44 protein-coding genes (2 of these 44 cut by a window edge) are annotated in these 57,671 nt (G+C 33.1%); 33 read left to right on the top strand and 11 right to left on the bottom strand.

The features are described 5' to 3' along the window. A protein-coding gene (locus CN692_RS11820; protein ID WP_098119365.1) for a GNAT family acetyltransferase crosses the window boundary here: on the top strand, window positions 1-135 show its final stretch. It extends 537 nt beyond the left edge of the window; the window shows 135 of its 672 coding nt (coding positions 538-672); its start codon lies off the left edge, out of view; the stop codon is at window positions 133-135. A gap of 121 nt (window positions 136-256) precedes the next feature. Here the strand turns inward: CN692_RS11820 and CN692_RS11815 are convergent, their stop codons facing one another. Further along, window positions 257-994 carry a hypothetical protein gene (locus tag CN692_RS11815; protein ID WP_098119364.1) on the bottom strand — a complete coding sequence of 246 codons (738 nt, stop codon included), beginning with the start codon at window positions 992-994 and terminating at the stop codon, window positions 257-259. Between the two features lie 365 nt (window positions 995-1,359). On the opposite strand from CN692_RS11815, the gene CN692_RS11810 reads away from it, so the two are divergent. The 5 genes from CN692_RS11810 (at window position 1,360) to CN692_RS11790 (ending at window position 7,271) form a co-directional block, all read left to right on the top strand. Next, on the top strand, window positions 1,360-1,656 hold the full coding sequence (locus CN692_RS11810; RefSeq protein ID WP_098119363.1) for a hypothetical protein: 297 nt from the start codon (window positions 1,360-1,362) through the stop codon (window positions 1,654-1,656). A 133-nt stretch (window positions 1,657-1,789) separates the two neighbouring features. Further along, the gene (locus tag CN692_RS11805) at window positions 1,790-3,514 is read left to right on the top strand and encodes an AAA family ATPase (protein ID WP_098119362.1); all 1,725 of its coding nucleotides are present in this window, start codon (window positions 1,790-1,792) and stop codon (window positions 3,512-3,514) included. Between the two features lie 822 nt (window positions 3,515-4,336). Further along, window positions 4,337-5,152 (top strand): DUF5995 family protein, encoded by an 816-nt coding sequence (locus CN692_RS11800; protein ID WP_098119361.1) that lies wholly within the window; start codon window positions 4,337-4,339, stop codon window positions 5,150-5,152. 109 nt (window positions 5,153-5,261) lie between these two features. After that, the gene (locus tag CN692_RS11795; RefSeq protein WP_098119360.1) at window positions 5,262-6,443 is read left to right on the top strand and encodes a cytochrome P450; all 1,182 of its coding nucleotides are present in this window, start codon (window positions 5,262-5,264) and stop codon (window positions 6,441-6,443) included. Between the two features lie 120 nt (window positions 6,444-6,563). Beyond that, complete coding sequence (locus CN692_RS11790) at window positions 6,564-7,271, top strand: M48 family metallopeptidase (RefSeq protein ID WP_098119359.1); 708 nt, start codon at window positions 6,564-6,566, stop codon at window positions 7,269-7,271. 219 nt (window positions 7,272-7,490) lie between these two features. Here the strand turns inward: CN692_RS11790 and CN692_RS11785 are convergent, their stop codons facing one another. Further along, window positions 7,491-7,985, bottom strand: coding sequence for an acyl-CoA thioesterase (locus CN692_RS11785; RefSeq protein ID WP_098119358.1), 495 nt, complete (start codon window positions 7,983-7,985; stop codon window positions 7,491-7,493). A 366-nt stretch (window positions 7,986-8,351) separates the two neighbouring features. On the opposite strand from CN692_RS11785, the gene CN692_RS11780 reads away from it, so the two are divergent. The 17 genes from CN692_RS11780 (at window position 8,352) to CN692_RS26145 (ending at window position 30,885) form a co-directional block, all read left to right on the top strand. Next, the gene (locus CN692_RS11780) at window positions 8,352-10,877 is read left to right on the top strand and encodes a vitamin B12-dependent ribonucleotide reductase (RefSeq protein WP_098119357.1); all 2,526 of its coding nucleotides are present in this window, start codon (window positions 8,352-8,354) and stop codon (window positions 10,875-10,877) included. Window positions 10,878-11,062: 185 nt separating this feature from the next. Then, window positions 11,063-12,529: a protein adenylyltransferase SelO gene (locus CN692_RS11775; RefSeq protein ID WP_098119356.1), complete on the top strand. Its 1,467-nt coding sequence runs from the start codon at window positions 11,063-11,065 to the stop codon at window positions 12,527-12,529. Window positions 12,530-12,733: 204 nt separating this feature from the next. Continuing rightward, a complete protein-coding gene (locus CN692_RS11770) occupies window positions 12,734-13,663 on the top strand; it encodes a DMT family transporter (protein ID WP_306659818.1) in 930 nt (309 codons plus the stop codon). A gap of 155 nt (window positions 13,664-13,818) precedes the next feature. Next, window positions 13,819-14,154 carry a hypothetical protein gene (locus CN692_RS11765; RefSeq protein WP_098170855.1) on the top strand — a complete coding sequence of 112 codons (336 nt, stop codon included), beginning with the start codon at window positions 13,819-13,821 and terminating at the stop codon, window positions 14,152-14,154. Window positions 14,155-14,161: 7 nt separating this feature from the next. Next, window positions 14,162-16,414, top strand: coding sequence for a glycosyltransferase (locus tag CN692_RS11760; RefSeq protein WP_098119353.1), 2,253 nt, complete (start codon window positions 14,162-14,164; stop codon window positions 16,412-16,414). Window positions 16,415-16,485: 71 nt separating this feature from the next. Continuing rightward, a complete protein-coding gene (locus CN692_RS11755) occupies window positions 16,486-18,261 on the top strand; it encodes an LTA synthase family protein (RefSeq protein WP_098119352.1) in 1,776 nt (591 codons plus the stop codon). 281 nt (window positions 18,262-18,542) lie between these two features. Continuing rightward, window positions 18,543-20,765, top strand: coding sequence for a heparinase II/III family protein (locus CN692_RS11750; RefSeq protein ID WP_098119351.1), 2,223 nt, complete (start codon window positions 18,543-18,545; stop codon window positions 20,763-20,765). Between the two features lie 196 nt (window positions 20,766-20,961). Further along, entirely contained in the window at window positions 20,962-21,678 is a 717-nt protein-coding gene (sleB, locus tag CN692_RS11745) for a spore cortex-lytic enzyme (RefSeq protein ID WP_098119350.1), read from the top strand. Window positions 21,679-21,693: 15 nt separating this feature from the next. Further along, window positions 21,694-23,034, top strand: a complete 1,341-nt coding sequence (gene ypeB, locus CN692_RS11740) for a germination protein YpeB (protein ID WP_098119349.1) — start codon at window positions 21,694-21,696, stop codon at window positions 23,032-23,034. 176 nt (window positions 23,035-23,210) lie between these two features. Then, on the top strand, window positions 23,211-24,107 hold the full coding sequence (locus CN692_RS11735) for a MarR family winged helix-turn-helix transcriptional regulator (RefSeq protein ID WP_098119348.1): 897 nt from the start codon (window positions 23,211-23,213) through the stop codon (window positions 24,105-24,107). Between the two features lie 1,022 nt (window positions 24,108-25,129). After that, window positions 25,130-25,435, top strand: coding sequence for a PTS sugar transporter subunit IIB (locus CN692_RS11730; protein WP_098119347.1), 306 nt, complete (start codon window positions 25,130-25,132; stop codon window positions 25,433-25,435). A gap of 22 nt (window positions 25,436-25,457) precedes the next feature. Then, window positions 25,458-26,774, top strand: a complete 1,317-nt coding sequence (gene celB / locus CN692_RS11725; protein WP_098119346.1) for a PTS cellobiose transporter subunit IIC — start codon at window positions 25,458-25,460, stop codon at window positions 26,772-26,774. 135 nt (window positions 26,775-26,909) lie between these two features. Continuing rightward, window positions 26,910-27,230 carry a PTS lactose/cellobiose transporter subunit IIA gene (locus CN692_RS11720; protein WP_098119345.1) on the top strand — a complete coding sequence of 107 codons (321 nt, stop codon included), beginning with the start codon at window positions 26,910-26,912 and terminating at the stop codon, window positions 27,228-27,230. 18 nt (window positions 27,231-27,248) lie between these two features. Continuing rightward, the gene (locus CN692_RS11715; protein WP_098119344.1) at window positions 27,249-28,580 is read left to right on the top strand and encodes a 6-phospho-beta-glucosidase; all 1,332 of its coding nucleotides are present in this window, start codon (window positions 27,249-27,251) and stop codon (window positions 28,578-28,580) included. Continuing rightward, the gene (gene chbG / locus CN692_RS11710) at window positions 28,577-29,284 is read left to right on the top strand and encodes a chitin disaccharide deacetylase (RefSeq protein WP_098119343.1); all 708 of its coding nucleotides are present in this window, start codon (window positions 28,577-28,579) and stop codon (window positions 29,282-29,284) included. The genes CN692_RS11715 and chbG overlap by 4 nt, the downstream gene beginning before the upstream one ends. A 189-nt stretch (window positions 29,285-29,473) precedes the next feature. Then, the gene (locus CN692_RS11705; RefSeq protein WP_098119342.1) at window positions 29,474-30,733 is read left to right on the top strand and encodes a helix-turn-helix domain-containing protein; all 1,260 of its coding nucleotides are present in this window, start codon (window positions 29,474-29,476) and stop codon (window positions 30,731-30,733) included. Then, a complete protein-coding gene (locus CN692_RS26145) occupies window positions 30,730-30,885 on the top strand; it encodes a hypothetical protein (RefSeq protein ID WP_179874424.1) in 156 nt (51 codons plus the stop codon). The genes CN692_RS11705 and CN692_RS26145 overlap by 4 nt, the downstream gene beginning before the upstream one ends. A gap of 284 nt (window positions 30,886-31,169) precedes the next feature. Here the strand turns inward: CN692_RS26145 and CN692_RS11695 are convergent, their stop codons facing one another. Further along, window positions 31,170-34,196: an efflux RND transporter permease subunit gene (locus CN692_RS11695; protein WP_098119340.1), complete on the bottom strand. Its 3,027-nt coding sequence runs from the start codon at window positions 34,194-34,196 to the stop codon at window positions 31,170-31,172. Between the two features lie 587 nt (window positions 34,197-34,783). Then, window positions 34,784-35,335, bottom strand: a complete 552-nt coding sequence (locus CN692_RS11690) for a signal peptidase I (protein ID WP_179874423.1) — start codon at window positions 35,333-35,335, stop codon at window positions 34,784-34,786. Window positions 35,336-35,809: 474 nt separating this feature from the next. Here CN692_RS11690 and CN692_RS11685 point away from each other — a divergent pair, with 474 nt between their 5' ends. From CN692_RS11685 to CN692_RS11675, 3 genes are all read left to right on the top strand, one after another. Further along, window positions 35,810-39,952 carry a S8 family serine peptidase gene (locus tag CN692_RS11685; RefSeq protein WP_098119338.1) on the top strand — a complete coding sequence of 1,381 codons (4,143 nt, stop codon included), beginning with the start codon at window positions 35,810-35,812 and terminating at the stop codon, window positions 39,950-39,952. Window positions 39,953-40,100: 148 nt separating this feature from the next. Then, complete coding sequence (locus CN692_RS11680; RefSeq protein WP_098119337.1) at window positions 40,101-40,811, top strand: hypothetical protein; 711 nt, start codon at window positions 40,101-40,103, stop codon at window positions 40,809-40,811. Between the two features lie 51 nt (window positions 40,812-40,862). Beyond that, window positions 40,863-41,399: a hypothetical protein gene (locus CN692_RS11675; RefSeq protein WP_098119336.1), complete on the top strand. Its 537-nt coding sequence runs from the start codon at window positions 40,863-40,865 to the stop codon at window positions 41,397-41,399. 111 nt (window positions 41,400-41,510) lie between these two features. Here the strand turns inward: CN692_RS11675 and CN692_RS11670 are convergent, their stop codons facing one another. After that, window positions 41,511-42,755, bottom strand: coding sequence for a helix-turn-helix domain-containing protein (locus tag CN692_RS11670; RefSeq protein ID WP_098119335.1), 1,245 nt, complete (start codon window positions 42,753-42,755; stop codon window positions 41,511-41,513). Between the two features lie 615 nt (window positions 42,756-43,370). Between CN692_RS11670 and CN692_RS11665 the strand changes: the two genes are divergently transcribed. The 4 genes from CN692_RS11665 to CN692_RS11650 all read left to right on the top strand — a co-directional run bounded on the left by CN692_RS11665 (window position 43,371) and on the right by CN692_RS11650 (window position 49,258). Beyond that, window positions 43,371-44,681, top strand: coding sequence for a helix-turn-helix transcriptional regulator (locus tag CN692_RS11665; RefSeq protein ID WP_098119334.1), 1,311 nt, complete (start codon window positions 43,371-43,373; stop codon window positions 44,679-44,681). A 589-nt stretch (window positions 44,682-45,270) separates the two neighbouring features. Then, complete coding sequence (locus tag CN692_RS11660; RefSeq protein ID WP_098119333.1) at window positions 45,271-46,983, top strand: ABC transporter ATP-binding protein; 1,713 nt, start codon at window positions 45,271-45,273, stop codon at window positions 46,981-46,983. 25 nt (window positions 46,984-47,008) lie between these two features. Next, window positions 47,009-47,758: a class I SAM-dependent methyltransferase gene (locus tag CN692_RS11655; RefSeq protein ID WP_098119332.1), complete on the top strand. Its 750-nt coding sequence runs from the start codon at window positions 47,009-47,011 to the stop codon at window positions 47,756-47,758. A gap of 111 nt (window positions 47,759-47,869) precedes the next feature. After that, entirely contained in the window at window positions 47,870-49,258 is a 1,389-nt protein-coding gene (locus CN692_RS11650) for a hypothetical protein (RefSeq protein ID WP_098119331.1), read from the top strand. Window positions 49,259-49,449: 191 nt separating this feature from the next. Here CN692_RS11650 and CN692_RS11645 read toward each other — a convergent pair whose 3' ends face one another. Beyond that, window positions 49,450-50,361 carry a bifunctional helix-turn-helix transcriptional regulator/GNAT family N-acetyltransferase gene (locus CN692_RS11645; RefSeq protein WP_098119330.1) on the bottom strand — a complete coding sequence of 304 codons (912 nt, stop codon included), beginning with the start codon at window positions 50,359-50,361 and terminating at the stop codon, window positions 49,450-49,452. Between the two features lie 185 nt (window positions 50,362-50,546). Here CN692_RS11645 and CN692_RS11640 point away from each other — a divergent pair, with 185 nt between their 5' ends. Both CN692_RS11640 and CN692_RS11635 read left to right on the top strand, forming a co-directional pair. Then, window positions 50,547-51,293: a TerC family protein gene (locus CN692_RS11640; protein ID WP_098119329.1), complete on the top strand. Its 747-nt coding sequence runs from the start codon at window positions 50,547-50,549 to the stop codon at window positions 51,291-51,293. Between the two features lie 316 nt (window positions 51,294-51,609). Beyond that, window positions 51,610-52,185 (top strand): Uma2 family endonuclease, encoded by a 576-nt coding sequence (locus CN692_RS11635; protein WP_179865491.1) that lies wholly within the window; start codon window positions 51,610-51,612, stop codon window positions 52,183-52,185. Window positions 52,186-52,827: 642 nt separating this feature from the next. Here CN692_RS11635 and CN692_RS11625 read toward each other — a convergent pair. From CN692_RS11625 to CN692_RS11610, 4 genes are all read right to left on the bottom strand, one after another. After that, entirely contained in the window at window positions 52,828-53,085 is a 258-nt protein-coding gene (locus tag CN692_RS11625; RefSeq protein ID WP_098119326.1) for a hypothetical protein, read from the bottom strand. A 188-nt stretch (window positions 53,086-53,273) separates the two neighbouring features. After that, the gene (locus CN692_RS11620; protein WP_098119325.1) at window positions 53,274-53,909 is read right to left on the bottom strand and encodes a FusB/FusC family EF-G-binding protein; all 636 of its coding nucleotides are present in this window, start codon (window positions 53,907-53,909) and stop codon (window positions 53,274-53,276) included. A gap of 148 nt (window positions 53,910-54,057) precedes the next feature. Beyond that, window positions 54,058-54,321 carry a CD3324 family protein gene (locus tag CN692_RS11615; RefSeq protein ID WP_098119324.1) on the bottom strand — a complete coding sequence of 88 codons (264 nt, stop codon included), beginning with the start codon at window positions 54,319-54,321 and terminating at the stop codon, window positions 54,058-54,060. A 287-nt stretch (window positions 54,322-54,608) separates the two neighbouring features. Further along, complete coding sequence (locus tag CN692_RS11610) at window positions 54,609-55,511, bottom strand: LysR family transcriptional regulator (protein WP_098119323.1); 903 nt, start codon at window positions 55,509-55,511, stop codon at window positions 54,609-54,611. Between the two features lie 565 nt (window positions 55,512-56,076). On the opposite strand from CN692_RS11610, the gene CN692_RS11605 reads away from it, so the two are divergent. Next, a complete protein-coding gene (locus CN692_RS11605; RefSeq protein ID WP_098119322.1) occupies window positions 56,077-56,772 on the top strand; it encodes a helix-turn-helix transcriptional regulator in 696 nt (231 codons plus the stop codon). A gap of 170 nt (window positions 56,773-56,942) precedes the next feature. On the opposite strand, the gene CN692_RS11600 is transcribed toward CN692_RS11605, so the two are convergent. Further along, window positions 56,943-57,671, bottom strand: the 3' portion of a protein-coding gene (locus tag CN692_RS11600; RefSeq protein WP_098119321.1) for a DUF2935 domain-containing protein. The gene runs 36 nt beyond the window's last position; 729 of the gene's 765 nt are visible here — the last part of the coding sequence; its start codon lies beyond the right edge, outside the window; its stop codon occupies window positions 56,943-56,945.

Here is a 57,671-nt window from a genome sequence, read left to right as displayed (position 1 = left end):
AATGAACTGCCATCAAGCTTAATCGTAAAATTTCTGAAGCGTTATTACACAGTATTATCAAATAGACCAGATTCATGGTATTCAATGATTGAAAACTTAGAAAAAAAAGAAAAAACTGCATTAGTGTATTTCTAATAACATTTAGCCACCAAAAAAAGCTTGTCGATCAAGTCTATACATAGACATGTCGAGAAGCTTTTTTAATGTTCTATTTAGTAGACTTAATAAATGTCGAACAATGCTTTTATCGTAATCTTTAATCTGACTGTTTTTGTTTTTCTTTTTCCTCTTTTTTATTATTCACTGAAGTAGTATAGGTTTTGTTTTTTTCGGAACCTTTTATTAGCTTGTAAATATAATCAGAAGTGAGTTTATAGCTATCTTCAATCTTTGTCGTTAAATAACTTGCTCGTTCAAATATAATAGAACGGATATTGTTGAGTTGGTGAGAGACTCTTTCCAGTAACGCCTCTTGTGTATCAAGTCGATCTAAAACCCCATGTTGAAATTCTTCTTGCTGAAGTAAACTATGAGCCACTTCATTCTGTTTTTCGATTAACTGATTTAATTGTAAGGAAAGAGTTTGGTTATCAGATTCACTTTTTTCTAAACGTTTTGTTAAATCTGTATACGCTTTATTTAAACTAATCATTTGATCAATAAGCGTTTGTTTCTCTAGACTTTCATTTGCGTCTAATATTTGTAACCGTTGAATCATTGCGCTATCGAATTTTTCGCGCTCATGGTTACTAACTATGAGACTATTTATTTGATTTATAACATGATTCCATTGGTTTGTTTGCAATTCTTCTAATTGTTCATAATGGGGCTTCAAATCAGAAATTGATTTTTCTAAGTTCATGTTATTCTTTTGTTGCTCTTCCATTAGTTCAGCTAAATAATTATGCCGAACAAGCCCTTGATTTGCTATTTGAATTTTTTCATTGTTTTTAAAAACATCAGGGTGTTCATTCTTATTAATAAATAATCCCACTACTATTTCTCCCTTTCTTTATTTTTTTCTAATATTTTATGTTCAGGAATAGATGGGGGAACTTGGGTTTATTTAGTTGGGCTAACGTGTAGTTAGAAAAATGCTCTTCTAGGAAGTATGGATTAAATAGTGGTCTGGCTATTTTTAAATATAAATTTTAGTAAAAGAGTAACTGCCGATCAATATAAAGTGGGAATTTAACTTACTTTCATCTGAATCTCTTATTAAATTAATATGTTAAATACAAGGATAAAGACCTATCCAAATGACTTTATAACGATTTAAAAATGTTATCTGAAAATTAAGTTAATTTGTATCACCAGCCTATTATCTTTGAATAGTATGATGTAAGGTGGTGATAATTTATGGATTTAGGTTTCGGACTTGCGGATTGGATGCTATATACTTTATGGGCGGTTATGGGATTATTAATTCTTGATTTTTTAGTAGCATTTATTCGTTCTTTCTGGAAAGGTTCATTCGATACTTCTTTTATACTAGGATATTTAAAAGATATTCTTTACTTTGTATTCCCATTGCAGTTTTTAATATCGATGTATTCACTTGATCCTTCTGGTTGGATTCTAATTACATTTTATTTTATCTGTGGAATCGCAGTTGTTATTAAGTATTTGAAAGACATTTTTAGTAAATTTCAATAAGTATTGAAAGCCCTCTCAATAGAGGGCTTTCTTATTTTCAAAATATAGTTTTTTTATACATAAATTTATAGGCACCAATGGGCTGATAACTTCATAGGATATTCAAAAAATTCCCTAAAAGGAAGTCATGTTTATGAAGAAATATCAATGGATAAAATGGCGAAGATTTATTATTTGGTTAGCAGTTATTGTAATTATTGGTACTGTGCTTACAGAAGGGGGACCAACTTATTGGCGTGTAGCAATATCAATCGCAAGTTTATTATTCCAGTTGCTCTTTGGGATACTGTTTGTGATTATACAGTTTGTAGCAATTTTCTGGTTTTTAGCTAGGGGACGTACTTATTGGATATTACCTGGTGAAACTGGTGCGACGTGGGATGATTATCGTGGAAACCCTGAGATTGTTGAAAATGCAAAACGAATCGTGACGCTATTGAAAGGTGTTAAAACATTTAAGGAGATGGGTGGAGAGGTAATACGTGGATTGCTGCTTTGTGGTCCTCCTGGTACAGGGAAGTCCTATCTTGCTCAAGTAATTGCCAATGAAGCTCAAGTACCTTTTGTTTATGCTTCGGCACCAAGTTTTCAAAACATGTTCTTTGGCGTAGGGAATTTAAAGGTAATGAGAATATACCAAAAGGCTAGAAAGTTAGCTAAAATTTACGGGTCGTGTATTATTTTTATAGATGAGGTCGATGCAATCGGAATGTCTCGCCAAGGCGGAGGTGCAGCTGGTGGCGGGGGAATGTTCGGTATGGGAATGGGCACTGGTTTATTAAATGAGTTGTTATTACAATTGGATCCTCCAAATATTGATAATTCTAAAATTGCTAAATTGCTTCGCTCACTTGGGTTGCGGAAAAAGAAAGCAGATCGTCCAGCGGTTCTGACGATTGCAGCTACAAATTTACCTGATGTACTTGATCAAGCGTTACTTCGACCAGGTCGATTTGACCGAAAGCTCTGGGTAGATGCTCCAGATTATGACGGAAGAATCGACGTTTTCCAATATTATCTTAAAAAAGTGAAAAGTGACGATACTCTAACACCAGAGCGGGCTGCACTTGATACAATTGGCTACAGCCCAGCACAGATTAAACATATTGTGAATGAGTCTGTCGTAATCGCTCATCAGCGAGGCGCAGTGCTTACAAATTATACTGACTTTAGGGATGCAATGGAGACTTATGAGTGGGGACTTAAACAGCCACTTAGATCCATGAGTGAAGACGAAAAGACGAATGTAGCTTACCACGAAGCAGGTCACGCGGTTGCTCAATATTTACTAAAACCACATGATCGAGTATGGAAAGTCACAATTATTCGTAGAGGTGACGCTCTAGGTCTAGCAGCAACTAAGCCAACAAAAGAAAGATACAACCGAAGCGATAGTGAGATTCTCGCAGCGATCCAAGTTTGTTTAGCGGCTAGAGCAGTAGAAGAAGAATTTCTACACAAAAAATTAAACGGCGTTACTTCTGACCTACAACAAGCTACACTTCTTGGTGGTGCATATCTAGGCCTAGTCGGTATGGGAGATGAACTTTTCAGCTGGAATGCATTAGGCTCACAAGCAGAAGGTCTAAGAGCTCTTCGACCTAAAATCAATCTTCTTCTAATGGATCAAATGAACCAAGTCAAAAAACTTGTAAAAGACCACGCTGAATTCGTACATTCAATTGCACAAGAGCTTCTAAAAAGAGGAGACTTAACAGGTGAAGAAATTGAAGATATATACGAAAGCATATATGACCGCACTCGTCCTGAGCCTCCTATTGTAACGGTGGGAAGTTATTACGAGAAGAATATTCAAAGATTGTTAAAGGACTTTGATCAGTTACCTGAAAGCGAGTAAATTTGCGATTGAGGTCAGAGTGACTATATAAATAAGTGAACCCACAAGGTAATTAATTTCCTTGTGGATTTTTTACGTTATTTCTTGGATTGTGGAAAAGTGCTACTGACCTAAGTACGATATCGACGAATTTTAGCGAACGATTAATAGTGAGTGGTGAGATTTAAATGAGTTCTGGCTATATATTACAGGAGATGGTGATTATTAAGGAGTTTTAGTCAGATATCAACAGGGGAAGGTGATTATTAAGGAATTTTAGTCAGATATCAGCAGGGGAAGGTGATTATTAAGGAGTTTTAGTCAGATATCAACAGAGGATGGTGATTATTAAGGAGTTTTAGTCAGATATCAACAGAGGATAGTGAGATATCAACGAGTATTAGCAATATATCAACGGATAATAGCAATATATCAACGAGTACTAGCAATATATCAACGAAGTTCACAACTTTATCAACAATGTTCACAGAGCGTTCGGATTTTGAAGCACTAATTTGGCTTTAATTTAACAAGCAAAATGAGTTCTAGCGTTTTACGCACAAAACTCACTGCGTTATGCACAAAAACCATTGCTTTACGCACAAAAACAGTTACTTATGAACAAAACTCTGCACTTTATGCACAAAACGATTTATGAACGAACTTCTGCACTTTAAGCACGAACCTCCACAAAGTGTCACCACCCAAAATAAAGGAATTCTCAATAGATAAACTGAATCAAAATAAAGTCCTCACAATTAAAAGTATCTTTTCAATCCCATAAGCATATTGATTAACAAATCTTAAATAGCATACTTGTCACAATAGATAGGAGAGTGAGTAATGGACAGTCTTTCAAACAAGCTAGGAAACGCAAATACAATCGACGAAGTAATTAATCAATTAGATGAGATTATTTCTATGAGTAATCAAACAAAAAGTAAACTAGGATATTTTGCTTCTTTATATCGGATGGTTACTATTAAAGTAAAAGAAGGGATTTTAGCAGATCAATTTGAAGATGGTGCAAGAATGGAAAGTCTGGATGTAAATTTTGCAAATTTCTATTTAAAAGCACTCAAAAATTATTTAAATGGTGACGCTTGTAGCCTTAGCTGGCAGTTAGCGTTTCGACAAGCGGAGGGCCGTAAATCTATTTTGCTACAGAATTTATTACTCGGTATTAACGCACATATTAATTTGGATTTAGGGGTAGCAGCTGCAATGGTATGCCGAAATACTGATATTTCATCTCTCTACAATGACTTTATGAATATAAATCGTATATTGGCATCTTTAGTGGACGAGGTAAGGGATGACATGGATCGAATATCGCCATGGATTGGTTTTTTAGACCGTATTGATCCAAAGGCTTCTAAGGCGATTATAAATTTCAGCTTAGAGAAATCACGGAATTATGCTTGGGATTTTGCAAAAAAGCTTGCAGGAGCCAAAGAGGCAGAGTGGGAGGGGCTAATTAAATTACATGATAATGAAGTTTCATCGATTGGCAACATGGTAGCAAAGCCAAGTGGTTGGATGCTAAAGACTGGCTTGTGGGCAATTCGTTTACGTGAATCTAAAAATATTGAAAGAAATTTAGATCTTTTAAATCATAATCGATTTGAAACTGCAACAACAGATGCTATTCAATTGTAAGATAAGGATTGTCATTTTTAGACCTTCATAGAAGAAATTTCGATTGCATAAATTGTATCGTTATTTGAAGCAATTGTGTAATCAGTACATATTAAAGGAGTGAATAAATTTGGAGGAACGTCAAAAAAGCTATGGACTTCTAGTTCGCCCAAGAGGATTAGTTGAAACAGATTTACCTCACAATTGGTTTAAAAGGATGCGAGAAAACTCTCCTATTTCTTTTGATCCGGATCGAAATTGTTGGGACGTATTTTGCTATAAGGATGTCCAAAAGGTCTTACAAAACTATAAGCAATTCAGCTCAAATAGAAATGGATCATTTCCAACATTACTAAGCTTGGATCCTCCAACCCACCGAAGATATCGTAATATTGTAAGCCAAGCATTTACTCCTAAAGCAATTCAAGCACTCTCTCCAAGAATTAAAGCTCTTACAAATGAATTATTAGCATCACTAAAGGGAAAATGTGAGATTGATATTGTTGCGGATATTGCTTTTCCACTCCCTGTTATTGTCATTTCTGAAATGCTCGGAGTACCAAGTGAAGATCGTGAAAAATTTAAGGAATGGTCTAATATTGTAGTATCGGGTACTCAAACTCTCTCTCCTGATGAAATGAATGAGTTGAAGGCAAAACAAGGTAAAGCGATACAAGACTTACGAAACTATTTTTATCAAATAGTTGAAAAAAGGCGTGATGATCCTAAAAATGATTTAGTGTCTACTTTAATTGCTGCAGAAGTAGATGGTGAGAAATTATCAGTTGAAGAACTATTAAGCTTTTGCTTCCTTCTACTCGTTGCAGGTAATGAAACCACTACTAATCTAATTGGTAATACAATGCTTACGTTGTTTGAGCATCCAAATGTACTGGATCAAGTATACAAAGATCATTCATTGGTTTCTGCTGTTATTGAAGAATCACTCCGTTACCGTTCTCCTGTACATAGCATGAATCGCTTTGTCACCGAAGATATGAATTTTAATGGAATAAATCTTAAAAAAGGGCAAGAAGTTTTGGCATGGATCGGTTCAGCAAATAGAGACGAAACTGTATTTACCAGACCTGAGAACTTTGATGTTAATCGCTCTCCAAATAATTATCTATCATTTGGTTCGGGCGTGCACTTTTGTTTAGGATCGCAGCTTGCAAAACTAGAGGCGAATATTTGTATTACAGAAATGCTAAAAACTTTACCAAATATGAAATTGGATAAAACGAGAGAGCTTACTATCATTTCAAGTACATTTGTATATGGGTATAAAGAGCTACCAGTTACTATAGGCTAAAAATTTAAGACAATACTCGTTAACAAGAGTGTTGTATTTACTATTTAAAAAATTAAACTTCTTCTGTTATATTATATAATTAGATAGATTTAGGATGAAAAGTAAACGATAGGTGATCAAATGATACATACATACTTAGGAGAGACAATTAGTTTTAATGTGCTTTATAAAAAGAGGAAATCAATTGGTATTTATATAGACTCTTATGGGAATGTTGAGGTTCAAGCTCCTAAAGATACTCCAGACAAAAAGGTCATTGAAGTATTAGAAATTAATTGGGAGTTGATTCTTCAGAAAGCAAATGAAATGAAGGAGCGACTTCGAGGTCCAAAGGAAAGGGCATATGAATTCGGCGAGACATTTCTTTATTTAGGAAGCTCATATCCTATTCAAATTTCGCACGATGAAAGTATTCAGCAAGATCAAGTGGTTTTAAAAAAAGATTGTCTAAATATTATTGTAAAACAGCTAGATGATGAACGAATACAACAGGCACTTAAACGGTTTTATTATCAGCAATGTAAAGCAATCGTTGAAAAGAGTATCAAAAAGTATCAAAGTAATTTTAAAGTGAAACCTTCTTCCATTCGTATTACTGATAGTAAAACGAACTGGGGGACTTGTGATTCAAAAAGGCAATTAACGTTTAATTGGAAGCTAGCTATGGCTCCACAACAAGTAATTGACTACGTAGTCGTTCATGAAATGTGTCATCTCATTCATATGAATCATGATCGTTCGTTTTGGAGACTAGTAGGTAAAATAATTCCTGATTATAAAGAAAGAGAAAATTGGTTAGCGTTATCTAGTTGGAAAATGACTGTATAGTAGTAGTCTAAATTTCTTATTTAAAATGGGACGACTTTTGTCGTCCCATTTTTTTAAAAGTTTGCCAACCATCTTATCAACAAAAAATCCGATATATCAACAAAAATCAGTACTATATCAAAAAAAACCAATGCTTTATCAACAAAGTTCACAGCTTTATCAATAAAGTACACAAAGTGTTCGCCATTTCCAAATAACAACTAGATCCAACCGTTTTCTTTATTTCTTATATAAAAAGTCAGCTAATTCCTTACTTTTTAGTCTTCTATTTTTACGGATTTTAGCGCGATCTTCTCCGCCTTCGTATAAGAATTTTTCTTCTTCAGTTTCCGGAATAATTTGTGGAACTTTAATTAAACTTCCGTCTTGATCCAAGGCAACAAAAGTTAAAAAGGCAGTTGCTGCGATTTTTTCTTCACCTGTTTTTAAGTTTTCTGCAGTTACTTTAACGAAAACTTCGAATGATGAGGTACCAGTCCAAGTTACATAACTTTCGAATGCTACAGAATCTTTCATCGTGATCGGGTGAAGAAAATCTACTGAATCTGTAGAAGCAGTTACAATTGATGATCTACAGAATTTCATTGCGGAAATACTTCCGATTATATCTAAGTCATTCATCAGTTTTCCACCGAACAAAGTATTGTGACTATTTACATCATTTGGTAAAACCAAATTTGTTCTAATGACTCTTGTTTCTTTACAAGTTACCATATGTTTTTCCCCATTCTTTAATTTTCTATAAATTGTACACTATTTATTGGAGAAATTATCAAACTTTATTTAAAAAAATACAATTATGGTCTTCCAACTGCAGAATGCTTATTAATCCTCAATTCTTAAAGATGCTATTTAACATCGCTTAGTTAAAAGTAAATTTGTCAATGAAATTTGTGGGGAAATGTGCAAATTTAAATAAGTTTATTTGGGTCGTTTACATTGACTTTTACTTCTTAAGTCGGTATATTTATATCTTGTTGAGACGGGATAAATACTACATATGGGTGTTATGATGAAAGTGAACACCTATATATCGATATATGGTAAAATCGATATAATCTATACGAGGAGGAACAGGTGATGATAAATACAATAATTGATGCTGAATTACCTGCGAATATACAGAAATTAAACAAAGACATAATGCATTTTCCAATGATTACACCTATTAATCCTGAAATGCATAAAACGACATTTAAAGGTGTATCTAGAACGGTTATGTTAGATCGATATGCATTTAAAGATATTAAGCTTAAAACTTTAGGAACAGGTGACTTAGTTGTTTTAACATATAAGGATGATCCAAAGTTTCCTCGTCGTGGATATGGTGAAGTAATTGCAATTGACTATAATAATGAAGAAGTAACTGTTCAATTAGATTCTCAATTTGAGGATGGGGCAATGATTACAGTTGCATTTAATAAAGTCGACAAGCCACTTGAAATCTTCTATGAACAAATTGCAGACCGTGTAGCACGTGGACTTGCATCTGCAGAAACTCCAGAAAAATTCTCCGATGTAAAAGATATGTTTTATGAAATTTTAGCGAACAAAACATTTGTACCAGCGGGACGTGTGTTGGCTGGTGCGGGCACAGGGGCTTCGACTACATTTTTTAACTGTTATGTTATGCCTCATATTCACGATTCTCGCGATGGGATTGGTGAACACCGTAAGAAGGTAATGGAAATTATGTCACGTGGTGGTGGCGTAGGGACGAACGGATCAACTTTACGTCCAAGAGATACAATTGTATATAGTGTGAACGGACGATCAAGTGGATCAGTTTCTTGGTTACACGATTTATCTGAACTAACAAACTTAGTTATTCAAGGTGGTTCAAGACGTGGGGCACAAATGATTATGATGAATGTAAATCATCCTGATATCGTAGAATTCATCGTATCGAAGAACCAGAATCCAAAGGTTTTACGTTATATAGCGCAAACAACAAAATCGAAATTAATTCGTGAAGAAGTAGAGCGTAAATTAAAGTTTGAGCAAATTAGTACAACTGAAAAGGCTGCTTTTGAAGCTTTAATTCAACTTGCAACAAATGACGGAAAGTTGGATACACCTGAAGTAGAGCAAGCAAAAGAACTTCTTAAAGATGGCGGTAAATATTCAGTTCATAACCCTGAGTTTTTAACAGGTGCAAATATATCTGTTTGTTTAACTGATGACTTTATGGAAGCTGTTGAAAATGACGGAGAATACAAGCTTCAATTCCCAGATTTAGAAAATTATGATGATGAAATGCGATTAATTTATGATCAAGAATGGCAGGAATGTGGAGATGTACGTGAATGGGCAGCGCGTGGATACGGTGTAAAAACATACAACACAATAAAAGCAAAAGAGCTTTGGGATTTAATTAATGTGTGTGCTACTTATTCTGCGGAGCCTGGTATCTTCTTCTTAGATAATGCAAACAAAATGACAAATGCTGTATCGTATGGTCAAAAAGTAGTTGCAACAAACCCTTGTGGAGAGCAACCACTAGCTCCATTCTCGGTTTGTAATTTAGCAGCAGTTAACTTAGCGGAAATGACTGAAAATGGTAAAGTTAACTGGGAAAAGTTAAAACGAACTGTTCAAATCGGGACGAGAATGCAAGATAACGTAATTGATGCAACTCCGTATTTCTTAGAAGAGAACACGAAGCAAGCACAAGGAGAACGACGTATCGGTTTAGGGGTAATGGGATTACACGATTTATTAATTCGTTGTGGTTTAGTATATGGCTCTGAAGCTGGAAACAAGCTTGTCGATCAACTTTTTGAAGCAATTGCTACTGCTGCTTATGAAACTTCAATTGAGTTAGCGAAAGAAAAAGGTGAATTTCCTTTCTTATCAACATTTGAAGATGGAAGAGAACGTTTTATTAACTCAGGATATATGAAAAAAATGCCTGAAGAAATTCGTGAAGCTGTATTAGAAAATGGTATTCGTAACTCCCACTTATTAACAATCGCTCCTACTGGAAGCACTGGAACGATGATGAATGTTAGTACAGGGCTTGAACCTTATTTCAATTTCGTATACTTCCGTTCAGGACGTCTAGGTAAATTCATACCAGTCGTAGCAGATATCGCGTTAGAGTGGTTAGAAGCTAATGGTTATGAAGTAACGGAAGAAAATGTTTATGAGATGATTGAACATTTACCAGAACAATTTGTTGGAACGATGGACCTTTCTCCAGAAGCTCATGCGGATGTTCAATGTATTATCCAAAGATGGATTGATTCTTCAATCAGTAAAACGGTTAATGCTCCTAAAGGTTACACTGTTGAACAAGTAGCGAAAGTATATGAAAGATTGCATAAAGGTGGCGCGAAAGGCGGAACGGTTTATGTAGATGGATCTCGTGACGCTCAAGTGCTTTCACTAACAAACGAAGAAAATGATTTTACAACTGTAGAACTAGAAGCGGTTGAAAATGTTGATACGCAAAATCATCAAGATCAAATATCTCCAACGAAAACAGGTAATGTAGGTGTAGAAAACGGAGATACTTGTCCAATCTGCTTGGTTGGTACTGTAGTTGAGCATGGTGGTTGCAATACATGTGATAACTGTCAAGTACAGCTAAAGTGTGGAATATAGGTATGGAAAAAGAAGCCAATTGAGGCTTCTTTTTTTCATACTTTTTTACTCAGTGAATAGATTGAATTGTATGGTAGACACTAAATCGAGATATGGATTGTGAAGCAAAATCATAGTCAATCTATGGTTTTTTTGATATATGTAGAGAGAATATAATGAAGAAAAATATGGAAAAGGGGGATTAGATGACACAGGGAAATGGAGCAGGATGGAATTTTGACAATAGTTATTCAAAGCTACCAGAATTCTTTTTTGCTATTCAAGACTTAAATCCAGTCAGTTCACCAGAATTAGTTGTTTTAAATAAGCCGTTAGCAGAATCTCTTGGTTTAGATGTTCAAGCTCTTCAAAACGAAGAAAGTGTAAATGTTTTTGCTGGGAATCAAATTCCAGAAGGTGGATTACCGCTTGCTCAAGCGTACGCAGGTCATCAGTTTGCTCATTTTAATATGCTTGGGGACGGAAGAGCATTATTGTTAGGCGAACAGATTACTCCGAACAATGAGCGATATGATGTACAACTTAAAGGGTCAGGTAGAACGCCTTATTCAAGAGGTGGAGATGGTCGTGCAGCACTTGGGCCGATGCTAAGGGAATATATAATTAGTGAGGCAATGCACGCCTTAGGGATTCCTACAACACGGAGCCTAGCGGTAGTAACGACAGGTGAACGGATTCAGCGTGATACTAGACTACCAGGTGCAATCATGACTCGGATTGCTGCTAGTCATATTCGTGTAGGTACGTTCCAGTATGTTTCAAGATGGGGCAGTGTAAATGAATTAAAAGAACTTGCTGATTATACGATCCAAAGGCATTATCCAGAAATAAAAAGTGATGATCCGAATCGTTATCTTTTATTGTTAAAGGGAGTTATTAAAAGGCAGGTTTCATTAATTATCAAATGGCAAATGGTTGGCTTTATTCATGGAGTAATGAACACTGACAATATGACAATTAGTGGAGAAACAATTGACTATGGTCCATGCGCATTCATGGATACGTATGATCCTGCAACGGTTTTTAGTTCAATTGATCTCCGTGGTCGATACGCATACGGTAATCAACCAAAAATGGCAGGTTGGAATTTGGCGCGTTTTGCTGAAACAGTTATACCTTTATTGCATGATGATCAAGAAAAGGCGCTAGAAATAGCACAAGATGCAATTTCTGAATATCCTATTGCTTATGTTGATAATTGGGTAGCTGGAATGAGGAAAAAAATAGGATTATTTAAAGAAGAGGAACAAGATAAATCATTAATTGATGAATTACTTGAAATAATGGAAAAGAATAAAGCGGATTATACGAACACGTTCAGAGCATTATCATATGGGCAGAAAGATGAACCATTATTCGAATCGGCTGAATATAAACAATGGGAAAAGCAGTGGCATGAGAGATTAAATAGACAATCAGAATCAAAAGAAGAATCTCTTCAACTGATGAAAGACAACAACCCTACGGTCATTCCGAGAAACCATCGTGTAGAAGAAGCATTAGAAGCAGCGACTAAAGACGGAGATTATAGTGTAATGGAGAAGTTGGTTAAAGTACTTTCTAATCCATTTGTTGAGTCTAAAGAACAGGTGAGTTATTGTTCACTTCCACCTGATCCGGACCGTCCTTATCAAACTTACTGTGGAACTTAATTAAACTTTACTATATAAAAGTGCTACCTTTAATTTGGAGGTAGCATTTTTTTATAATCATTTAAGAATTTGAGCATACATTTTGAATATATCTTTAAAATTTACTATATTGGTAAAAGTATATTAAAAGTTCTCGGATTCATAAAATTAGAGGGGAAGCATTTCCCTCTTTTTATTTTTAATCGATAGGCTAAAGAGAAAGAAGTGGAGAAGTTGAAGAAGCAACAAATTTACATCATTTTATTTTGTATTATGGTGGTATGGGGATTTAATGTTATTGCTACAAAAGTTCTAGTAGAAAACTTTATGCCTGTTACGATGACAGCAATTCGTGTATTTACTGCTGGGGTAAGTGTTTTTGTTATTTTATTTTTAATTAAAAAAGTTCGATTGCTTACTAAGAAGGAATTTGGGTATGTTTTTCCTGCGATGCTTTTAAATGTAGTCGCACATCATTATTTTTTATCGATTGGTCTTTCTCAAACTTCAGCATCAAACGGGGGCCTAATACTCGGGATGGGGCCACTTTTAACAGCCTTACTGTCAGTCTTCTTTTTAGGTAGTGTAATGACCTTTGTTAGAATATTAGGCGTTTTATTTGGATTTGCAGGAGTTGCTTTTATTGTTTTCCAAAGTGGTGGCGGATTTCACGGAGTGTCACACGGAGATTTTTATGTGTTTTTAGCAATTTTAGCTCAAGCTTCAAGCTTCGTGTTAATTAAAAAAGCTTCTAAAACTTTAGACCCAAGATTAATGACTGGATACATGCTAGTGATGGGTTCAATCATTTTATTTGGAATCAGTCAAATACTTGAGCCAGGTGGATTGGCAAGTATGGTACATCATTCTGCTGGAATTTGGGCGGTATTTTTTGCATCTGCAGTTGTTGCTACAGCTATGGGGCATATGCTATATAACTTCGCACTTGGCAAGGTTGGTACAACAGAGGCAGCAATATTTTTAAATCTAAATCCATTTTTTTCTCTAATTGGAGCGGTATTATTTTTAGGAGAAAAAATCGTTTTAACACAAGTTGTTGGCTTTATTTTAATTTTAATCGGTGTGCTGTTCGGTTCAGGGGTTTACGAAGATCTATCCCGTAAAATTAAAAGGGATAATCAATTTCAAGCTTAATTCAATATGATTACTTCAGACAATTACCTAAAGGTGATTGTCTTTTTTATTTTGTCTAGGAAAATGATATATAATCTTCAGCATTTCATGAAAAAAAACTTGCTATTTAGGGCATATTAAAGAGTATTCATACTATTTGGAAGGACCTCTTGATTATGACAACAATCGATCCTAGCTCTCAGTCGTTAAATTCAGAAATAAATGAATCAGAAATTCCTAGTTGGTTTTTAAAACTAAATAAGCTTAAAGCTAATTTTAATCATATTGAAAATGAATCGCAGTTTTACGAACAGTTTTTAACTTTCTTAACTAATGAAGAAACAGCGCTAGAGCTGCAATATAAAAATTTAAAGCATATTGAAAAATTGGAGAGAGAAATCCAATTATTAGAAGAGCGTTATTCGAAAGTAATGCAATCAAAGCTTGGAAAAATAATTCGATTTTATTGGAAGTTAAAAAGATGGGCTATAAGAAAGATAAAAGGTAGGTGAGTTATTTTTGAACAAGTTTGAAATTCAACAAAGACTAGAAGAAATTGAAAAAATGAAAATCGAAATATACCAACGAATGAATAGAGAAATCCCTGAGGACTCTAACTTTTCAAAATATCATTTCAAAAAGTTAGTAAATGGTATTAGCGTAATTCTCCCAACATATAAAGGCGAAAAGGTTATAACTAAGTGCATTGAATCATTAAAAGAACAAACCCTTTCATCAAAATATTTCGAAGTCATCTTTATTATTAACGGAGAAAAGGATCAAACGGAAGAGATTTTGATGCAATTTATAAAAGAGCAAAGTATAAATCACTTCAAAATTCTTTATTCAGAAGTAGCTAGTGTTTCGGCGGCAAGAAATATGGGGATTCAAGAAGCATCTAAAAAATATATTACTTTCTTAGATGATGACGATTATATTTCTACTAATTATCTTGAGAAACTGTTTAATCACGCTGATGAAGATTCAGTAGTGATTACACAAGTTGTCGATGTGGATCTAAATGGAAACATGAACCCCAATAACCCTATTAACTCCCAAATTAAAAAAGCGCTGGATAATAAACTTTATACTTATAATGACTTGAATAGTGTTTTAACTATGAACGCTTGTAAACTGATACCAACAAAGAATGTAAAAACCCAACACTATTCTGTCGGATTAAAAAGTGGAGAAGATGTAGTATTTTTTACTAAATTATTTGCTTCACATTACTTTCATCTTAAAGTTGTTCCGTTAGAAGAGCATGCAATTTATTATCGAGTTTTAAGAGATAACTCGGTTTCTAGACGTGAAAATTCATTTGAGTTTAGTGTAATTGAGCGTCTTCAAGTAATGAAACATCTTGATGTTTTACTTGGAGAAACAAATAGTCCTACAATCCAACAATTCATTAAAGGGAAAATACACGCTCAATATGGATTTATAGATCGGTATATAAATAATAGCAATGAATTGAGAGAAAAAGTAACTGAAGAAGTAAATAAACATCGTTTTGTCTATTTCCCTTATTTTAAGCTATACAATGGTGAGGCACGTTCTTTAATAATTTCTTATTGTTTTCCACCATATGTTGATACAAGTGGCACTGTGATGGCTAAGCGTATTATCGAAAATAATGAAGTAGTGGACGTCATTTATAATGATATGTCAAAGGTAAGGGAAACTGATTATCGTCAAAATGCAATGGTGGATGGGTTTATTCTTAATAGAATGGAAATATCATCTGCTAGTAGTTTTAAACAATGGAAATCAATGAAAGATTTTATAAAAAAATCTCTAAAGGAAATTAAATTTAAAGAAAAAAGAAATGGTACATATCATAAAGTTTATAGCCGAGCACTTTGGCCAGCTTCACACTTTTTGGCATTTGAATATAAACTAAAAAATCCAAAAGTAAGATGGGTTGCAGAGTTCTCTGATCCGATCCTTTTGGATATTCAAGGAAATGAGCGTAAGTCTGCAATTATTGATCTAGGATTTTATAAAAAGGTTAATGCCCTTTTAAAGAAAAATAATTTTCCACTAGCGTTTAATAATAATATGTTTTTTTGGTGTGAATATATTGCTTATGCATTTGCAGATGAAATTGTGTTTACAAATGAAAATCAGATGAAATACATGTCCGAAATGTTCCCGTTGCAAGAAATGAAAGAGGTCATTTTAAATAAAGCAAAAATTTGTAATCAACCGACATTACCGAAGCAATATTATCACGTTAAGGCAAGTAAATATGGAATTGATCCAAGTAAAGTAAACCTAGGGTATTTTGGTACATTTTATCAAACGAGAAAATTAAATGAATTAATAGAAGGGCTTAAAATAACGAAGCCTGAATTAAGAGATAAAATTAAACTTCATATTTTTACTTCTGATCCAAAGGCTCTAGCAAATGAATTATCAGGAGAGACAATTGAACAAAATATTAAAGTTAATCCGTACGTTAACTTTTTAGAGTTTTTGAATTTTACAACGAAATTTGATTGTCTAGTCGTAAACGATGCATTCACGAAAGATTATAAAGATATTAATCCTTATTTACCGTCGAAATTGAGCGATTATAAAGGTAGTGGGAATAATATTTGGGGGATTTTTGAAAAAGGTAGTATATTAAGTAGATTTGATACGAAATACAAATCAGAAATTGGTGATACAGAAGGAGCCGCTAAAGTTTTTGAATCTTTAGTTATGGAGAAAATCATTCAACAAATCAACCAATTTGATGAAGAATTACCAAATGAGAAATTAAATTAAAACCGACGATATTTTTTATGAAGCTACTTCTAAATTGAGAGTAGCGATTAATTATAAAGGGTAGATGTTTAATGGTTAAAAAAAGCTTTCATTTTCTAGGACCAATTCTTATAGGGTTGGTCTGTAGTTATTTACTTGTTATCTGGTCTCATAATTATTTGTGGAAAAACGATGTAAAACTTTATCAGAATTGGATGCTAACAGATACTTTTAAATGGAACTTTTTGATTGTATCAGTTATTGTTTCCATCATTGTGATCGGTCTGTTTTCCCTTGGCTATAACGTTTGGTGGATTTTAGTGACGATTGTCGGGGCATTAGGAATATTCTCTTATGCACTATCGGAAAAAATAAAATATACTGGAGAGCCATTTCATCCAAGTGATTTACTTTTTCTGCGTGATCCAATCGTCTTTATTCAATTTTCAAAACTTCCTTCTATTCTAAAATGGAGTGGCCTATTTACTATTATAGCTTTTCTAGGTTTAGGCACTTATTTTGCATATAAAAAATGGAGAAATGCTTCTAAAAGGAAAAATGCTTTCCGCTTCCTATTAATCGTATCACTAGGCGTGTTTTTTTCATTTGGGGCTAAAGAAGGGTATGCCTATTTTGTTAAATATTCAAATGTACAATATATTCCTTGGAATTACGAAACTAGCGTAGAAAGATATGGTATGTATCCAACATTTTTAGTTACGTATATAAACAGTAAAAAGGAAGAGCCTAAGCTAGCTCCTAATGTAAAAGATGGAATTATTAAAGAGTTAAAATCAACGAAACCACTAACGAAGCCTGCACAATTACCGGATATTTTAGTGATCCAAAGTGAGGCTTATAATACTTTTGATGGTACGAAATTAACATGGAATACCGATCCAAATGCACCCCTTCGTTCAATAAATGAAGGGATTCATGGTACTTTAATCAGTAACACATTTGGAGGCCGAACGGCTAATGAGGAATTCGAAATCTTAACTAGCCTAAAATTAAAACGGAAATTGGAAGAGCGTACTCCATATCAAGAAGGAAAAATGGGAAATAGAGAAATGCCTAGTCTCGTTCAGGATGTTAGAAAATTAGGTATGGATCCAATTGCGCTGCATCCTTTTAAAACATCCTTTTTTAACAGAAAAGAAGTTTATCCTCATTTAGGGTTTAATCAGTTCTTGTCTGAAAAAGATTTAACGTCATGTGAAAAATTTGGTTCTTATATATCTGACGACTGTAGCTCCAAAAAAGCATTATCCTTAATTAATAAAAAAGGGAGTCAGTTTGTTTTCTTTGTGACAATGCAAAACCACTTTGATTGGCATAAAGGTCGCTTTCCGGAAGAAAATATTAAAGTAAGTGGAGTTCCAATGGATGACGCGTTAAAAGAAAAAGTGGGAAGCTATGCAAGCGGTATTTATAAAAGTGGAAATTCGCTTGTCTCAGTATGGCAGGAAATCAAAAAACGTAAAAATCCTACAATCGTCCTTTTTTACGGTGACCATCGTCCAACATTTGGTGATAAAAAAGAAACTTACGAGCAGTGGGGAGCGCCGATAGAGAAGAGCGAAGAAGAGGATTGGTATAATGAAACTCCTATGTGGATATGGAGTAATGACAAAAATACAATGGACAAGATTAAGAATTATTCAAAGCCATTTTTACAAAATGGTAATCTTACATTAGAATCATATGAAATTGGACCACTTCTAATGAAGATTCTTACGAATAACCAGATTGAACAAACTTGGTATGATTGGGTACTTAAAAATCACTCAAATGATGTTTGGGATTGGATCATTTATGATCGAGTATTTGGTGAAGGTATTACTTTTAATAATAGCGTTCATCAATAAAATAGTATCCGAAAAATCCATTTTTTGACTTTATACAGAAAGGGCCAAAACGGTCCTTTTTTTTGTGATAATAAATTGGCATTATACTGATTTACAAGTGATTCTTCAGCATTTTTAAAAAAAATTTACATAAAATGGTTCGTTTGGAAATATATACAAAATACGAATCATACTTTGGTAAAAAAATCAAATAATATATTTATTTTTTAACAAATAATGAGTTTTTTTGTAGTATAATCTTCTGGTTGACAGTTTAATAGATTGTCAGATTAGGAGGAACTATGAAAAAATTAAGTGCAATATTCTTAGCAGCCATTATGTTATTTTCTACTACTATTCATTCATTTGCTGAAGTAAATAAAGAAATTTATTTAACGAAGAGAAGTCAAGTATCAAATGATTCAGCAGCTATTGCTGATCGCATCTTAGGGGGAGAATTGTATGTTTCTCCAACCTATTCTTTTTATAAAACGACTAAAAAGATTACTTGGAAGGAGGATCCCTTTCATAGTACAACATGGCGTTTGTATTATCAAAGCCTAGATACTTTAAGTTTTTTAACAAATGCATATGAAAAAACGAATGATACAAAGTATTTATTATACGGTTTAAATTTAATCAAGTCATTTTGGAGTGTAAATTCGAATCCGGCTAAACCATCGGATTACTATACATATAATGCACATACTATTGCGAATCGCACGAATAATTTAATGTATTTTTATCATTATTATGCAAATTCATCAGTAGCAACCCAAACAAATGAAGACTACATAAAGAATATACTTCGATTACATGGCAGCTTGTTAAATAGCTCTAAGTATTATGATACAAAAACAAACTATGGTTATTTTCAAGATCGTGCCCTTATTCAATTTGCGGCCTATTTCCCTGAAGAAGCAACGAGTTCAACATGGAGAGTAAATGCACTAAATCGAACGAAGGCTCATATAAAAAAGGATTTCACGGTAGATGGTCTTCATAAAGAACATAGTCCACAATATTTTGACGTTGTTATGACTTTGATTGGGGATATAAATAAGATTGCAAATGATCGTGATTTGACGAATCTTTTACTAAAAGCACAAAATGCATTTGCGAAGCTTGTTTTATCAGACTTTTCGGTTCCTAGATTAGGTGATACAGACTTTCGTTATTTACCAAAGCCGAGTCAATATTCAGTATTAGATCCTGAATTCGAATATGTAATTACAAAAGGAAAAAGTGGTGTACAACCACCATTAGTAAGTAACATTTCTAACGCAGTTGCAGTTGTTAGGGATGGCTGGGGAGTAAATACTTCATCATTATTATTTACAGCTAGTAATTTTAGTACCTCACATAAACATGCTGATGATTTATCATTTATCTATTCTCAAAATGGTAAGGAAATCTTTACCGATGGGGGTAAATATAATTACAATACAAGTGATCCTTATCAAAAGTACTTAAGAACAACATTTGCTCATAATGTAGTTACGATTGATGGAAAGTCATATCCAATTTCAGTTAGCAATGTTGGAAAATCGAAAATGACGAATTTTATTGATAGCCCAGAAAGTGTCATTATTACAGGAGAACATACAATTTATAGCGGTGTTCGAGTTTATCGTACAATGGTGTACTTAAAGGAGAACAAAGTAACACTCATTCAAGACGAAATTCTTTCAAATACTAGTCATAAAACAGAACAAATTTTTAATATTGGTCAAGGAATCGAGAATTCAAAAATTGATCCAAGTTCTTTTTTACTGAATCAATCGATTATGTTCAAACAGCATACTCCTTCTAGCGTAAAAGAGTATTTTGGTCAGAAGACACCAATTAGAGGATTTGCTTCTACAGTATTTAACAGCATTTATCCTATTAAACAATTAGATTTTCAATCTAGTGGAAAAAATGTTCAATATTTTACAAGTATAAGTAATAATGCTAATTCTGTGATGAATTTTTCATTAAATGAAGATACATACAAAATAGACATGTCGGATGGAACATCATTTAATGTGATAAAACCACTAGGCACACCATATGTTTATAATGTCTCTGATCAAGACAAAGTATTGAAAGGATTCACACAAGGTGGAGCATTAATAAGTGTAATGGATGGAACAAAGCAGATTGCAAGTGGACAAGCTGATCTTACTGGTAATTTTACGATTAGTTTACCACTTCAAAAAGCGGGCAAAAAGCTAAATATTGTTGTAACTAGTAAAAATAAGCAATATAAGAATTCTGCGGTTACTGTGGTGCTGGATAAAACACCACCTAATACGCCTACAGTAAAAACTGCTTCTAGTAAAACAAAAATAATTAGTGGAACAACTGAAAAATCCATCAGCATATTAGCTAAAAACGGTAGTACAACATATACAACTACATCTGATAAATATGGAAATTATCAACTGAAAATTCTTGCTTTGAAAAAAGGAATCACTATATCTGTATCGGCAAAGGATAATGCAGGAAATATAAGTAAAGCAAAGCTAGTTAAAGTGAGTTAGTTTCACGAAAGAACAGTCATAATATTATTCAAGACAATTTACCATCACGGTGAATTGTCTTTTTTTTATTAAAAGAAACAGCTATCTCATTACAATCAGATGGATCTATAAAATTCACTTTTTATTTTTTTTTACATAAATTGGGTGTTCTTGAAAAAAATACAAAAAGGGATATTTATACTTTAGGAGGTTTGAAATGAGGAAACTAGTTTTCTTAAAGGGTCCGTTAATTTTTTGGATCGTTTTTATGAGCATTTTCTGTAATGTTCAACTCAATAATGTACAAGCTTTTACAAGCCAAGTGTTACAAATGGGTGCTACTGGAGAGGATGTTATTGAATTACAGTCTCGCTTGAAATACAACGGTTATTACACTAGTAAAGTAGATGGTGTCTTTGGATATAACACATACTGGGCCGTTAGAAACTTTCAAAACAACTTTGGGATGCCAGTTGATGGAATTGTAGGTGCAAAAACAAAAGCAATGCTAGTAAAGGCTACAAAATATGAAAGCTCCGGAAATACAGGTAATTCTGGAACAAATGTACCAAATGGTTATTCGCAAAATGATATTCAGCTAATGGCAAATGCAGTTTATGGAGAATCGCGTGGCGAACCGTATATCGGTCAAGTGGCTGTTGCAGCAGTTATTTTGAATCGCGTAAGTAATTCTTCATTTCCAAATACAGTTTCAGGTGTCATTTTTGAACCAGGTGCCTTCACTGCAGTATCTGATGGACAAATCTATTTAACACCAAATGAGACTGCAAAAAATGCAGTTTTAGATGCGGTAAATGGATGGGATCCAAGCGAAAATGCTCTATATTATTTTAATCCTGACACAGCGACTAGTGCTTGGATTTGGAGCCGGCCACAAATTAAGCAAATTGGTAGACATATATTTTGCCGATAAGAAAGGAGTGTTTGTATGATTAAAGAAGCTGCAATAGGCGTTTTAGCAGTAGGAATTTTAGGAACTTCATATTGGGGTTATACAGAGCATAAAGCTAAAAACGAAATTAAAGTTCAGGCAGAAAACAATTATCAACGTGCATTCCATGAATTGACTTATGAATTAGATTTATTACACGATAAAATTGGTGACACTTTGGCAATGAAGTCAAAGTCATCAATCTCACCAGCCCTCGTTGAAGTATGGGGTATTACCTCACAAGCTCATTCTAATGTGGGACAGCTGCCACTGCGACTTTTACCAATTAATAATACAGAAGAGTTTCTAACCGATATAGGTGATTTTAGCTATCGAACTGCAGTAAGAGATTTGGATAAAGAACCATTGACTGAAAACGAATACGCAAAGCTACAAAAATTATATGAGAACTCTGCTGATATACAAGGTGAGATTCGAAAAGTGCAGCATATGGTTTTTGAAAATAAACTGCGTTGGATGGATGTTGAACTCGCTTATGCAAAGGATCAAAATCCAAAAAATAACGCAATTATTGACGGATTTAAAACAGTCGAAAAGAATGTAATGACCTATTCGGATGCAAATACAGATCCTTCACTGACTGATTTTAAAGTAAATCGGTCAAACCTAGCGAATGTAAAGGGTGAAAAAGTAACAAAAGAACAAGCAATCGACATAGCCAAGAAATTTCTAGAATTAAATAGTACTGCACAAATAAAAGCTCAACTCACAGGCGAGAAATTAAAAGATCGATACTATACTTTAGAGATTAGGGAACCAAAAACAAATAGTGAAATTTGTATGGATATTACTGAAAAGGGAGGCTATCCTGTTTGGGTAATTGATAGTCGAGCTATAAAACCACAAAAAGTCGACTTGAATCAAGCTTCAATTAATGGCCTTAAATTTTTAGAAAGAAATAAATTCTCAAATATGGAGCTTACCGAAAGCTCACAATATGATACTGTCGGTGTATTTACTTATGTTTCAAAGCAGGATGGTGTCAGAATATATCCTGAATCCGTTACGATGAAGATAGCACTTGATGACGGAAGTATTGTTGGATTTTCATCAAGAAATTATTTATCAGCATTTGCGAAAAGAACGATTCCAAAGCCAAAAATATCAGTTGAACAGGCGCGAAATAATATCAATTCAAATATAAAAATAATGGAAGAGCGCAAAGCGATTATTTTAAATAAATTAAATCAAGAAGTGCTCTGCTATGAATTTGTTGGAATTAGAGGGAATGATACATATCAAGTATTTATTAATGCAGATACTGGTATGGAAGAGCAGATTAAAAAGCTAAATGTTCTTGTTGAGAACTATGACTGATTTAAGCAGTTGTCTGAAGTTCTCAGTAAGAGCCTTAAGTATAAGACTTATATCATTTAGAATGGAAATTTATAATTGACAATTTTAGTAAGGTACCTTATTATCTAACTTAATAAGGTACCTTACTTTTTTGAATGAAGTTATAATTTTTCAAAATACTATTTGGAGGAACTAGTATGAGCGAACTAAATGAGAATGATCTAATTGAACAATTTTTTAGACTTGAAAATCAACTTCGAAAATATTTAATTATTAAATCAAGAGAAAGCGGAGTATTACGCAACAAGCTTTTAGGTCAGGGACGTATATTGAGTTTACTAAAATTAAAACCAAAAACGACGCAAAAAGAACTATCTTATTTATTAGATATGAGACCGCAATCCTTGGGTGAGCTGCTAGGTAAACTTGAAAAGAAAGGGTATCTTACTCGTGAACCATTAGAAAATGATCGTCGTATATTGTCCATTCAGCTAACAGAAGCAGGATTAGAAGCAGCGAATGAAAACGAAAAACAACAAGATAAATTGCATGTTTTTGATATTCTTTCAGATGAAGAAAAATTTAGTTTTTCCGAGATCACTTTAAAGTTACTAGATGCATTAGAACAAGAATTGTCACAAAACGATGGTGAATATCGAAGAGTCAGAAGTCATGATGAAAGTGAGCTTGTTCAACGACTTCGTGGATCTAGAGACGAACATCCTCTTCGTAGATTTAAGCGTGAACATAGTCTTAGAAGCGCTAGACACGAACACGAATCAAGAGAATTCGAATCTGGCCAAGACCAAAGAGGATTTGAACAAGAACATGACCAAAGAGGTGTTGGACCAAGACATGGCCGAGATGGATTTAGAACGGGACGCGATCCACGTGGTTTTGGGCCAGGTGAATCCCCTCGCGGATATGGACCAGGTTTAGACCCACGTGAATTTAGACCACATGAAGACTCGCGTGGCTATGGGCGAGAACAAGCCCAACGCGTATTGAGACCCAAACATGACCCACATAATTACGAATTTAATCAAAGCAGTATGGAAAAAAATTCACTGGATCATGACGATGAAAACTCATAATAAGTAAAAGGAAATGGCTTTGTTATCTAGCCATTTTTTTTGTTCTTGAATAAGGCAAAGGCGGGAAGATGAAGAAGAGTAGTTGAAAAAGTCGAGGTACAAATAAGAACGATGAACGTGTAAATACATTTGTGAAAGGTGCAAATAAGTAATCAGGAACTGCAAATAAAGGTCGAAGTGCAAATAAAAAGAGCGAATCTGCAAACAAAATTAGCAAAACTGCAATTAAAAATAACAGAACTGCAAATAAGTTTCCTAGAATCCGATATTAGATAAGATAGAACCTATACCAGTAATGGTATCCGACCTTAATAATTGTTCAAAAGTAGATACACTAAAATGGAAAATCAATAAATTGCTCTAATTCTATCTAAATTGACTAGTAAAATGAAGAAATCTACTAAATATCGATAAATTTGAACTATAAAATCAAATCAAACTGAAAAACCTTTCTAAGATACCCTCCCATTTTCCTTCTAGACAAGCAAAGCGCAACAATTTTCTCGAGCGGGGCTACCTATCTGACAATTAAACTGACTTTTAATTTCTTTTTTTCTAACTTCCTATAGCCAACCACATCCAGCTTCCTTTACATGGAAAAATACTATTGATTAATTGGTCAGTTGATTTTTTAACAGTCTAAGAAAATGGTTTAGTGATCTAACCATTTCTTTTTTTATGAATAGTAGTTTTCGCATTTCTAGTTCAAAACACTAGTCAGTTTATTACGAATATGAGACTTTAGTTTTGATATCTGATCATCATAATCTTGTTAATTGAGTTTAGTAAGACAATCTACCCAAAGCATGAGTAGTGCTTAATTTGAAGCGACTTTACATGTAAAAGTCTATGGTTTCGATCAGTAAAAAAATTTTTTTATATTTGTCCTATTGTCCAAAATGGTGAATATATATTTCTTGAGATTAAAATTTTAGGGGAGAGAGGTAAGTTCGTAAGGTCTGCTTGTTAGTAGAAGTTTAATTGTGTTGTAAGCGTTTTCTTTAGAGAGAAGGGGGGATTTAATGAACATTTTATTATGTTGTGCTGCCGGTATGTCTACAAGTTTATTAGTTACAAAAATGGAAGCTGCTGCAAAGTCTGAAGGGATCGAAGCAAGGATTTGGGCAGTAAGTGCGAATGATGTTAAAAATCATCTTGATCAAGCAGACGTATTACTCGTAGGTCCCCAGGTAAGGTATCTACTCCCACAATTAAAGAAAGAAGGTTCACAAAAAGGAATTCCGGTTGATGCGATAAATCCTGTTCACTACGGGATGTGTAAAGGAGCAGAGGTCCTGAAATTTGCAATCGATTTAATAGGTTCATAATTTCATATAGGGGTGATTTGTAATGGCCAACTTTACTCAGATGTTGGAAGAGAAAGTAATGCCTGTTGCTGGTAAAATTGCGGGTCAACGACACTTGCAAGCATTACGTGATGGAATTATTTTAACGCTGCCTCTTATCATTGTCGGTTCTATTTTCTTAATTTTAGGCTTCTTACCTTTTGACAGTTATCCGGAATTTATGGCAAAAACGTTTGGTGCTGCTTGGCAAACAAAGCTGCTCTATCCGGTAAGTGCTTCGTTTGATATTATGGCGCTTATTGCAGGATTTGGTATCGCTTATCGACTTGCTGAACATTACAAAGTAGATGCATTAAATGCTGGTTCGATTTCAATTGCTTCGTTTATTTTATCAACACCATACTTCACAATGTTTACTCCTACTGGTGCAACTGCAGCAATCAAAGTAGGTGGAGTACTACCTATGGCGTTTTTAGGAAGTAAGGGTCTGTTTGTTGCTATCATTATTGCTTTATTCTCAACCGAAATTTATAGATGGGTAATTCAAAAGAATTTTGTCATTAAGATGCCGGATGGTGTACCACCAAGTGTAAGTAAGTCATTCGTTGCATTATTTCCAGCTTTTTTAGTTATTCTTTGCGTATGGATTATTCGTTTATTAATTGAACACACACACTACCAAACTTTACACAATGTTGTAGGTGATTTATTACAAGATCCACTTAGTAAACTTGGTGGATCATTAGCAGGTGCCTTAATAGCGGTATTATTAATTCAATTATTATGGTCAGTTGGTTTACATGGTGCGGCAATTGTTGGTGGCGTAATGGGTCCAGTATGGTTGGCATCAACTGATGCAAACCGTATGGCTTTACAAGCACACCATGCAATGCCAAACGTTGTTACACAACAATTCTTTGATATCTTCGTCTATATGGGCGGTTCTGGTGCAACTATTTGTTTTGCACTTATGATGCTACTATTTGCAAAGAGTCAGCATGCAAAGCAATTGGGAAGACTATCGATCGGTCCTGGTATCTTTAATATTAATGAGCCAATTACTTTCGGGGCGCCAGTAGTAATGAACCCATTACTTCTAGTTCCATTTATTTTGACTCCATTAGTTCTTGTTGTAACCACATATATAGGAATGAAGACCGGTTTTGCACCAAAAACTCACGGTATTGCCATTCCTTGGACGACTCCACCAATTATCGGCGGTTGGCTTGCAACTGGAGGTGACTGGAGAGGATCTGCAATGCAATTGATTAACCTAGTTATTGCATTCTTAATCTACTTCCCGTTCTTCAGAATGTGGGATAAACAAAACTTAAAAACTGAAAATAGTTCTACTAACTAAAAGGTCTTTCCCCAGACTGTTTACAAAATCAGTCTGGGTATCTTATTTATTATATTTTGTAAACACACTGGAAGCTTGCCCTGTGGCAGGCTCTTGGTATTGTTTTCTTCAAATCTATTAAAGGGTGTGATTCTAGTGACAAAGGAAGAGTTGTACAACCTATCTTTTCAACTAATATTGCATAGTGGAAATGCTAGGAGTCTAGCAATGGAGGCGATTTATACAGCTAAGGAGAAAAATTTTGATCTAGCGTTTGAAAAGCTTTCAGAGGCAGATCGTGAATTTAGTCATGCACATCGCTTTCAAACTCAATTGATTCAGGCAGAAGCTGGGGGAGAGGATTTTGATACTCCAATCCTATTAATCCATGCCCAAGATCATTTAATGACAGCAATGACGTTAAAGGATTTAGCGAGGGAAATTATTGAGCTGCGGCAAGAAGTTAACAACAAATAAAAGGAGGTTTACATAGTAATGAGTAAAACAATTAAAATTGCGACAATTGGTGGAGGTTCTAGTTATACTCCAGAGCTAGTAGAAGGATTTATTAAGCGGTACAACGAGCTTCCGTTACGAGAGCTATGGCTTGTAGATATTGAGGAAGGTAAGGAAAAATTAGAAATCGTTGGTCAATTAGCAAAGCGAATGTTTCAAAAGGCGGGTCTTCCTGTAGAAGTTCACTTGACGCTTGATCGTCGAGAAGCGCTTAAAGATGCTGATTTTGTAACAACTCAATTCCGCGTTGGTTTATTAGATGCAAGGGCAAAGGATGAAAGAATTCCATTAAAATACGGAGTACTTGGCCAAGAAACAAACGGACCAGGCGGTTTATTTAAAGGTTTAAGGACGATACCCATTATTTTAGATATTGTGAAGGATATGAAGGAGCTTTGTCCTAATGCCTGGTTAGTTAATTTTACAAATCCTGCAGGCATGGTTACTGAGGCTGTTCTTCGTTATACTGACCATCGAAAAGTTGTTGGTTTATGTAATGTTCCGATTGGAATGGAAATGGGAATTGCTAAATTATTAAACGTTGAGCATTCTCGTGTACGAATTGATTTTGCTGGATTAAATCATATGGTTTATGGATTAGATGTATTTGTTGATGGAGAAAGTGTAAAAGATCAAGTCATTGAACTTTTAACGAATCCGGAAAATTCTAGCTTTGTTAAAAATATTCAAGGCTATGGCTGGGAACCTGAGTTTCTTCGTGCGCTAAATGCACTACCTTGTCCATATCATAATTATTATTATAAAACTCGGGATATGGTTGAAAAAGATATTAAAAATGCTGAAACTGTCGGTACACGTGCTGAAGTTGTTAAAAAATTGGAAGACGATCTTTTTGAACTTTATAAAGATCCAAATCTATCAATTAAACCGCCACAGCTTGAAAAACGCGGGGGAGCATATTATAGTGATGCTGCTGTTCGTTTAATTTCTTCTATTTATAATGATAAAGGCGATATACAACCAGTTAACACAATGAATAATGGATCGATTGCTAGTATTCCAAATGACTCAGCAGTTGAGGTTAGTTGTGTCATTACTAAGGATGGTCCAAAGCCAATCGTAATGGGAGATTTACCTGTTTCTGTAAGAGGTCTTGTACAACAAATCAAATCATTTGAAAGAGTGGCATGTGAAGCAGCAGTCACTGGTGATTATGACTTAGCAATTCTAGCATTAACGATTAATCCTTTAGTCGCATCAGATAAAGTGGCCAAACAAATTGTTGATGAAATGCTAGAAGCTCATAAGAAACACTTACCTCAATTTTTTAAAGAGGTGAATGTCAATTGATAAAATTAATTGTTAACGCAGACGACTTTGGCTATTCAAGAGGGATTAATTATGGAATAATTGATGCGCACAAAAATGGAATTGTTAATTCAGCGACGATGATGATGAATATGCCTGGTGTAAGTCACGCAGTTGAGCTGGCTAAAGAAAACCCTGGGCTTCAAGTTGGGATCCATCTTGTTTTAACTTGTGGAAAACCTCTTTTACATGATGTTCCAACGCTTGTTAATGAAGAAGGAAATTTTAAAAGTAGGAGTGAATTCTTCGAGCATAAAAATATCTCCCTAGAAGAATTAGAAAGAGAATGGACTAAACAAATTGAAACATTCCTAGAATCAGGACTAAAACCAACACATTTTGATAGCCATCATCATGTTCATTCCATTCCTGAATTCTTACCAGTCGTACAGAAGTTATCGAAAAAATATAATTTAAGTGTAAGACGTATTTCGGAAAATGCCTTACATGGGGTAACCCCATTCACTGATGTTTTTCTTCACGGTTTTTATGGAGAAGGTGTAACTGAAGATTATTTTGAAAAGGTGTTAACTCATGTTCAAGATGGTCAATCAGTTGAAGTAATGTGTCACCCAGGTTATCTAGATCATGAAATTTTAAACAATTCCTCATATGCTAAAGATCGTGTAAAAGAAACGTTAGTTTTAACGGCTGTCAAATTACCTAAAGAAATTGTTTTACTATAATATAAAGTACTAAATAGTTTAATTGATTAGCATAAAGACCATCTTTTGGTGGGATTTATGCTTTTTTATTTCTATAATTTTATTAATTAGCGTTTTATAATCTTGGGAAAAAATGTAAGATGAAAATAGGATAGATATACATTATAATGAATATTAACAATATTAAAATAATATTTAAGGAAAATACTTATGAAAATAGGAAAAATCATTAATTACCATCGTAAAAAACACCAGATGACACAAGAACAATTATGTGATGGGATATGTTCCGTTTCTCATTTGAGTAAAATTGAGAATAACACAAAAGAAGTTAATATTGAAACTTTAAACCTACTATGCTTGAAATTAGGTATTTCAGTTGAAGATGAAAAAAATAAAGTAAATCGTTTGAAAATTAAACTACAAGAGTTTTATGATGCAATTGAACGATTACACCATAAAAAGGCAGATACTCTCTATTTAGAACTATCTAAATATAAGGAGTATGTCCAATATACGGAAATGCTATATGTATATGAATTATATATGTTAAGGTATATTTTGTTTTTAAATCAGCTAGATTTAGCAGAGAAATTAATTAATAATATAATGAAAAGCACGAGAATGTTTTCTGAATATGAATTATTTGTTTGGAATGTATTAAATGCAATTTTTAATCATAAAAAGGGTAACTATCAAAAAGCTTTAGAGTTACTAGATGAAGTAAATGATTTGAGAAAGCTTTATCGTGATGAAATTACAGAATATTATTATTTAAAATCCTTAATGCACTGTCAATTAGGACAATCTGCATTAGCGATCTATTTTGGTAATAAGGCCCTTGAAGTGTTTAAAAAAAGGAATAATATTATTAGAACATTAGATGTGAAAACAATTTTATCCATTCATTTAACTGAAACTGGTGAATACGAAAGAGCTGAAAATCTACTAAAAGAAATACTAGATGATGCGGAATTAATTCAAAACACAACAAATGTTGAAATGGCTTGGCATAATTTAGGGTATTTGTATGGTACTCAAAACCTTTCTGAAAAAGCGTTGGAGTGTTATTATAAATCACTTCCATTAATTGAGAAATATACTGAAGGGTATTATCTTACTATAGGAAATATTGCTAATCATTTACTAAAGCTACAAAAAAATGAACAAGTAATAGATCTATTAGAGCATGAACTAGAACTATTTAAAGATACAACAAGAGTAGAGTATGTGAAGTTAAAAGTACTATATTACGAAGCAAAAAGTGAAAAAGAGACATTAATTCACTATTTAATGAACGACGGCATTCCAATAATGGAGAAGCATGGTAATCGAATGAAGATACATGAATATAGTGAGCGAGTTGCTGAATATCAACAAGAGCAAGGCGACTTACTTTTAGCTAGTAAATATTTGAAAATTAGCTTGAAACAAATGAAAAAGACACATAATATGGGAGTTCTCAGATGAAAAAAATGATTAAAGTTATTAGCCTTTCCCTAATTATCGCAGTGCTTACGAATACTGGGATTCATACGATTCAAAGTCAGCATTTAACAAACAATGCATCATACGTAGCTGCAAATAAGACCGATGATGATCCAAAACCACCTGGAAGCTGATTTAGGTTACTAGAGTGAACCACAAGGAATAATTTCCTTGTGGTTTTTTATTTTACTTATAACGATATGAATGGGTTGTGTTGATTTATCAACGGATGTTAGTAATATATCAACGAGTTTTGATGATATATCAACGGGTCTCGCCAATATATCAACGAGTTCTACCAATATATCAACCAAGTTCACAACTTTATCAATATTGTTCAAATACTGTTCGTGTTTTTCATTCCTATGTCCAGATAAAAAGGGAAGTCTCAAATGATAACGAGACTTCCCAATTTTATTTATAAACTAACTGGTTTATTTGTATCCTTTTGATTGCGTTGTTTTTTAGATTTTCTAAAGTAAAGTAACTCGTATATAACTGGGATTACAATTAATGTTAATAATGTTGAAACAGTTAATCCGCCAATTACTACTACTGCAAGGCTTTGAGATACGAGGCTGCCGGTTTCAGCTTTTTTGAATAATAGTGGAAGCATTGCGCATATCGTAGCGACTGCAGTCATTAGGATTGGTCGAATTCGTGTGACGGCAGCGTCAACAATTGCTTCACGAAGTATCATTTGTTTTTCTTTTTGTTTTACGCGGTCTAGTAATACGATTGCGTTTGTTACGACAATTCCGATTAACATCAGTGCCCCTAATAAGGCAGTTGGTTCAACAGATATGCGACTAATGATTAATCCAAGTACAGCTCCAATTGCAGCTAAAGGTAAAGAACATAGGATCGCAATTGGTGCACGGAATGTTTTAAATGTGATAATCATGATTAGGAATACTAATCCAATTGAAACGAGCATGATCATATATAAATCTGAGAAATCTTGTGATTGCTGTGCAAGTGCACCACCAATATATACATTTACACCATCAGCGAGTTTCATTCCTTTTGATTTTTTGTCTCCGAATATAACTTTATTTAAATCTGCATTAATTTTTGAAAGTTTATCAGGTTTTACTTCGGCTGTAATACTTAAATACGGATCACCGTCTTTATGATATAGATTAGTAGGCTTTTCATCTACCTTTAATGCGGCAATTGATGATACTGGAACCATCCCTGTTTTCGTCATTATTGGGATTGATTTAAGATCCTCTGGGGTTTTAGGATTCAAAATTGGTTCAAGATAAACAACAGTCGGTTGCTGATCGATTGTAACTGAGCCAAGTGGAGTTCGATTCAACATAACAAATAACTGTTGTGATAACTGCTCTGCATTACCTTTTGAAGGATTAACCTCTAATGAATAAACAGTCTTTTTATCTTCTTCATTTGTTGTTACTTTTTTAATTCCATCAATATTTTTTATTTTATCTTTAATATTGCTAGCAGTGGCTTCTAAGTTATTTAAATTATTACCGATAATATCAATTGTAATTTGAGTTTGTGCACCGCCAAATAAACTAGATGCCATCGTATTTAATTCGGCATCGGCATAGTTAGATTTTTGTGTATTGATTTGTTTTACAATCTTGTCAGTAAGCTTTTTATCGTCAAGTGTAATTAAAAAGATTGCTTGCGTAGAAGAGCGAACATCTCCATATTTCGCAGCATCAGCCGTACTTCCCAATTGAGTATACACACCTTTTATGCCTTTTTGATTTAAAATGTAATTTTCTAATTTAAGAGTGTTTTCTTTTACTTTTTCAACTGGGGTATCACTAGGATACGTTAAAGTTGTTTGAACAAAGTCTGAAGATGAATTATCGGTCGCACCTTTTGGCATTGCGAAGTAAGTACCGATTGAGCCGACAAATAATAAAAATGAAACAACTACAATGACCCATTTATGATTTAATGACCAAGTAAGAATTTTTTTGTAACGCACTGATGGGTTGTGAGCTTTTAATTTAGCCTTTTTAAGGAAGAATGCACTTAGTAATGGTACGACAGTTAGTGCTACAAATAATGATGCTAATAAAGAGTAAGTAATTGTTAAAGCAAATGGAAGCATGAAGTCTTTAAGACCAGTGCTAATGACTCCGATTGGTAAAAATACCGCAACAGTCGTTAAAGTAGAGGCTGTAATTGCACTACCAACTTCTTTTGTTGCATCAATAATCATTTGAACTGAAAATTTTTCTGATTGAGTTTTTCTAAAAATATTCTCGATTACTACGATACTATCATCAACTAATCGACCTACTGCAACGGCTACTCCACCGAGCGTTAAAACATTCAGTGTAATCCCTGATTGAGCAAGTAAAAATAATGTTAAACATAGCGATAAAGGAATTGAAACAATTGTGATTAGCGTCGAGCGCACATTTCTTAAGAATAGCATGATCACAATTGTAGCAAATAAAGCACCAAGTAAAACCTCTTTAATCATTGCATGTACAGAAGCCTTAACCATATCTGATGTTGCGACCATGACATCTGAATTCATATTTTTATATTTTTTGTTTAAGTGTTTAGTAGCATCTCTAATATCCTTTGTAATACTCACTGCATTGGAATTACTATCCTTCGTTACGATTAATAATAATCCGTCTTTTCCATTGATTCTTGTTAGATTGTTTGAAGGCTTTTGCACTTCAACTGTTGCGATATCAGCTAATTTAACATTTTCTGAGACCATAAGATTTTTTACTTTATCGATATTATCTAAATTCCCAACAACTTTTATATTACTAGTTTTATCATTTATGATTCCTTCGCCAACTGATACGGAAGAATTTTGGCCACGAATGATCCCCATGATTGTTTCTAGTGATATTTTATTTTGTGCGAGCTTCGCATTATCAACTTTTACAGAAACAAAAGATTTTTCCGTTCCGTAAGTTTGAACGTCTGCTACACCTTTAATGTCTTTAAAATATGGAATAACTTTTTTGTTTGCGAAATCAATATTATTCGGACTTAAGCCGTCCTCGAACGTGATTGCAACATCTGCGATTGGAATCATTGAAGTGTTTAATTGAACGATTGTAGGTTTACTAACATTTTGAGGTAGTGTGAGATTACTTAAAGATTCTTGGACTTCTTGCTTAGCGTCCTTCATATTTGTTCCGGATTCATAATAGACATCGACTTTTGAAAAACCATTACTTGTACTTGAATAAATATGACTTTTACCTTTTACACCAGAGACAGCATTTTCGATTGGAGTTGTTACTTGATCCTCCATTGTTTTTGAATCAGTACCTTGGCCCATAACAATGACTGAGACGATTGGTTGGTCTGCAGCAGGTAGAAATTCCATTGGAAGCTTATTATAGCTGAGCACCCCAATTAACAAGATGAGAACGGATAGAAAGGTAATGGCGGCTTTATTATTAAAGGCCCATTTTGTAAACCAAGACATCAAACTTTTCCCCCTTTTATGGTAAAAATATCCAGTAACACACAAGTTGAATCGTAACATACTAAACTTGAAAATTAAATACATTTTATTTAGAATTTACAAAAAAAATAAAAGCATAATTCGACAATACAGAAGATAAAAGAGGTAAATGAACAAGTACATACCTTACTAAAATATGAGACAATTTGTCTTTTATACTTGTTTGATGATTTATGTAGATGATTTTAAAACTCAGTTTTATCAATTTCGTTGATGTTCCTAACTAACCAAGCGAATGGATAGTATAAAGAGTCCCCGAGATTATAGTTGAACGATTAACGAAAAAGAGCCATCATTGATAAAAGTTAAACGGAATTATTAAGCAAAGCTACTAGCTATCAATGGTGAATATAATGAACAGGTGAAAAAATGTTAAAATGAAATATTTGCCGTACGGGAGAAATATGAGGAGAAAATCTCAAAATTAATAAGATTAGTTGGATAATAAGGAAAAATAGAAAGCTATTAAAAAGCTGCCACTAAAATGGCAGCTTTTATTATTACTTTTTTAGACGATCGATTCAATTGTAGATTTAAATAAAACCCAACTAGCTCTTGAGAATATCAGACGATTGTTTTTTTGGCTTAGAAAGTCTTTCAAAAACCTCTAAACAAATGTATCCCGTGGCAGGTATTAGTATTAATAGAATAAATCCAACTGGACCACTAACAAATTTTGCGAAATATCCAGCTTTGGGAACTATCAATACTAGTTTACCAACGAGATTCTTAGAGGTGACAACATTGATATCTGCTGTATTGTTATTGTCCCCTTTTGTCACAAATCCAATCTTTCCTTTATTTTGTTTAATGGAGGCGACACGATGGGTAAAAAATTTTGATGGTGAATCTCTAAAAGTAATCACATCATTTACTTTTACATCTGCTGGCTTTGCCTTTTTAATAATGACTAAGTCACCAGCTTTAATGTATGGGTGCATACTGTTAGTTAACACGGTTAATGGGCTGACTCCAAAAATGGAGGGCATTTTCTCCGAATGTTTTTTTGATTGAAATGTGAAGTATAGCAAAAATACTATGACGAGTAAAATAATGATGAGAAAAATAATAGAAATGCTTTTCGATACAGTTTTAATCATGAGTTCCCCAACTTTCATTTGATATCAGAATATTCTTATAATCCCTCGTATTTCACCCCATTATAAGCTTTTGCTATTTTTTTTAAAACTGCAGAATATTGCCAAACGGTTTTCTTACTTTCAAAAATTAACGATATTAGCCTTTTTTGGGGTAATTACTATTGCTTTTTCATTTTTTATTATTTTTTAATAGGAAAATAGACTATAGGTATAAAGTTGTTTTTTCCATGAATAGCATCAAAAGAAAACAAAAATGAGAAATTTATCCTATAAATATTCAGGGAAATTGGCCCGCTTTATGATGATCCGATAAACCACGATTTACGAAAAATAGTGGCCTATTTACAATGTGAATAGAGTGAATATTCGTCCAATTTAGAAAACAAATCTAAGTAATCGAATAAAGACATCTAGAAAAATTATTGCTTCTTAGTTCACTAATAAAAAGGGAAATAAAGGAGGAGGAGAAAGGGAATGAAGAAAGGGAAATTTGGCCGTGTTTTGTTAGGATCTGCATTAACCGTTAGTTTAGTAGCAGCTTCGGGTGTTCCATTTAATGTGTTGGCGAGGGCTCAGGAAAAGGCAAAGGTTACGAATGCCGAAGAAATACTGAACAACTTAAGCGTTGAACAAAGAAAGGCACTTAAAGAGATTGAAGTAGGAACAGAATTTGTTATCGCGCCAGATATCAAAGTTAACAGTCCTGAAATGGTAAATGTCATTGTGGAATTCAAGCAAGAACCAGCACAAGTGGAAATGATGAAACAAATGGCTTCAGGAAAAAGAATGGTACTATCCTCTGCAAAGAATAAAGTAGAGGAATCTCATCAACAATTTAAAAAAGAATTTAATCAACTTAAAGGTTCAAAAACTACATTTAGTCAAAATTTAAACGAATCAAAGATTACTAGAGAATATAAAAATGCCTTTAATGGAGTAGCGGTAACAATGCCGGGTAATATGATTGAATCATTGGTGCAATCAGGTGTTGTTAAACGAGTATGGAACAATAAGGAGATTAAATTGGATCTCCCGAAAGACCAGCAAGAATTAAAGACAACAGCAATGTCAGGATCTGAAGATAGCAATAGCCAAATTGGCGTGGACAAGCTCCATAAAGAACAAATTACAGGGAAAGGCATTAAAGTAGGGGTAATTGATACTGGAGTCGACTATCATCATCCTGATTTAAAAGATGCATATAAAGGCGGATATGACTTTGTTGACAACGACAATGATCCAATGGAAACAACCTATGAAGATTGGAAAAAAACAAAGTATCCTGAAATAGACCCTAATTCTGGCGCACCTTATTATACTTCGCATGGGACGCACGTTTCGGGAACTATTGCTGGAGAAAAGAAAAATAATGTTGACCATGCAGTGGAAGGAGTCGCACCAGAAGCTGATCTTTATGTGTATCGTGTGCTAGGACCTTATGGAGGAGGTACTACAGATGCAGTTATTGCGGGAATTGATAAAGCGGTAAAAGATGGAATGGACGTAATCAATTTATCTCTTGGTGAAGGTATTAATGATGCCCTTTCTCCAACTTCAGTAGCTATTAATAATGCAATGCTTTCTGGAGTAGTTTCTGTGGTTGCAGCCGGAAATTCGGGGCAGGGTGAAAAAACAGTTGGCTCGCCAGGTACATCTGCATTTGCCATAACAGTTGGCGCAAGTGATTATTCACAAACGATTGCTACATATTCAGCGAGTGTGGGAAATGAAAAGTTTAATGAAATGAAATTACTAGGAAAGAACTTTACAGACAAGTTAGATGATTTAAAAGGAAAATCTTTCCCAGTTATTTATGTGGGGTTAGGAAAAAGTAGTGACTTTGCAGGAAAAGACTTAAAGGGTAAATTGGCTCTAATCCAACGCGGAGATATCGCGTTTGATGAAAAGATTCGTAATGCTAAGAACGCGGGAGCTAAGGCAATCATTGTATACAACAATGTAGATGGAGAGATTCCAACTTATTTGGGAGAAAGCACTAGTTATGTTCCAACCTTCCAACTTACAAAAGCAGAAGGAGAACGTTTAAAATCACTGGACGGTGGCTCCTTTACATTTGAAGAAATGAGCAGCGTGCATACAGAGGGAGATCATTTAGCAGACTTTAGCTCTCGTGGACCAGTTGAGAAGAACTATGATATTAAGCCTGACGTTGTTGCACCTGGAGTGGCGGTTTTTTCAACCTATCCAGAATATATGAATGACCCTGGAGATGGTGAAAATTACGATATCGCCTACACCCGTATGTCAGGAACTTCAATGGCGTCCCCTCATGTTGCTGGTTCAGCAGCTTTAATTTTACAAGTGCATCCAGAATATACACCATTTGAAGTGAAAGAAGCTTTGATGAATACAGCGGATGAGTTAAAAGAAAAGTATTCAGTAAATGAAGTAGGGGCAGGTCGTGTTGATACGTACGAGGCGGTTCACGCTAATACATCCATTAAAGTAATTGATAAAACAGAAAATAAGGATGGAAACCAAATCGTTGTAATTGATGAAGAGACAGGATCAATGGCGTTAGGCAGCCATTATCAAAAAGATAAGGATATAGATGAAGGCAGAAAAGTAGTGATTCAAAACAGAGATACGAAAGAAGCAAAAGAATTTAAAGTGGAAGTGGAATATTCGCCAGCAAAAGGAAATGTGAAGGATGCAGTGAAAAATGGTGTGAAGATGACGGCTCCATCATCTATCACGGTAACCGCTGGCCAATCAAAAGAAATTCAACCATCCATCCATGTTCCGATTAACGCTGAACCAGGAAGATATGAAGGATATATCCATTTTGTAAATGAAAAGGATGGAACTGAAAACTATCAGATACCATTTTCGATTCGCTACACAGATAAAGGGATTGACTATGCTGAATTAGATAGACAGGCAGTTGCAACGGATACAACGAAATTTCATCCGTACTTAAATCCATTCGTAAATGCAATATTTAAATTGAAGAGCCCGATGAAAACAATCGATATTATCATCAAGGACGGAAAAACGGGTCAGCCTGTTGGCTTCCTTGGTTCACTATATAATGCCGATAAAATTGTACCAGATTCAGAAAGATATATTTTATGGGCTTTTACAGGATCCGTTTATCCATTTACCAATGACCCAGCGAATCCTATAGCTAATAAACCTATTAGTTTGCCTGACGGTGATTATACATTTGAAATGATTGCTAAAGATAATGATGGAAAAACATATGTGAATGATGAAGTGATTATTGTGGATAATAAGCCACCGGAATTAACCTTCAAGGACTATAAACCAGGTTTCTACGAAGTGGATCAGTCAATGTACACGGATGAAGATGGCTTCCATGCTTTATGGGCACATGGTAATGTATATGACTCTACGATTGATCTATTAAAGTCTAAAGGTCTTAACTATGATCAAACTGCAAATTCGCTCTATTATTATCAAAATTCGGCATGGCCATCAGGAATCCTGCCTCTTCAACCTAACGGGGATTTCAAATTTGGGTTATTACCGGAAGAGGTTGAAACACCTGTAAATCTAAAACTATTCCCATTTGATCTAGCATCAGCAGCGAATCTTTTTGGCTATAATTATACATTTGTCAAAGAAGGAACAGAGTATGTATTACCAAGCTACAATAAGAAGAAAGTCAAACTAGGTGATACGATTACGATGACATTGAGTATCAATAATGTGAAAAAGCTTGTTTACGGAAAATATGGGGTTGAATATGCGAAAAATTTATATGAATTTAAAGATGTGGTGCTAAACAAAGCTTTTGAAAAATATGCAACTGACAACAAACTAAATGTTTCTCTAGATGTACCGACAATTAAAGATGATTTATGGACGAAAACAGTAAATGTTGGTGCATCCTTTGATCAAAAAGATTTTAAAGGCTTTGATGGTGATACTCCATTCCTTGATGTGACATTTAAAGTCATTAATGATGAAAGCTATGATGGAGTTGCAGCCATGAATGTAAATAAATTTATGTATACGAAAGTTGGAGAAACGAAGGAAACAACGATACCGGGATTCACAGATGAGCAGTTCTCAATCATCCCAAAGCATTCTATGGTACGTGGGTTTGTTAAGCCAGAAGCATTGAGTTCAAATGACACAACCAAAATCCATGCTAAAGTTTATGCAAAAGCAGGAAGTGGACAAGAATATGTAGGAACGATTGATAGATCCGGACAATATGAGATTCATGGAATTCCAGTTTCAACGAAAGATTATGATATTTATGTAGAAGTTCCTGGGCATTTAACTAGTAAGACAACTGTTAAGTTAAGTAAAGAAGTCGATGGAGAACTAGTAGGAGTAAGCAAGCGAACGTACACAGATCAGTTTCCTGCTGGCGATGTAAACGGGGATGAAGTGATTGATATTAATGACCTAGTTCAAGTTGCAGCATATTACGGTAAAAAACATGACAAAGAAGACATCAACCAGGACGGCATAGTAGATGAAAAAGATATTCGTTTTATTGAAACGAACTTCTTGAAAATAGGAGAAAATGCAAAGAAAAATGCAAAGACACAAGAAAAGCTTGGCAAAAAAGGATTAGAAGATATTTTACGCACTTTAAGTCTTGAGCCAAATAAAAAATAGAAAGCTAGAAGGGTTTTTAATCTAGGAAAAGGCGGAGGGATTTGTCTTTACATAATATTTTTGTAGGTAAAGGCAAATCGGACCTCGGCCAACAATCAAGATTAGTGACCTTAACAAAAAAATGTGACTTACATGGGAGAAGAAACTTATGAAAAAAGTGAAAAGAGCATTATTAGGCACGACACTAGTAGGAGCACTAGTTGTATCTGTTGGATTTGGAACGTATTCCTGGTTTACTTCAGAGACAAATGCTGCTGGTCAGATTGTTAACGGAACATTACAACTAAATAATGGACAAAATATCACAGAAAAAGTTATTGATGGCGTTGATTTTGCTCCATCCCAATTAAAGTATGGGGAGTGGATGACGGTCGATAATACAGGAACGCTAGCAACAGATATTAAAGCTACCTTAAATCAGAAATTGGACAAGGACATTAATATTAAAAAATATAAAGTTGGGTATATTGCGATAAAATATAAGCAAAAGCCAACAGGTGATGTTCAAAAAGCGGCGAAAATCAAGCTTGATAAATTATTTGATGGAACGACTAATGTAGTAGAATCTCAAACATTTAGTAACGAATCCGAAATTGCACCAGGTGTAAGTGCGGTTACAGGTATAGTAGGAGAAGAAGGCGTAGCAGGTTATACAGCTGTATCCAATAAAAATTGGCAGCTTGGAAATGGTGTGAACCAAGGATTTTGGAGATTGAAATCGGATGAGTATATTGATATGATGTTTGCCATTAAATTAGATGAAACCGCAAATAATGACTATCAAGGAGTAAAATATTCAGCTGATTTAAAAGTTCAAGCGAAGCAAGTAGATGAAGGTTCTAAGTATGAAGGTGAATAATGTTGTTGGGCAGTCGGTTAATCGACTGCTTTTCTGATAGGAGTAGGTTATATGCGAATAAAGAAGTGCATGCTAGTTTTTTACTCCATTATTTTAATCTATTGCCTATTTCTATTTGTTGGTAAATTGAATACATATGCTTGGTTTACGGACGAGGTTCGAGCAAATGGAGATATAACCAACGCTACAACTAAAGACTTACTTTCTATTTCCACTGGTGATGTGATCTATCAAAGCAAATGTGAGATTTCCCAAAAAATCTCTATTAAAAATATTTCAGGCATAAAGATTCCTATTAAACTAGTAGATCAATCCCTATTATTGCATCCAGGGGAAACCTTTAATAAAACGATGAAACAAAAAGTTTCCTGTGAGGAGAAGGAACATCATTATCATCTATTAGGTTTAAATCATTATATTGATGAAATGATAAGCGTCCCTCTCGATCAAAACAAGCTCTCAGGAATGGAAAATAACAGTGAAAGTCCTCAGGATAAGACAAACATTTCACCTAAATCAATGAATGATAAAAAAGTGGATCCTAAAGAAAATAATCAAGTAGACAAAAAGAACTCGGTACAATCATGAAGACTCATTTCGAAGTTTATCTTTTACACCAGTGTCCTATAATGGTTTTGGAACTTTGAGCCAGATAAAAATAATAAGGTCAGAAGTATCAATCTCCTGACCTTATATTAATTAAACGAACATATTCACTCTCCTATGCTTGTCAACCAGTGGCGTAGCAAATTTATTTGCCTTTTCAATATCCCCTTTTTTCATGTAATGATCAAAAAGTTGTACTTGATAATGCTCTGTCAATAAAGACAATCCGGTTTCGGTTAAATAAGGATATACTTTCGCCTCTAGGTAGTGGAAATATTTTTCTTTTCGATGTTGAAGTTTATACAAATGCATGCGGAAGAAATGAATGAAAAGTGTATCTTTCTTCTTTTTTGCAAGTTTTAGACCATTTTTAGCAAGTTCATAGAGTGTTTCTCGTGGTGATTCTCCATGCTGGCTTAGTGCATTTAAATAACCTTCCAATGACCCGATATAATTTTCCGAGAGAGGATTTCGACCCTCTAATGCATTCTTAAATAATTCACTAGCATCTTTAAAATAGCCATGTCGAAGTAGATAGTATGCATAATTATGAGTGATCATCGACCTTTGATGCTCTAAACTGTAATTATCAGCCATTTCGATTAATCTTTTATAGCTTAAGATACTTTCAGGATTATAAAAGTCATCTTGTTCTACTTGTATAAGCATTAGCATCTCTGAATCAATTATTCTAGAAAAACTGCGAGCCTCGGTAAAAAATTGTAGTGCCTTATTCGCGTAATAATAAGCCAGTGTTTTAGAATTGATGGAATGATATGCAACAGCCAAATGATAATAAAATTCTGGATTATAATAGTGGGACAAGTCAAACCTTTTTAAAATAGCAATGGCATTATTGTAGTTTCCTTTATGTAATTCTAAGATTCCTTTAATATGAAGTAACATATTTGTATTATATGGAGAATCATCAAGTTGATTTTCTATTTCTGCTATAATTGGAATGGCTTTATCTGCTTCACCAAAAGATAAATAGTATCTAGAAAGTATAAGTAAGTATTGATGGTAAAGCTTCGGAATATGTAAAAGAGGAATCTCCTCCAATTGTTCTTTTAGAAGCTTTGCTTTTGAATCAAATCGTAAAATAATTGCTTCATGCCATGATTTTAATAGTAGCTCCGATTGAGCATATGATTCTATTTCTGCTTTTAAATCGAGCTCTAAGCGATTAGACAATAATTCTATTAAATCTTTCGAAACTTCTGTTAAGCCCCGTTCAATTTTGCTTAAATGAGTGTTAGAACAGATGCCCACTCCTAATTCACTTTGAGTCATCCCTTTATTTTCCCTGTAAAATTTTATAATTTTTCCTTCAAGCACTTTTTTTGTCCCCCCTATCTAAATACTAGGTAATTTACCAAATTTTTCTTTTAATTTAATCAGGTTCAACTATTGGAAGACTGGAATTTTATTTCTTTGTGCAGAATGCCCAAATGATATTATTGCTTTTTGGATTGTCTAAACGAAGACTGTAGTAGGTAATCATTCTAAAATTATTATGTCCCACTAGCTATTCGATGTTCTCCTGAGTTATTTCATTATATACAAGTGGGAAAATTCTGTTAATTGGGAAAGATATTGTAAATTAGAGTAGAATTTTCTTACTTTATACGTTTTTATTTCAAAATAAACTAGCACTAATAATTAAAAATTGTATGTTTTCTAACTTGGGAAATTTTTTGAAAAAAGGAAGATTATCATACTTTTTTTATTAAAAAAAAATTAAAAATAAAGCTCTAACCATTGAAAAGTGGTTAGAGTTTAGTTAGAATTTTTCTTTTTTTCTTTAATCGATCTATAAGCATTAAACAAATAGAATATTGAATTCAAATAAAATGCCTTGGTTGAAAAATAAAACATCATATATGTTGATATAGATTATGACATATATAATGTTATTAGATTGTATTGGGATTAAATAGGGGGAGTTGCTTTATGTCTATCGGGAAAATCATTTATTATCATCGTAAGAAGCAACATATGACTCAGGAACAACTTTGCCATGGAATTTGTTCTGCTACTCACTTGAGTAAAATCGAAAACAATTCCAAAGAAGCGAATATAAAAACGTTGCAAAAGCTATGCGAGAGATTGGAAATCTCAATTGAGGAAGAAACTAAAAAAACTCAACTTTTAAAGCAGAAACTTGATTTGTTTTATGATGCCATGGAACGTCTTCATAAAGAAAAAGCAGCAACATTATATGACGAGCTAATGGAGCATAAAGAATTTGTCCAATGTTTAGAGATCATCTATTTGTATGAATTATATATGCTTCGTTATTTATTATACTTGGATCGATTTTCGGAATTTGAGGAAGAGTCGTTGAAAATGAAAAAGGATGTACCAAAGTATTCTTCATATGAGCTATTTGTATGGAAGTTTCTCCAAGCTATTTATTATGGCCGAACACAAAAATACGCACAAGCGCTCAATATTCTAAACAAACTGGAAGAAGAAGCAGAACAATATAGTGAAAAAATTACTGATTATTATTACTATCGAGCGACAACACATGGTCATATGTTTCAGTATTCTTTATCCATTGATTATGCAAATAAAGCATTAGCAGTTTTTCAAGATAAAAACAACATCTTACGTATTATGCATATCAAAATCATAATGGCTGTTAATTTAATTTACATTGGTGAATTTAATAGAGCGGAACAAATGCTAGGTTTAATTTTAAGTGATGCCGATTTACTACAGGATATAATTATGAAAGCAATGGCTCTGCATAATTTAGGCTATTTGCATCAAAGACAGGGGAATGTTGAAACAGCACTTGAATATTTCTCTCAATCACTTCAATTTAAACAGAAATATACACATTCCTATTATTTGACTATCTCAACGATCGCAGAGATGCTTATCCAATATAACCAACATGAAAAGGCTGTAGAACTATTAAAACCAGAATTGGATTACTTTCAAGACCATAAATCATCAAATTATATTAAGCTTAAAATATTGTATCTAGAAGCCACTAAAAATAAAAAGCAGCTTGTTAAATATTTAATAAAGCATGTGCCTCCAAGGGGAGAACAGAATGTAGTATTAAGCAATGGGATGAAATACTTCGATATGATAATAGCATATTATGAAGAAAAAAATGAGATCACTACTGCCTACCATTATCTAAAAATATCCAATCAGTTTCTTAAGAAATTACTTCATAATCTTGAAAGTCCTTTGGAGCTTGAAAACTTGAATTTAATATCAACGGAGAATAAACTAAATTTTTAATAGAAAAAAAGACAAGTTGAACTGAACTAGTTTAGCCTTAATAGAATGAAATACTTTATTTAGCTTTTTTTCAGTTCTTAAATAGTGCTGATCATTGTTTTCTCTTCTTCTGATATTTCTTCTTTTTAGAAAATCCAATCATTAAATCGATAAGGATTTCTCAATTTCTACGAAACCTCAATATTGTAGAATAGCCTCTTCTAGTAAAATCACTATTTTAACTTACATAAATGTTGGTTTTAATTGATGAAATATGATTCCTAGTTCAAAGTAATATACATTAAGTAGATCTTGAATGTGGACAAGTAATGACTACTCTTAAACGAGTAGTTTTTTTATGTCTACTTTTTCTTATAAATAAAAATAGAATTCCATTTATGCGAATGAATAAAATTATCTATATTAATAGCAGTCTCTAAAACATAAATTAAGTTCACCAAAAATGTATTTCTTCCTTGTAAATCTTGTTTTGGGTCTCTTACTAAACTTGTGTTGGAAAATTCTGAAATGATAGCACACTTAAAACACATATGGTAAGGTATTAACATCTAACGAACTAGATTAATCAATAGAATAGAGGTGCCGTATTTTGATTAAACGTTTTTTTAGTTATTATCGCCCGCACAAAAAGTTATTTTATATAGACTTTTTCTGTGCAATATTAGTAGGGTTAATGGAGCTTGGATTTCCTTTAGCAGTGTCTTGGTTTATTGATAAACTGCTGCCGGAAGGGAACTGGAGTAAAATTATCTCGATCAGTATCGGACTTTTAGTACTTTATTTAGTAAGTTCTGGTATGCAATTTGTTGTGAATTATTGGGGCCACAAACTTGGTATTAATATTGAGACTGATATGCGTCGTGAGTTATTTAATCACGTTCAACGTCAATCATTCCGTTTCTTTGACAATACAAAGACTGGTCATATAATGAGCCGTATTACAAATGATTTAATGGATATTGGAGAATTAGCACACCATGGTCCAGAGGATTTATTTATTGCGATTATGACCTTCATCGGTGCATTTTGGATCATGCTAACAATTAATGTGAAGCTTGCATTAGTAGCCATCATTATCGTGCCATTTTTAGTTTGGTTAATCTCATACTCAAACATGAAAATGAATAATTCATGGAGTAAAATGTATGGGAATATTGCGAATGTAAACTCGCAAGTTGAAGATAGTGTTTCAGGTGTAAGAGTCGTTCAATCATTTACAAATGAACAATATGAAATGAAACGATTTAATAAAAATAATCAATACTTCCGCAAAACAAAATTAAAAGCTTATAAAGTAATGAGCATGAATTTACTAGGAATCTATGTATCTACTCGATTAATGACACTTGTTATTTTAGTTTTTGGAGCATGGTTAAGTTTTACGAAAATTTTATCTTATGGAGAATTAGTAGCGTTTATTTTATATTTAAATGTTTTATTTAAACCAATTGATAAGATTAGTGCTTTACTTGAACTATATCCAAAAGGTATGGCAGGCTTTAAACGATTTACGGAATTAATTGATAATGCGCCAGATATTGGAAATACAAAAGATGCAATTGAAGTCGTTAATCTAAGAGGAGATATTAAGTTCAAAAATGTTACTTTTGGTTATGAAAACAAACGTACAATTTTAAATGATTTATCCTTTTCAATTGAGGCCGGCAATACAATCGCTTTCGTAGGTCCTTCAGGTGCAGGGAAAACAACAATTTGTTCATTAATTCCAAGATTTTATGATGTTTTAAATGGTGCTATCACAATTGATGGAATCGATCTTCGAAATATGACGAAAGAATCATTACGAAAAAATATAGGAATCGTTCAGCAAGATGTCTTTTTATTTACTGGTACATTAAAAGAAAATATTGCTTACGGTAAGCTAAATGCATCTAATGAGGAGATTGAAGAAGCAGCAAGAAAAGCTCACCTAACAGATTTAATCGCTTCATTGCCAGACGGTTATGAAACTCAAATTGGTGAGAGAGGATTAAAGCTTTCAGGAGGACAAAAGCAGCGCTTAGCAATCGCTAGGATGTTTTTGAAAAATCCGCCAATCCTAATATTAGATGAAGCAACATCAGCGTTAGATACAGAGACAGAAGCAATTATCCAAGAAGCATTGAATGATTTATCAAAAGACCGTACAACGCTAGTAATCGCTCATCGATTAGGCACAATTAAAAAAGCAGATCGAATTTTAGTCATAACAGAAGAAGGTATTGCTGAAGATGGTACTCATAAAGAACTACTATCACAGGAAGATGGAATTTTTGCTAAGCTTCATGCTCATCAAATTTAACATTTTTTAAAGAAGGTGTTTTGTATTGATTGAAAATTTTACTGGTAAAGCAGATTTATACTCAAAACATCGTCCAAGTTATCCGAAAGAATATATCGAAAATTTACTCTCTGGAAATCAATTAAGTGAGAGTAGTGTCATTGCAGATATTGGTTCAGGGACAGGTATTTTAACTAAACTTTTACTTGAAAAAAAGTTATATGTTATAGCAATTGAACCGAATGATGATATGCGGAGAAACGCAGAGATGGCTCTGAATAAATACGAAAAATATAAGTCAATTAATGCAACAGCTGAAAATACTTCATTAAAAAATAATAGTGTTGATTTAATAACGGTAGCACAAGCTTTTCACTGGTTTGATAAAGAAAAATTCAAATTAGAATGCAAACGCATTTTAAAAGAGGGTTCAAAAGTCTCTCTAGTTTGGAATAGCAAAGACTTATCAAGCCCAATAATGATTGAATTGCAGGAGATTTGCAATGAAACTTGTCCTAAGTTTAACGGCTTTAGTGGTGGAATAGAAGATACTCCGGATGTTTATGAGCAATTTTTTAAAGATGGTATTTTTGAAATAAAAGTTTATAAAAATGATCTTGAAATGGATTTAGAAGGGTTTTTAGGTAGGAACATGTCATCTTCCTTTTCTCCGTTGCGTGGGGAAAAAGAATATGAGACATATAGAAGTGCACTAGCCAATTTATTTAATAAATATAGTTTAAATGGTAAAATCGTTTATCCTTATATTACTAAAAGTTATTTAGGGCATGTGTAAATCTAACAAAGGGGTAACGTATATTTTTGCGTTGCCTCTTTGTCATACATTTTGTCATAATAAGTATTAAGTTTAAACTTAAGAGGAAGCCACTAAAATTAGGAGATAGCCATGAGCAATCAAACTACTAATAATAAAGAAAAAGATTTACAACAAATACTTTCTGATCTAAATAAACAGGAATTAATTACAATTATTCTAGATTTAGCAGAAGAAAATGAAGATATAGAGCAAGGTTTATTATATAAGTACTCAACGAATGAAGATGTAATAGCGGGTAGCAAAAAAATAATTAAGGAATATATCAATCAAGCTAAATATCGCGGGTTTATTCCATGGAATAAATTAAACTATGCACTTCAAGGTGTATATATGACGTTAGATAAAGCGAGGCAAATGCTATTAGAAGAGGAATCTGATGTAGCCATTTCATTAAGCTTAATTATTCTTCCAGAAGTAATAAAAATGTTGAATTATAGTGATGACTCTGGGGGCTACATTAGTCCCGTAATATCTAATAGTTTAGATATTATCGATGAAGTAGCTTATTTTGTAAGTCATTTAGATGAAAGCGAGCAAGTGGCTTTTTTTGAGAAGATATTAAAAGAGGCCAAGCATGCACGTTATGATGATTGGAATGAGTGGAGATTTAGCTTGTTAGAGTGCTGCATCCATTTTTGTAGCATTAAAAAAGTAAGAAATAAATTGGAAAATCTATTTGAAAAACTGTTAAGTGAATTAGAAGGTAGTTCATGGAGTGTAAAAAACGATAAAGAGAATATTAAGTTACTTCAATATCAAATTATTGAACGATTTGATGGAATAGATCAAGCAATGCAGTTCGTTTATAAAAATGTAAAGTTAAGTAAATTTAGAGAAATAGCTATTGAGCATTTAATTCAATCAGACAATTATTCAGAGGTATTAAGACTTTGTGAGGATGGCATTATTGAAGATCAAGAATTGCGTGGACTAGTTAAGAAATGGAAACAATTTCAATTAGTTGCTTACGAAAATCTTGGAAATAAAATGAAACAATCTGAGTTACTTTTAGAATTTATTTATAATAACAAATTTGAGTATTATTCAAAGTTAAAAATGCTATATCAACCAGATGAATGGCCAGGCATTTTAGAAGGAATTTTAGCTGAATTGGAAAAGCAAAGATATATTCCTACTATCTATGTAGAGATCCTAATTGAGGAAAAGATGAGTAAGAAGTTACTACAATATTGTAGAATGTATATTTCATCGGTAAAACAGCTATACCCTCATTTAGTTGAAGAGTATTTAGAAGAAACAAGGGTCTTATTTGAAAGAGCCATTGAAGTAGAAGCAGAACAAGCAGCCGACCGAAAAATGTATAAACAGGTTTGTAAAACGATCGTACAATTTAATAAAATTTTTGGTGGCGAATACGCCTCTAATATAATTAGTAACATGAAACAAAAATACGTTAAAAAACCAGCATTTATTGATGAACTAGGTAAATTAAAATAATAAAATGGATAAAGAAGGTCAAGATAATTAATTAAATATCAAGACCTTCTTTTTATTGTGCACATTAAGAAAGTATAAATTGGCAGCGGAGAAGAAAAAACGACGTAGTTTCCAATTTTAGGAATTAAGTATAAGTGCAACTACCCCTCTTTCATCGCCTAAAGGCTCACCAATCGGCGAGTTTTCTTTATTTATGAAAGGGCCAAATCCCATCTTTCTTCAATTAACTCCGATCCAATCCACTCGAAATTAGGTTTTTCTTCAGTTAAAGTAAAACCATATTTTTTATAAAGATATCTAGCTGCCCCTAAAGTACTAACCGTCCATAAAAAGACATGCTCATATTGATTTTCTTTACAAAAGTTTAGTGCCGTCTCGATTAATTTTTTACCAATTCCTAGGCCTTGGAACCTTTCATCTAATACAAACCATCTAAGTTGAGCAACGGACTCATTTGCCTTCGTAATAGCGATTGATCCAACGATTTCACCATTCACCTCTGCAACCCAAAGTTCACCGCCCTTGGAGTTCATTAGAAATTCACTTAAACCTTTCATTACATAATATTCAAATACTCGTCCAAATTGGTAGGTTGTACTATAAATTCTTCCATGTATATAAGCGACATACCCAACATCTCCGGGAATAAATGGTCGAACTGATACTTCAGCGTTATTTGAATTGTTTAATGAGATAATTGATTCAATTGTTTCCATTGATTTCACTAATTCCTTTATTTGATCATGAGAAAAGCTTTGAATCATTTTTTCAACCCCGATGTTCGCGTCCTCAACTAATTTACTGTAGATGTCCTTCCCTTTATTAGTTAGATGAAGAGAATATTGACGCTTATCTTCAGGTGATTGAATTTTTTCGATAATGTTCTCATCTTCAAATCGTTGAGTTATTCGACTTAAGTAGCCACGGTCAATACCTAGTTTCCCGATAATATCGGAAGCGGTACATCCTCTGTTTTCATTAATTTCAGTAATGATTCTAGCTTCAGTTAACGGAAATGGATGATTGTAAATTTCTTGATCAATTTTCCCTAATACATTTGCATAATGTCTGTTAAACTTCCGTATTTTTTCAATATAATTCATCTATTACCACTCCTAATATTCTGAAATTTTAGATTTATTATAACTATGATAGTTGACTCAGTCAACTAATTAGAATGACAAACAATAAAATTGTACTAGAATATTCAAAAATTTGGATAAAGAAAATACGAAAATGAGAATATAATTAAAAAGAGGTTAAAAGTAAATTAAAATAGGGGGAACGTATGGAACTATCTCTTTTACTAGAGTATGGATGGGTATTACTGATATTAATTTTATTAGAGGGCTTATTATCGGCCGACAATGCATTAGTGCTAGCCGTTATGGCTAAGCATTTACCCGAACAACAACAAAAGAAAGCTATAAATATTGGTTTACTTTTAGCGTTTATATTTAGAATCGGTGCCATTTTCATTATTTCATTTCTTTTTGATGTATGGCAGGTTCAAGCGATCGGAGCAGCCTATTTAATTTTCATTGCATTAAAGCATTTATTGAAAAAGCACGACAATGATAAAGGGAAAAAAGGGAAAAGCTTTGCAATGACAGTCGCTCAAATATCATTAGCAGATATTGCATTTGCCATTGATTCAATACTAGCAGCAGTAGCCCTAGTTATTGACCTACCTAATACTAATATGAGTAATATAGGCGGCATGGATGGCGCTAAATTTATCGTCATTATCATTGGAGCAATAGCAGGACTAATCGTTATACGATTCGCAGCAGGTATATTTGTAAAGTTGCTTACGACACGCCCAAGTCTAGAAACAGCTGCTATGCTTCTAGTTGGTTGGGTAGGGGTTAAACTACTAATGCATACCCTAGCACATCCTTCACTACACATTATTTCACATCACTTTGTTGAAGGCCCAATTTGGAATATAATCTTCTGGATAGGAATGCTTCTAATTGCTCTAGGTGGATGGTTTTTCTCTAAAAAGAAAACACCCGACGTAAACGCAGAATAAAATAAATAAATGAAAGACGATGTCCCAAAAGTATAACTTTTAGGGGCATTTGTTTTTTACTTTAAGAAAGTATTTATTGTAGGGGGAAGAAAAGTCGATGTAGATTCCAAATTTAAATGCAAATTAAATTTAGGAATATGTAAATAAGAATCGAGAGAGTGAAGTCAGTTGATGATTTCGATTTCTTAGGTAAATTCAATCTAAAAGAAATCACAGAACCAACAATCTTTGATTTTGAGTATGTATGAATAAAGAGTAGGCTTAGGCTCACTCTTTTATGATAAATTGAAGGGAGATGATGAAGGTGGGTGTGCTTATGGAAATCAATAGAAATGAAGAGAGAGGCTACACATTTCAAGATTATCTTTCTTCTCCAGAAGGAAGTCGTTATGAAATTTATGATGGGGAACCTGTTTTGCTGGCAGCCCCAACGACAAAACATCAAGGTATTGTTTCATTTTTGACAACGGAATTCGGTATATACCTAAAAGGAAAAGAATGCAGAGTATTTGTTTCACCTTTTTGTGTGCGCTTTTCAGAGTTAAAGGATTATGAACGTGCAGATAATGTATATGAACCAGACTTATCGATAATTTTTAACAAAAGCCAAATTGACCAACATGGTTGCAAGGGTGCGCCGAATTTAATTGTAGAAGTATTATCGCCATCTACTGCTAGAAATGACAGATTAAAAAAATATAATACCTATCAAAAGCATGGTGTAAGTGAATATTGGATAGTTGATCCGATCAACGAAACGATAGAAATACATGCTTTAGAAAATAGCGTATACAGACTATGGAACGTATATAGTCGAGAAGATGTGATTACTTCAAAGCAGTTTGAAGATTTACAGATTAGTGGAGAAGAAACGTTTTCATATGGAGAATAAGCAGAAGAGTGCTCTTAAAGGGTGCTCTTTTTTATTTTGTTAGAAAAGAGGAAATAGAAAATGAATTTTTGATATTGCTTTTGAACCACCAAGAATTCAAGAAGTACCACGAGCTAGTATTCAAGCAGGGGAAGGCCATTCTTATCCAGGGTCAGCGGATTCTTTTATTGAGAGGGGAATCGAGTGAGAATGGTAATAGCCTAAATCTAATTGTCTATAATGTGACCAGGAATGCTGTTGTAATTTATAATGGGTGCAAATAAAACTGGAGAACGTGCAAATAAACGTATGAAATCTGCAAATAAAAATAGGAAAACTGCAATTAAAATAATCAAAACTGCAATTAAATTATGTAAAAGTGCAATTAATTTCCATGGGATTCCATTTTAGATAAGATAATACTCATACCGGTAGGGGTACTATCTTCTAAAATTGTTCAACAGTAGCTGCTTATCATTATAAAGTTAATTTGTTTGATCTAATTCTTTCAAAACTGACTAAAATAGTTGCGAAATCTGTTCAACATCAATGACAAACCGACTATAAATAAAAAACATCGCTAAAATACCCCCAACCTACTTTAGTAGAGAGCAATTTATGTTAAATATAATTCTATTTAATGTCTCAATGTATGATATGAACTTAAACGTTAGCGTTTTTTATTTGATCAACCTCACTAAGTAATGCTTCTAAATGCTTTAAAATTGTTCTAGCTATTTGGTGTTCATTATTTTGTTCTAAGTGTTCTTTAGCAACTTTAGATAATTCAGCATAGTCATGATGTTTACTTTGGTTATGATTGTCATTGGTTTCTGCAAAGTTGAATGTATTGCTAAGCTTAACGCTTATTTCATTGTGTAGACTTTTTAGCGTTTCAATCATTTCATTCGTTTCATTCATTCTTTTTAATCTCCATTTCGTTTAGTAAATTTCATAGTTAGTATTTACATGTTATCCGTTAAGAATGAATAGTTTTTAATTTTTCACAGAATCTTTAATTTAAATAAGGGCTATCTATTTGTCAGTTATCCCGACTTTTGGACAGCCCATTTAGTTATTGTTTTATTTTTCTTTTGCACTAATAATTCCTATTTAACTATGGTAATAAAATCATGTAGTTTATCTAAGGAAGTAATATTTTGATTGCATTTTTGACTATCTTTACAAATATAATTTCCTCTTTGAGTGAAAGTACCTTCAATTTTTCCTTTAGTTTTTGTCATAAATAAACCTAAGTCTTCAAATTTATTACAAATCGTACAATTTCCTTTTTTATTAATAGGATTAAAAGTACCTTGTAAACCGATTAATTTGTGATTTAAATAAGTTACAATGAATTTTGAATTTGATCCTAGATCGTCCCATCCAATATACGTAGTTTGTAGTAAATCGAAGTTTTTTAGGATTGGAAGTTTCAGTTTTTTAGCTTTTGGAAATAATTTTTTTATGGATTGCTCTGATACTTCTTTAAAAGGAATTACATATGGTAGTAATTGTCTTAATAATACTTCTGCCTGTTCGGATTTTTTAATTGTGTCAATTTGTATGAACAGTTGTTGTTGCTCTTTTGTAAGGTCAGTAAATAAACCTAGCGCTTTATCGCTGACTAGAGAGTGTAGAGCGTTTAAAACAGCTCTGTCATTTACTGATGCGTGCCCATTTGTAAGGACTTGAAGTTGTTGTTTAATAAAATTGTATTGTTCCGTTCGAATAAAAGGTTCCATTTATATCACTCCTAATTTAGGAAAGTTCAAGTTAGACTTAACATCTATTAATTTACAACAAATTAATGGATTTATATATGCTGAGTTTAGGTAATAAACAAATTAGCCATAAAAAAACACTGACCATAGCTAGTCAGTGTCAGTTTATCTATTTAGTATATACAATTTTTTTGATTGTTTCGATTGAGAGGAAATATTCTTTAGCTAATTGTTCAATTGGTTGACCATTTTTAAATGATTTTTTGATTGCATTATTTCGATCGTCAATTAGCTTTCTTGTACCTGAACGCGAGCCCCATTTTTTTGGAACCTTTTCAGATTTTGGAATATAAAGAGTTTCTCCCTGTACGTATTTTTGTATTTCCGATAATAATTTCTCTGGTAAAATAGCAGTTGCTTTTATATATGCCATCTTTGATTAGCCCCTTATTCTTATTAGTTAAATAAGGTGCAAAGCCATCAAATTAGAACTGCTTACTTGGGCGATTAGTTAAAACCTACCCATGCAAAGTATCGCCTTTCTAAAACTAGGCTTTGCATGGGATGCTGATTTATCTGACAAATTAACAGTGTTTGTCATAATCGATCACCTCCTAAAAGTAATTATAAATGAATTTTATTTTGTTTGCATTGTTGATATGAATAATTTGAAAAAGGAATAAAACCTTCCACTATATGGACTGTTATTATTCCTTTAAATTATTTATTTAGTTGAAATAACATATGTTTAATAATTTCTCTTGATGAACTAGATAATCCATTTTCTTGAGAAAAAATGGCCCATACATCCTGATATATGTAATCTGATTCATCAGTATAAGTTATTGGGATTACTTTTAGTTCATCAGTACGAAATGTAGGATAGTTTTTTACTGTAAATTCATGGATAAATGAAAATGCAGTGCTTTCTTTAACGACATTTAACAGTAATCTAGGATTGTTCGTAGTCAAAATTGCATGATTAGACAAGCTTTTTGAGAATTTTTTTACAATGCTATTTTTTGTATTTTTTAAGATTACTATTTTCTCATTATTTAGATCTGCAGGTGTAACATATTCATAATTGTATAGATTAGAATTTTTTCCTACTACAATTCCAATTCTTGCTTTATTAATTAACTTTTTTCCCAGTTTTGGATATTTATTTAATTCTTCCTTATCGATCGGTAAGAAGCCAACATCATTACGATCATGATTAAAATTCTTTAGTAATTGTTCTGGGAGCATTTCTTCTACATCAATTGAGATTTGAGGATTTTCTAGATTGAAGTTAGTCACTGCTTCTTGAAATATATCAAAAAATGCAGTTGCTGCTATTATTTTTAATTGTTTTTCTTTTTTTATATTTAAATTACAAAGTTCATCATTTAACTGCTTAATATTCGATAAAATATTTATTGCCTTCGTTATAACAATATTACCTTCAGGTGTTGGAGTAGTTCCTATTCTTGAACGATTAAATATTGTTATATTTAATTCCCTTTCCAGTTGTGAAATAGATTGGCTAATGGCTGACGTAGAAATAAATAATTTTTCGGCAGCCTTTGAGATCGATTTTTCACTTGCTACATAAACAATATACTCTAATTGTTCAAAATTCATAGTAAGCTCCTAATTGTATAAAATTCTAATAACGTAATAACCTAAGACCATTAAAACTTAAAGACAGTGGACATCGTTGGTAAAAATTTTATTTCAATAATTTTAGAGAGGTTATAAAATTATCTTGCGGACATTATGAAGGAACACTTAACAATAAGAAAACAGTTTAATGATACACTTTTTTCTCTGGAAAATCTTGTGAAAAGTTAAATTTGTATTATTAAAATAATTCTTAAATTTTTATTGTATTAATTGCTTCATGAATAGTAAGAGGTTTAGACGTTATAAAGTGATTTTTTCTCGGAGAAAATTATAGTAATAAATAAATTTCGGTATATATTCATCATAATATAAAACTATAAGTTTTTGAAACCCTAATTTTATCTATTTATTTAAGATTTTAATGTTGTAAGTAATACTTAATCATAATTTAGTGAATGTAATAATTCTTTGTTTAAGAAGAGCTTAACTTTAATTTCAAAAATATTAAATTTATTAAATCAATTCAAATATGTACAATAACTAATGTTACTATAAAAAAATTAGGTATTCGGAGGTGGTAGTAGTGTTAGCAAAATTAGTAACTAATCATCCGATAAATAATAATACTGTTATTTTTGTTGAAAATTCGCTTTTCGTGGCGGGTATTCGTACTATATTAGAATTCAATCAAATAAACGCAATTAAATTTAATATAGAAGAAAATGTACTAATTCAAGAAGTTAGTAATTCAGTTCTTATAACGCAGGTTTCAGGCGAAGAAATGGTAAAAGAAGCGAAAAGAATTATGTTACATGATGATTCTACTAAAATAATAACGATAAAAAATACTTTAGACTTTTACGAAATAGATCGTTTACTAAACGTAGGAGTGAAGGGGATTTGTTTAACGGACGTTGACGAAGCGTATTTAGTAAATACTGTTAAGCAAGTTCAAGGTGGACAATTCATGGTAGACAATCGTTTTACAAATGAATTAATAAAAGAATATAGATTCCTTAAAGAGAATTCTATCCATTTTATGCCACCTGATGACAAATATATTAAAGAATTACTTACAAATAGAGAATTCGAAATATTGCACCTTTTAGTAAAAGGATTTTCTAATATCCAAATTGGAAAAGAATTATTTATTTCGAATAAGACTGTTAAAAATCACGTTGCTAATATCTTAATGAAATTAGATGTTCAAGATCGTTTAAATGCAGTAATTAAAGTGATAAAGAATAATTGGATCTCTATTAAGCAGGAAGTAAATTAACTAAAATAGCACTCTATTAAACACGTAGACAACATTAATGAATGCGTGTTTAATAGAGTGCTTTAGTTTTGGAGTAGACTAAATAAAAATTGAGATAGTAGGTAAAGCTTAATCGCTGGACAGTTTAGAGAATATGTAGACTATTCCAAGTGATGGTTTTTAAATGAAAATTAAGTATTTGTAGAAGCAGATTCCTCTAATTTTTGTAAATAGTACACTTCTTCCCGATACATATGGTCTGCCATTAACGCAGAAAAATTACTTAACATTTGGCTAGATATATCTAATTCTTCAATTTCCTTAAGGAAAATTTGGAATAGTTGAATCTCCAATTTTATATCTTGATTCATTCTTTTTAATGCTGGAAATGTGTTAAGTTTTGTACGTAAATATCCAGTTAACTCTACTGCTTTAAGGTAGAAGTGATCGAAATGCTTTATAAATTCATGACCCTTTTTTCTTAGCATATATTCAGTGCCATCGAGATTACTAGAAATGGCATCAGCGTGACCCGCTGCATCTAATACCCATAGTAAATGGTGATGAAGTTCATGGAAGATCGGAGGGATTTGATTTTGTTTTAAGTAGGATAGTACTAACAAGTATTCTTCCAATTCATTAACCATATGATTTAAAAACGTTGGTGTTAAGTAAATCTTAAAATTGGCGTCTGTAATGTGTTTTGTTAGCAATGATAATTTAAAATCGCGGAGAGCTAGAGCATTTTTTTCGGCTTGAATCGTAATTTCGTTAATATTTGCGCTGTTATTTACACTAGAAAACAAATCATTAAAAATTATGTAAAATGACTTTGCAATTTTAATTTCTTCCTCTTGTTTAGATGGCAAAGCGTCTAACATAAATTGAGAATGATCTCTTAAAACATGCAACCAAAATGA

The organism is Bacillus sp. AFS002410 (assembly GCF_002556365.1).
GTDB lineage: Bacteria > Bacillota > Bacilli > Bacillales > Bacillaceae_G > Gottfriedia.
This window is presented reverse-complemented; position numbering and strand designations above follow the sequence as displayed.

Coding starts and splice junctions, on each gene's coding strand:
- CN692_RS11780 (WP_098119357.1), top strand. CDS start 8,352: ATGATAAATACAATAATTGATGCTGAATTACCTGCGAATATACAGAAA.
- CN692_RS11645 (WP_098119330.1), bottom strand. CDS start 50,361: ATGAATTATATTGAAAAAATACGGAAGTTTAACAGACATTATGCAAAT.
- CN692_RS11675 (WP_098119336.1), top strand. CDS start 40,863: ATGCGAATAAAGAAGTGCATGCTAGTTTTTTACTCCATTATTTTAATC.
- CN692_RS11800 (WP_098119361.1), top strand. CDS start 4,337: ATGGACAGTCTTTCAAACAAGCTAGGAAACGCAAATACAATCGACGAA.
- CN692_RS11615 (WP_098119324.1), bottom strand. CDS start 54,321: ATGGCATATATAAAAGCAACTGCTATTTTACCAGAGAAATTATTATCG.
- CN692_RS11735 (WP_098119348.1), top strand. CDS start 23,211: ATGAGCGAACTAAATGAGAATGATCTAATTGAACAATTTTTTAGACTT.
- CN692_RS11715 (WP_098119344.1), top strand. CDS start 27,249: ATGAGTAAAACAATTAAAATTGCGACAATTGGTGGAGGTTCTAGTTAT.
- CN692_RS11755 (WP_098119352.1), top strand. CDS start 16,486: ATGGTTAAAAAAAGCTTTCATTTTCTAGGACCAATTCTTATAGGGTTG.
- CN692_RS11650 (WP_098119331.1), top strand. CDS start 47,870: ATGAGCAATCAAACTACTAATAATAAAGAAAAAGATTTACAACAAATA.
- CN692_RS11805 (WP_098119362.1), top strand. CDS start 1,790: ATGAAGAAATATCAATGGATAAAATGGCGAAGATTTATTATTTGGTTA.
- CN692_RS11810 (WP_098119363.1), top strand. CDS start 1,360: ATGGATTTAGGTTTCGGACTTGCGGATTGGATGCTATATACTTTATGG.
- CN692_RS11680 (WP_098119337.1), top strand. CDS start 40,101: ATGAAAAAAGTGAAAAGAGCATTATTAGGCACGACACTAGTAGGAGCA.
- CN692_RS11705 (WP_098119342.1), top strand. CDS start 29,474: ATGAAAATAGGAAAAATCATTAATTACCATCGTAAAAAACACCAGATG.
- sleB (WP_098119350.1), top strand. CDS start 20,962: ATGAGGAAACTAGTTTTCTTAAAGGGTCCGTTAATTTTTTGGATCGTT.
- CN692_RS11695 (WP_098119340.1), bottom strand. CDS start 34,196: ATGTCTTGGTTTACAAAATGGGCCTTTAATAATAAAGCCGCCATTACC.
- CN692_RS11640 (WP_098119329.1), top strand. CDS start 50,547: ATGGAACTATCTCTTTTACTAGAGTATGGATGGGTATTACTGATATTA.
- CN692_RS11750 (WP_098119351.1), top strand. CDS start 18,543: ATGAAAAAATTAAGTGCAATATTCTTAGCAGCCATTATGTTATTTTCT.
- CN692_RS11625 (WP_098119326.1), bottom strand. CDS start 53,085: ATGAATGAAACGAATGAAATGATTGAAACGCTAAAAAGTCTACACAAT.
- CN692_RS11635 (WP_179865491.1), top strand. CDS start 51,610: ATGGAAATCAATAGAAATGAAGAGAGAGGCTACACATTTCAAGATTAT.
- CN692_RS11690 (WP_179874423.1), bottom strand. CDS start 35,335: ATGATTAAAACTGTATCGAAAAGCATTTCTATTATTTTTCTCATCATT.
- CN692_RS11775 (WP_098119356.1), top strand. CDS start 11,063: ATGACACAGGGAAATGGAGCAGGATGGAATTTTGACAATAGTTATTCA.
- CN692_RS11610 (WP_098119323.1), bottom strand. CDS start 55,511: ATGAATTTTGAACAATTAGAGTATATTGTTTATGTAGCAAGTGAAAAA.
- CN692_RS11785 (WP_098119358.1), bottom strand. CDS start 7,985: ATGGTAACTTGTAAAGAAACAAGAGTCATTAGAACAAATTTGGTTTTA.
- CN692_RS11685 (WP_098119338.1), top strand. CDS start 35,810: ATGAAGAAAGGGAAATTTGGCCGTGTTTTGTTAGGATCTGCATTAACC.
- CN692_RS11765 (WP_098170855.1), top strand. CDS start 13,819: ATGACAACAATCGATCCTAGCTCTCAGTCGTTAAATTCAGAAATAAAT.
- celB (WP_098119346.1), top strand. CDS start 25,458: ATGGCCAACTTTACTCAGATGTTGGAAGAGAAAGTAATGCCTGTTGCT.
- CN692_RS11620 (WP_098119325.1), bottom strand. CDS start 53,909: ATGGAACCTTTTATTCGAACGGAACAATACAATTTTATTAAACAACAA.
- CN692_RS11730 (WP_098119347.1), top strand. CDS start 25,130: ATGAACATTTTATTATGTTGTGCTGCCGGTATGTCTACAAGTTTATTA.
- CN692_RS11790 (WP_098119359.1), top strand. CDS start 6,564: ATGATACATACATACTTAGGAGAGACAATTAGTTTTAATGTGCTTTAT.
- CN692_RS11665 (WP_098119334.1), top strand. CDS start 43,371: ATGTCTATCGGGAAAATCATTTATTATCATCGTAAGAAGCAACATATG.
- CN692_RS26145 (WP_179874424.1), top strand. CDS start 30,730: ATGAAAAAAATGATTAAAGTTATTAGCCTTTCCCTAATTATCGCAGTG.
- ypeB (WP_098119349.1), top strand. CDS start 21,694: ATGATTAAAGAAGCTGCAATAGGCGTTTTAGCAGTAGGAATTTTAGGA.